This is a genomic window from Streptomyces sp. NPDC057486 (genome assembly GCF_042802415.1).
In the GTDB taxonomy this organism is placed as follows: domain Bacteria; phylum Actinomycetota; class Actinomycetes; order Streptomycetales; family Streptomycetaceae; genus Streptomyces; species Streptomyces yanii.
Genome location: NZ_JBHVEE010000002.1, coordinates 162345 through 218241 on the forward strand (window position 1 = coordinate 162345; position 55897 = coordinate 218241).

Sequence of the window (55897 nt, forward strand, 5' to 3'; positions counted from 1 at the left end):
AGCACGTACGGCACGCTCGACATCCTGGTCAACAACGCGGGCATCCTGCGCGACCGGATGGTCTTCTCGATGACCGAGGACGAGTGGGACTCCGTCATCCGGGTGCATCTCAAGGGCCACTTCAACACCACACGCTTCGCCGCGGCCCACTGGCGCGCCCGTTCCAAGGAGTCCGGCGGCCCGGTCTACGGCCGGATCGTCAACACCTCGTCGGAAGCGTTCCTGGCGGGCTCGGCGGGCCAGCCGAACTATGCGGCGGCCAAGGGCGGCATCGTCGGCCTCACCACCTCGACGGCCCTGGCCCTGGCGAAGTACGGCGTCACCGCCAACGCCATCTGCCCGCGGGCCCGCACCCGGATGACGGAGGACGTCTTCGCGGGATTCGAGGAGCCGACGGACGGCCGGATCGACGCGCTGGCCCCCGAACACGTCTCCCCGCTGGTCGGCTATCTGGCCTCGCCGGCGGCCGCCGAGGTCAACGGCCAGCTGCTGGTGGTGCACGGCGGGATGGTCGCGATCGTCGAACGCCCCCGGGTGGCCGCGAAGTTCGACTCGTCGAAGGAGACGTTCTCCTTCGACGAGCTGGACGAACTGATCTCCCCGTACTACGCGGAGCGTCCGCCGAACGAGACGTTCGCGGCGGCGGAGGTACTGGGGCTGAAGCGGGGCTGATTCCCGGAGGGCAGCGCACAGAGAAGGGCCTCCGCAGCCGAACAGCGCTGCGGAGGCCCTTCCCTCACTCGCCCCCTCGTTGATTTCCGTTGCGGTCAGGCCGCTCTGCTGCCCCCATCGGCGGGGCGCCGATGGCGACCGTGCGGCTGCCCGTCCGTGCTCTCCATCGACACACCCCCTCGGTGCTTTCCGGAGCCGTCGGCGTCGGCCCGTGCGGCGTCCGCCCCCGGCGGGCGCGTCTGGGTCGTGTCGGTTCGGGCTTCAGACATGTGGGAAGTCACCCCGTTGTGATCGCTTGCGTGTGTGTCACCGGGACCATCGCGCCACCACCACCCGACACGGCCACCGTCGGCAACCGCACCCATCGGCTCGTAGGGGTGCCCCCTGGCCCCGGCCCAGAATTTAACCAGGTGCCGTGCGCCCCACGAGAGGCGCCTGGCCCAATGGAACCGGCTTGCACACGGGAAGAGGCGCGGCAGCCGCGGACGGTTGCATACCGCTTTCCGTGACCGCCGTCCACGCGGGCCCGGCGCCGCGTTCCCCGTCCTCCGGCGCCTGCAGCAGGGCCACCCCGCACGGCACGTCCCGGCCGACGTACGGGAGCTTGAGGAAGCCGTCCCGGGTCCACAACCCGGACCCGGACAACCATCCTTCCGGGGCGGCGAGTTGGTGCAGCCTGCGCCCCGCCGGACGCCACACCCCGACCCAGCTGCCGGCCGCGCCGTCGATCCGCAGCGCCACCGCACAGCTCTCCGGCATCAGGGTCTGCCCCGGCTGTACGGCGAACGGCGTCACCGTGAGATCCGCCGGATGCAGACACTCCGGGAAGCGCACCGGCAGACAGCTGCCGAGCACCCCCCAGCCGAGCCGGTCGTGGCCCGGCGCATCGGAACGGATCAGCAGCAGTCCGCTGTCCGCATCGGCGAGCAGCAGACGGTCGTTGCTGTCCGGCGTGATCTGCAGCAGCGGCGTCACCCCGCCGCTCCGGTCCAGATCCACGGCGACGGCCTTCACCGGACCGCCGCCCACAGGCTCCCGGTCCAGGGCCAGCATCCGCCCCGCCCGGTCCAGCCACACCCCGCCGGAGCACCGTCCCGGCACCTCGGCGACCTGCTCCGGCCCGTACGCCCCGCCCGCCACCAACCAGACGGCGGTGGAGCGTTCACCGACCGACAGCGCGTACGCACTCGCACCGTCCGGCGACGGCGGCAACAGGGTCAGAGGGGTGTCGTCGGCGCACTCAAGGGCGCCGAGGGGCAGTTCGCCGGTGCCGGGGCCGGTCGGGTAGAGCAAGGAGAAGGCGTGCCGGTCCGCCACCCGCCGCCGGATCAACACCCGGCCGTCGGCGAGCGGCAGCACGTCGGAGTCCGGCTCCTCGGGCTGGTCGAGGGGGAGCGGCACGGCGTACGGCTCGTGCCCGTCGAGCGTCCAGCGCTCGGGGAACCAGGCGGCGTCCTGCGCCTGCCCGGCGAGCGCGAGCCGCGCCGCGTACGAGCCGTCGGCGGCGATGGTGAACGCGCCGGCCCCGACGACGGCGGCAGCACCGCCGGGCCCGTCGGGGACACTCGGCCCACCGAACTCGCCCTGCCCGACCGGCTCGATGAGCCCGTCCGGCTCGTCCGAGCCCCCGGGTTCTTCCGCTTCTCCGGACGCGGGATCCACCGGCACGGCGGCCCCGGCCGACCCACCCTCGATGGCACAGGCAGTCATGGACTCATCACCTCCGGCATCCGAAGCTAGTTTTCGCACTTCCTGCCGAACAACACGAGAACCGCCACTTCACACATATGGGTGGTGATGCCCGTATTCGCCTGAGAGTGAGGGGGTGGTTGTGCTGCCGTTGAAGGGTGTAGCTAAGGTTAGGCATCCCTAAGCATTCCCTGTGAGTCCCTCAACTGGAGCAAGTGACCACGTGATGTCCATACGACGCCGCAGCACCGCAGCGGTCGGCCTGGCAGTGGCCGCCGCCCTCACCCTCTCCGCCTGCAGCAGCGACGACGGCGGAAAGTCGGGCGACTCGGCCAAGTCCGCCGGCGGCGACAAGAAGGCGGCCGTGGCCACGGGCGGCAAGGACTTCGGCGACGCGGCGAAGAAGACGGCCGGGTACGGGACGGACGCCCCGGCGGGCCAGTTCCCCCGGACCCTCACCCACGCCATGGGCAAGACCGAGCTCAAGTCCGCCCCGAAGCGGGTCGTCGTGCTGGACGTCGGCGAGTTCGACAACGTCGTCTCGCTGGGTGTGAAGCCCGTCGGCTACGCCCCCTCCGAGGGCGACGAGGCCATTCCCTCGTACCTGAAGAAGGACGCGGGCAACCCGAAGAACGTCGGCACGATCAACAACCTCAACCTCGAGGCGATCGCGGGCCTGAAGCCGGACCTGATCCTCGGCAGCCAGCTGCGCGCCGCCGACAAGTACGACCAGCTCTCCAAGATCGCGCCGACCGTGTTCTCCATCCGTCCGGGCTTCACCTGGAAGGAGAACTACCTCCTCAACGCCGCGGCGCTGGACAAGACCGCCAAGGCGAAGAGCCAGCTCGACGCGTACGAGAAGAAGGCCACGAAGCTGGGCGAGGACATCGGCCCCGACAAGCCGACCATCTCCATGGTCCGCTACCTGCCGGACCGCATCCGCCTCTACGCGAAGGCCTCGTTCATCGGCACGATCCTTGAGGACGCAGGTCTGCCGCGGCCCAAGAACCAGCAGATCGACGACCTCGCCGCCGAGATCAGCCCCGAGAAGATCGACGAGGCGGACGCCGACTGGATCTTCACCGGCGTCTACGGCGACCCGAAGGCGACCAAGCGCGACACCGCGCAGTCCAACCCGCTGTGGAAGAACCTGAAGGCGGTCAAGGAGGGCCGGGCGAAGGACGTCCCGGACGAGACCTGGTACCTCGGCCTCGGCGTCACCGCGGCGAACCTGGTCCTCGACGACCTCCGCGCCGATCTGGTCAAGTAACCGACCGACCGGAACTGCGCGTAACGATGCGTGACCGGCTGTTGCCCGGCCCTCACGGGTCGCCTCAGCCATGGGCAACGGGGCACGGACGGAAGGTAGCCTTTCCTCCGTGCCCCGTCTGTCTGAAGTTCTCACCGCGCTCGACGCCCTCTGGCCCCCCGAGCGGGCCGAAGGATGGGACGCGGTCGGAACGGTCTGCGGAGACGTGGACAACCCGGCCGCCGAAGTCGACCGCGTGCTCTTCGCCGTCGACCCGGTCCAGGAGGTCGCCGACGAGGCGGTCAGGCTCGGAGCCCAGCTGATCGTCACCCACCACCCCCTCTATCTGCGGGGTACGACGACGGTCGCGGCCGACACCTTCAAGGGCCGGGTCGTGCACACCCTCATCAAGCACGACATCGCCCTGCACGTCGCGCACACCAATGCCGACACCGCCGACCCGGGCGTCTCCGACGCCCTCGCCGGCGCCCTCGACCTGCGGGTCACCGGCCCCCTCGTGCCCGACGCGTCCGACTCCAAGGGCCATCGCGGGCTCGGCCGGATCTGCGAACTCGGCCACCCCGAGACCCTCCGCGACTTCGCGGCCCGCGCCGCCGCCCGGCTGCCCGCCACCGCGCAGGGCATCCGCATGGCCGGCGACCCGGACGCGCTCGTGCGTACCGTCGCGGTCAGCGGCGGCTCCGGCGACGGCCTCTTCGACGCCGTGCGCGCCGCGGGCGTCGACGCCTTCCTCACCGCCGATCTGCGCCACCACCCGGCCTCCGAGGCCGTTCAGCAGTCTCCGATCGGCCTGATCGATGCCGCGCACTGGGCCACCGAGTGGCCCTGGTGCGAGCAGGCCGCGGCGCAGCTCGACGCGATTTCCGACCGCCACGGATGGGGCCTGCGGGTCCATGTCTCGAAGCAGGTCACCGACCCCTGGACCACCCACCACTCTTCTGGAGCCCCCAACTGAACGCCGCGCCCGCCGACCAGATCCGACTTCTCGACGTCCAGGCCCTCGACGTACGGCTGTCGCAGCTTGCCCACAAGCGCAAGTCGCTGCCCGAGCACACCGAGATCGACTCGCTCACCGCCGACCTCGCACAACTGCGTGACCTGCTCGTCGCCTCGCAGACCGAGGAGAGCGACACCGCCCGCGAGCAGACGAAGGCGGAGCAGGACGTCGACCTGGTGCGCCAGCGCGCCGTCCGCGACCAGCAGCGCCTCGACTCCGGCGCCGTCACCTCGCCGAAGGACCTGGAGAGCCTGCAGCGCGAGATCACCTCGCTCGCCAAGCGCCAGGGCGACCTGGAGGACGTCGTCCTCGAGGTCATGGAGCGCCGCGAGTCCGCACAGGAGCGCGTCACCGAACTGACCGCACGGGTCTCCGCCGTCCAGGCCAAGGTCGACGACGCCACTACCCGCCGGGACACCGCGACGAATGAGCTCGACGAGGAGGCCGCGACCGTCACGAAGGAGCGCGAGCTCGTCGCCGGCTCCGTGCCGGCCGACCTCCTCAAGCTGTACGACAAGCTCCGCGCCCAGTCGGGCGGGGTCGGCGCCGCCCGGCTCTACCAGCGCCGTTGCGAGGGCTGCCGGCTGGAGCTGAACATCACCGAGGTCAACGACGTCAAGGCGGCTTCCCCGGACACGGTGCTGCGGTGCGAGAACTGCCACCGCATCCTGGTCCGTACGGCGGAATCGGGCCTGTAATGACGGAGCCGCGCCAGTTCGTCATCGAGGCCGACGGCGGCTCCCGGGGCAACCCGGGGCCCGCCGGGTACGGCGCGGTCGTGATCGACCCGGTCACGGGGGAGACGCTCGCCGAGGCCGCCGAGTACATCGGCATCGCGACGAACAACGTGGCCGAGTACAGGGGCCTCATCGCGGGCCTGAAGGCCGCGAAGGCGCTGGTGCCGGACGCATCGGCGGGCGATGCGCTGCGGGTGCGCGTCCGGATGGACTCCAAGCTGGTCGTGGAACAGATGTCCGGCCGCTGGAAGATCAAGCACCCCGACATGAAGCCGCTCGCGGCGGAGGCGGCCCGGATCCTTCCGGCGTCCGCCGTCACGTACGAGTGGATCCCGCGCGAGAAGAACAAGCACGCGGACCGGCTCGCCAACGAGGCGATGGACGCGGGCAAGCGAGGCAAGCAGTGGGAGCCGTCGGCCTCGACGGCCGCACTCGACCTGCCTCCGGTCTCCGGTCCGCCCGGGGACGCGGCGGCAGGCGCCGCGAAGGCGCGGGCGGCGATATCCACCCGCCGCGAACCCGCGCCCACCCCGCAGGTCGGCTGGGGCGCGGCACCCGACATGGGTGCGCCCGCGACGTTCGTCCTGCTCCGCCACGGCGAGACAGCCCTCACCCCCGAGAAACGGTTCTCCGGAAGTGGCGGCACCGACCCCGAACTCTCCGCGGCCGGCCGCCACCAGGCGGAGCGCGTGGCCGAGTCCCTCGCGGCCCGCGGCACCATCCAGGAGATCGTCAGTTCGCCCCTGCGTCGCTGCCGCGAAACGGCGGCGACGGTGGCCGCGCGCCTGGGCCTGACCGTCGAGATCGAGGACGGCCTGCGCGAGACGGACTTCGGTGCCTGGGAGGGCCTGACGTTCGCCGAGGTCCGTGAACGGTACGGCCCCGACCTGGACGCCTGGCTCGCCTCCACGAGGACGCCCCCCACGGGCGGCGGCGAGAGCTTCGCCGAGGTGGCCCGCCGGGTCTCGTCCACCCGTGACCGCCTGACCACCCGCTACGCGGGCCGCACGGTGCTCCTGGTCACGCACGTGACCCCGATCAAGACCCTGGTCCGCCTGGCCCTGGGCGCCCCACCGGAGTCCCTGTTCCGCATGGAACTCTCGGCGGCGTCGCTGTCGGCGGTGGCGTACTACGCGGACGGCAACGCGTCACTGCGACTGCTGAACGACACGTCGCACCTGCGGTAGGGAGCGGAGCTCCCCGGGGGGCAAGGCGCTCCCGGGCTTCCGTTCCCGGCGGGGGTATTCCCGAGCCGAAGAGAAGCGGGCGCCCCGCCGGTTCCCGGGCGGCGCGAAGCTGCCGCTGCCGCTTCCTGCCGGGGGCACACGAGTTCCGCGCGAAACGGTGCGGGGCCGGTGTCCCCCGAGGGGTGCGGCACCGTGACGCGGTGCGGAGTTGCCGTCCGCCGAGGGGCACGGGCCGCCGTCCGCGGCGCGAAGCTGCCGCTCTTCCGGAGGAACCGGGGGTACTTCGTACGCCCCGGCCCCGGGCCGGGAAGGGGAATCAGCCGCGCAGCGCCGCCGCCTCGCCCGCCAGGCGCTCCACCCGCGCCCAGTCCTTGGCCGCCACCGCATCCCCTGGCACCATCCAACTGCCGCCCACGCAGCCGACGTTCGGCAGTGCCAGGTACGAGGGGGCCGAGGCGAGCGAGATGCCGCCCGTCGGGCAGAACCGGGCCTGGGGGAGCGGTGCGGACAGGGCCTTGAGGTAGGCCGTGCCACCCGCCGCCTCCGCCGGGAAGAACTTCATCTCGGTGACCCCGCGCTCCAGCAGCGCCACCACCTCGGACGTCGTCGAGACGCCGGGCAGGAAGGGCACCCCCGACCCCTTCATCGCGTCCAGCAGCACATCCGTCCAGCCCGGGCTGACCAGGAACCGGGCCCCGGCCGCCACCGTGTCGGCGACGTTCTGCGCGGAGATCACGGTGCCCGCGCCCACCACCGCATCCGGTACCTCCGCGGCGATCGCCTTGATCGCGTCCAGTGCCGCCGCCGTCCGCAGCGTCACCTCGATGGCGGGGAGCCCGCCCGCGACCAGGGCCCGGGCGAGCGGTACCGCGTCGGCGGCGTCCTCCAGGACGACTACGGGGACTACGGGGGCAAGGTCCAGCACAGAGGAGGAGGTCATGGCCTCATCTTGCCGCGCTCACCGCACAGTACGCAATGAGCGTTGCGCATGTTGCAATGCTGCTTGTCGGGCGTCAGTGGATCTCCGTCACGACGACATCGAGCGTCCACGGCCGCCCCGCCCGCCCCGGAGCCTCCGCCTCCACCACGTACCCCAGCTCCCGCAACGCGTCCACCAGCTCCGCGGGCCCCTTCGGCCGGTCCCCCGACTGCAGCAGGTCGCGGACCATCCGCCCCTTCGTCGCCTTGTTGAAGTGGCTGACCACCGACCGCTTCTCCACCCCGTCCACCATCTGGGAGTGCAGCACCCGCACGCTCGCCGTGCGCTCCGCCACCGCACCCTTCGGCTTCCACGCCGCCGTGTACGCGGACGACCGCAGATCCAGTACGAGCCCGTCCCCGGCCGCCTCCGGCATCACCTCGGCCATCGGCGCCCGCCAGTACGCGCCCAAGGTGCCGAGCCCCGGCAGCTTCACCCCCATCGAGCAGCGGTACGACGGAATCCGGTCGCCCACCCGCACCGCGCCCCACAGCCCGGAGAAGACCAGCAGCGACTTCCCGGCCCGCCGCCGGGCCGCCGTGTCCAGGGACGCCAGGTCCAGCGCGTCGTACAGCACCCCGGTGTAGATCTCCCCGGCGGGCCGCGTTCCCGCCGTCCGCAGCTCGACGTTCTTCGCGATCTCGCCGCGCAGCCCCTCGCTGAGACCGAGCACCTCGCGGGCCTTCTCCTCGTCCGCCACACAGAGCTCGACCAGCTCGTCGAGGACCGCGGCACGAGCCTCGGCAAGGCCCGGCAGCGACAGCGACTCCGGCTTCAGGGGTGCTCCGCGCCCCGAGGCGGCCTTTCCTTCGGAGGGCGGCAACAGCACGAGCACGGCGGTTCTCCTTCGTACGCACAGGGAAGCGGCCCCCACGACTGCCCAAGGCCTGCCTGCCAGCGTAAAGGGACGCCGGGACCGCCCGGCCCGGCACCCGGTCCGCAGGACCACTCGCCCCCGGTCGGCAAGGCCACCGGCCCCCGGACCGCAGGACCAACCGGTCCCCGGACCGCAGGGCCGCCCGCACCCGGGATGCCGGTCGCCCCGCCCCGCCATACGCTCGGTCCATGCCCCGCCGCCATCTCCACATGACCGGCGCAGCCGAAACCCCGCTGCGGGCGGCCCTGCGCGAACTGCGCACCACGCTCGGACTGCCCGTCGATTTCCCTCGCGAGGTCCTTGCGGAGGCGGCGCAGGTGGCGAAGTCCCTCGTCCTGGCAGGACACCAGGACGCGACGGACCTCCCCCTCTTCACCATCGACCCGCCCACCTCCACCGACCTCGACCAGGCGATGCACCTCGAACGCCGCCCGCACGGCTTCCGGGTGCACTACGCCATCGCCGACGTCGCCGCCTTCGTCCGCCCCGGCGGCGCACTCGACACCGAGGCCCATCGCCGGGTGAGGACCCTCTACTTCCCCGACGGCAAGGTGCCGCTGCACCCCACAGCGCTCTCCGAAGGCGCAGCCAGCCTCCTCCCCGGGCAGATTCGCCCCGCCCTGCTCTGGCGGATCGACCTCGACGCGGAGGGCCGCACGGTCGCCACCGACGTGCGCAGGGCCCTGGTCCGCAGCCGCGCCAAGCTGGACTACGCGGGCGTCGAGCGGCAGATCGACGCGGGCACCGCCGAGGAACCCCTCGCCCTGCTGAAGGACATCGGCCGGCTCCGCGAGGAGCAGGAGGTCGCCCGCGGCGGTATTTCGCTCGATGTGCCCGAGCAGGAGATCGTGCAGCGTGACGGCGCATACGGCCTGGAGTACCGCGCGCCGCTGCCCGCCGAGGTATGGAACGCCCAGATCTCCCTCCTCACCGGCATGGCCGCAGCCCGTCTGATGGCCGAGGCAGGCACCGGCATCCTGCGTACGCTCCCGGTCGCGCCGGACGGCGCCGTCGCCCGGTTGCGCCGCTCGGCCGAGGCCCTGCACGTCGACTGGCCGCACCACGTCCCGTACGCCCAGGTCGTCCGGTCGCTCGACCCGAGGAGGGCGAGCAATGCCGCGTTCCTGCAGGAGTGCACCACCCTGCTGCGCGGCGCCGGCTACACGGTCTTCGGTCACGGCGAACTCCCCACCCCCGCCGTCCACGCCGCGGTTGCCGACCTCTACACGCACTGCACCGCGCCCCTGCGCCGCCTCGTCGACCGGTACGCGGCCGAACTGTGCGTCGCGGCGGTCGCGGACCAGGAGCCGCCCGAGTGGGTGACGGCCGCGCTCCCCGGCCTCCCGAAGGAAATGGCCGAAGGAACCCGCCGCGCCAACACGGTGGAACACGAGTGCGTCGACCTGGTCGAGGCGGCACTCCTCAGCGACCAGGTGGGCGAAGTCTTCGACGCGTACGTGGTCGACGTGCAGGACCAGGAACCCACCATCGGCACGGTCCACATCGAGCACCCCGCCATCGTGGCCCGCATCGACGGCGGCACGACGAGGCTCCCCCTGGGCGAACGGCTCCAGGTCCGCCTCACCCAGGCGGACCCGGGGGCGGCGAAGGTGCTGTTCGCGCCCGCATGAGAGCGGCGGCGGCGCATGGCGGCCGGCCTCGTGTCCCGGTGCGGGCGACCTGACCGCCATCTCGTACGATCACGCCTTCGGCCACGGGCTCCGAGGGCACCACGGACTCCGGCGCACCCCGGCGGGCTCCGTACGAAGGAAGGCTTTCCAGCGTGACTGAACGTGTCACCGACCCGGGCCATGCGACCGGCCATGCGGCGGGCCATGTGACGGAACGGGCCCGGCAGATCATCGCCGCCGCCCGCACCCTCCTGGAGACGGAAGGCCCGGAAGCCCTCACCATGCGGCGGCTCGCCGACAGCATCGGGATCACGGCACCGTCCCTCTACAAACACTTTCCGGACAAGGCCTCCGTCCTGACGGCCCTGGCCGGCGAGGTGCTGCGGGAGACGGCCGAGACGCTGGAAGCGGCCGAGTCCGCGGCCCCCGGTTCGTTCCCGGCCCTCGCCACCGCGTACCGCGCCTACGCCCTGGCCCACCCGCACCTCTACCTCCTCACCACCGCGCGCCCCATGGACCCCACGGCGCTCCCTCCCGGCCTGCAGGAACGCGCCGCGGCTCCTCTCTTCCGCGCGGTCGACGGCGACCAGGAGCGGGCTCGGGCGGCCTGGGCGTTCGCCCACGGAATGGTGGTCCTGGAACTCAACGGGCGGTTTCCCCCGGGCGCCGATCTGTCGGCCGCCTGGTCCGCAGGCATCGCGGCGTTCGCCCGGTCAGCTCCGTCCGAGGCGTCCCGCGCGTCCGGGTAGCATGGTCGACACGGCAGACGAGCCGGGCGGACGGCCGCGTGGGGATTTTCGGATCCTCCCGAGGAACGTCCGGGCTCCACAGGGCAGGGTGGTGGCTAACGGCCACCCGGGGTGACCCGCGGGACAGTGCCACAGAAAACAAACCGCCGGGGACTTCGGTCCTCGGTAAGGGTGAAACGGTGGTGTAAGAGACCACCAGCGCCTGAGGTGACTCAGGCGGCTAGGTAAACCCCACCCGGAGCAAGGTCAAGAGGGGCCGTCGCAAGATGACCCTGCGCGAACGTTCGAGGGCTGCCCGCCCGAGTTCGCGGGTAGACCGCACGAGACCGGCAGCAATGCCGGTCCTAGATGGATGGCCGTCTCCCCGGCCGCCGCGAGGCGACCGGGTGACAGAACCCGGCGTACAGCCCGACTCGTCTGCCGCCACCTTCGGTTTTTCCTTCGAAAGGGCCTCCGACCCGCGTCGGAGGCCCTTTCCGGGCTTTCAGCAGTTTGCCGCTTCGGGCCGCAAGGAGTCCCTCCGAAGCCCCTCGGACCTGCCGCGTCGGCTCACGTCGGGGTCCGGGGCCGCGACGTCCCGCCGAGCAGGCTCAGCGACTGAGTGCCCGTCAACTCGACCGTGCGGTGTGGTCCGGTGGCCGCCGGGCCGTGCGCCGGGGGCAGATGCCGACGGCGTGGGAGTGGTCGTGGGAACGGACGGCTGGGGCGACTGATGACCTGCGTGGGTCACAGGGCGGCCGCGTCTCCTGATCTGCTCGCCTGCCGCACGAGTACATCGCGTGCTGCCATCCCCATGCCAGGGCCGAACAGCCCAGGGCCGAACGGCCCTAGCGGCGTCGGACCCCCGATGGGTTGACTGCGGTGGACCGCAGGCTGCGGGCCGGCCCAACGGCGGCTCCGCGGCCGGGCCGCGGCTTGTGGAGCGTTCGGTCGGAGCGGGCGGTGCGGATGTGTACAGGAGGAGAACGCGTTGATCGCGGTCGTCGGACACAGAGATCTCAACAACAGAACTCTGGCACTGGTGGAGGCTGAACTGAGAGCGCGGCTGGACTCCCTGGCAGAGGGCGTGGCCGCTCTCGTACGGGTCGGGGCGGGGCTGCCGCTGGTGTTCGGGCGCGCCGCCCGGGAGGCCGGACGGAAGCTGACGGTACTGCTGCCGGCCCAGGGCGCGGTGCCCGCAGTGCTGCCCGAGGGGGACCGGCGCGCCGCAGGGGAACTGCTGATCCTGGCCGAGAACGTACGGTTGCTGGCCTTTGATCCGGCCGACCGCAACGCGTGTGTCAGCGCCGACGAACGTCTGGTGGAGACGTGCCGGACCGTGCTCGCCGTGTGGGACGGTTCGCCGTCGGACGGCCGGGACGCCACCGCACATCTGGTTGCCTTCGCCCGGGCGCGTGGAATCAGGGTGGAGGTCGTCTGGCCGGACGGCTCCGTGCGGGGCGGGCATGAGCACGTCGGCGCGTGAGTCGGAGCGGGTGGCGGGAGCCCCCGGGGCCGACGACCGGGAGGTCCGCTCCTCGCAGGACAGGGCGGACGACGGTGCTTCGGGGACGAGCGGCGGACAGGAGCGGACCGCGGCGCGCCAGGGATTCGCATGGCTGTTGGTGATCACCGCCGCGCTCGGGCTGCTGGGCTCCTTCGTGATCACCATCGACAAGTTCGAACTGCTCGCCGATCCCGGCTTCGTACCCGCCTGCTCGCTGAGCCCCGTGCTGTCCTGCACGGATGTGATGCGCAGCGAACAGGCGTCGGTGTTCGGCTTCCCCAATCCGCTCATCGGACTGATCGCCTTCGGGGTGGTGATGGGGACCGGCGCGGGCCTGCTCGCCGGTGCGCGCTACCGGCGGTGGTACTGGCTGGGGCTGAACCTGGGCACCTTGTTCGGTGTCGGCTTCTGCATGTGGCTGATGACGCAGGCGCTGTACGACATCGGCGCGCTCTGCCTGTGGTGCGTACTCGTGTGGGTGGCCACCATCTTCATGTTCTGGCACACGACCGTGCACAACCTGCGCCATGGCGTCCTGCCCGCCCCACGCGCTCTCGTCGCGGTGGTGCTGGAGTTCCCGCTTGTGGTCCCGGTTACCTGGTGCCTGGTCATCGTCATGCTGATAGCAACGCGGTTCTGGTCGTACTGGCAGACGTTTCTGTGACCCGTACGATGCCGGCGCTGTCGTGATGGGTGTGCACGGCCGGGAATCCGGCGGCGGCCAGCCGGGCGGCGACGGCCCGCACGGAGCCTGTCGTGGATGCCTCGGGTTCCAGGGCCAGATAGACGTGCTGTCGGGCGGCGGCCCCGGGACGCTGCGCCAGCATTCCCTCCAGGACCCCCGGACCGGGACCTGCGGAGAGACCGGCCCGACCGGCTGTGAGGACGGTCAGCCAGGGGCGTCCGCGCCGGAACGCCTCCAGATACGCCGCGTCGTACATGCCCTCACCCGCCCCCGCATCCAGCAGCAGCCGCACCCGGTGGGCACGGGACCGTTCGGAGTCGATCTGCTGGAGCAGCGCCTTCATCGCGGCCCATCCGGTCCCGGAGGCGATCAACAGAACGTCGGCGGAGGGGGTGTGATCGGGCAGGACAAGCGCGCCGCGCGGCGCGCTGAGGCGGACGGTGCCGCCTTCCCGCGTGCCGTGCACCAGCGCATCGCTCACCCCGTCGGCGCCCCGGGCCCGTACATGGAATTCCAACTCGCCGTCCGGATGCGGCGCGCGGGCAAGGTAGTAAGGACGCCATGCCTGCTCCTGCAGCGGCGACTCCAAGGACGCGTACTGCCCGGCCCTGAAGGAGTAGGGCTGATGGGGGCGCACCCTCAGCACCGCGAGATCCGGAGTACGGAACTCGTGCGAGGTCACTGTCGCCTCCCAGCTCGGCGGTTCGGCGATCGCCTCGTCCGCGCCCCTGACCATCGCCGAAACGGCCAGCCGCAGCATCCGCAGCCAGGCGTCCTCCAGCGCACCGGTCCACCGGGCGCCCGCACGCACGCGCAGCGCCTCGACCAGTGCCGCCTCGAACGCCTCGAAGTGCGCGGGGCGCACACCGAGTTTGCGATGGTCGCGACCCAACTGCGCGAAGGTGCCGATCGTCTCGTCCGTACGGTGCAGATTGCCGATCAGATAGCGGAAGATCCCGACGAGATGGGCCTGCTGGAACGCCATCGACTCGGGGAACAACGACCGCAGATACGGATGCCGCTCGAACATGACCCGGTACAGCTCGGCGATCAGCTCCTCCAGCGGGCTCACCAGCGGCAGGAATTCACTGATCAGCTGCTGGTCGGCCGTTCCGTCGTACGCCTGCGGTGCCTCGGCGCGCCACGGTTCGGCATCAACTCCGGCCGGGGACAGGAGGCGTCGTCGCAACCGCATCGCGTCGTGCCGCGCGAGCAGTGCGTGGTAGTCCTCGCTCGGGGTGTTCATGGACCGCTGACTCCTTGGGACAAGCACGCTGGGAGGGCCGGGACGAGGGCCCCCGTGGCGCCCGGACGATCTCGGCGGCGTCAGTACGGCACCGCGTCCTGTCTGCTGACCGGCCCCTGCCACAGGGTCTTTCGGCCCTGTTCAGAGCCCTTTTCGGCATGCTGCGAAGCCTCGGCGGAAGGACCTGCGGACGGACACACGTACTGGTTGTCACCCGTCCCTCACGACGACCACGGGGTCGTCCGCCGCGACGCACGGGATCTGCTGGAGGCCCGGGACGGCATCGGGTCCGTCGGCGAGGCGTCCGTCCCCACCACAGGGCCGGGACCGGTCCACAGGCGGTCGGCTGACGACAGCTCAACTGCCGAGGGCCCGGCGGTGTGTGGTCTCGAAGGCGGGCGCGGGCGGGGCCGGTCGGCTGCCGAATGCGTGGGGAAGTAGGGCCGGTCGGCCCCGTGGAAGGTGCCCGTCGGTCCCTGGGGAGCGTCGCCGCTTGCGACCAGCATGGTGCGGTCGGGAAGGTCCGGTCCGTCCCCTCGTGATCCGCCGGACCTTCCCGACCGCTCCATGGAGCCGTCCGCGTGCGGCCGGGGCGCGTTCGGAGAACTGCCAGAGCTGGAGGACACGGTCCGGTGGACGCAATGGAATCGCAGGGCAATCAGGCCGCCCCTGCATATGGCCCCAAGCCCCCCGGCCCCGGGGCCGACCCCGCCGGCGCGCGGGCCGTCACCGTCGACGCGGAGGGCACCCCGGCCGGTCTCCGGCCGGCTCGGGCGGGCACGACTCGGCCCGGCACCGATCTGCCGGGCCGTTCCTCGCGCGGCCGGATCGTCGTCTCGTGGCTCACGACGACCGACCACAAGCAGATCGGCACGCTCTATCTCGTCACCGCGTTCGCCTTCTTCCTGATCGGTGGGGCGATGGCGCTGGTGATGCGCGCCGAACTCGCGCGTCCCGGGACGCAGATCATGTCCAACGAGCAGTTCAACCAGGCATTCACGATGCATGGCTCGGTGATGCTGCTGCTGTTCGCCATGCCGCTGTTCACGGGATTCGCCAACTGGCTCATGCCGCTCCAGATAGGCGCACCCGATGTGGCCTTTCCGCGGCTGAACATGCTGGCCTACTGGTTGTTCCTCTTCGGTTCACTGATCGCCGCGGGAGGGTTTCTCACTCCTCAAGGAGCTGCCGACTTCGGCTGGTTCGCCTATGCCCCGCTGTCCGACGCAGTTCACTCGCCGGGCGTCGGCGCCGATATGTGGATCATGGGCGTGGCACTGTCCGGCTTCGGTTCCATTCTCGGAGCGGTGAACTTCATCACCACCATCATCTGCATGCGTGCCCCGGGAATGACCATGTTCCGGATGTCGATCTTCACCTGGAACGTACTGCTGACCGCCGTACTCATCCTCCTGGTCTTCCCGGTCCTCGCCGCAGCACTCCTCGCGCTGGAGATGGACCGGAAGTTCGGCTCGCACATCTTCGACGCCGCCAACGGGGGTGCACTTCTGTGGCAGCACCTGTTCTGGTTCTTCGGGCACCCTGAGGTCTATGTGTTGGCTCTGCCGTTCTTCGGCATCGTCTCCGAGGTCATTCCGGTCTTCTCCCGAAAGCCGATGTTCGGCTATATCGGTCTCATTTCCGCGACGATAGCCATTGCCGGGTTGTCCGTCACCGTCTGGGCCCACCACATGTATGTCACCGGTGGTGTACTGCTGCCCTTCTTCTCCTTCATGACCTTCCTGATCGCCGTACCGACCGGAGTGAAGTTCTTCAACTGGATCGGCACGATGTGGAAGGGGTCGCTGTCTTTCGAGACGCCGATGCTGTGGACCACCGGATTTCTGATCACCTTCGTCTTCGGTGGACTGACCGGGGTCATCCTGGCCTCACCACCACTGGACTTCCACGTCTCCGACTCGTATTTCGTGGTCGCCCACTTCCACTACACACTCTTCGGTACGGTCGTCTACGCGATGTTCGCCGGATTCCACTTCTGGTGGCCGAAGTTCACCGGCAAGATGCTCGACGAGCGTCTGGGGAAGATCACCTTCTGGGTGCTGACGGTCGGATTCCATCTCACGTTCCTGGTGCAGCACTGGCTCGGTGTGGAGGGAATGCCCCGCCGATACGCTGACTATCTCGCCGCCGACGGCTTCACCGCCCTCAACACCCTTTCCACCATCGGCTCATTCCTGCTCGGGCTGTCGTTCCTCCCCTTTTTCTACAACATCTGGAAGACCGCTCAGTACGGCAAGAAGGTAACCGTCGACGACCCCTGGGGTTATGGCCGCTCCCTGGAATGGGCCACGTCGTGTCCTCCTCCCCGGCACAACTTCATCGCCCTGCCCCGAATCCGCAGCGAGTCCCCGGCCTTCGATCTGCACCATCCGGAGATTGCCGCGCTCGACCCCGCCGTACCGCACTGACCTCTGAGCCCGTCCACCACCGCAAGCCCCGCTCCTGAGGAGAGTGCTGTCCGATGTCCCATGGTGTTCTGGCGCTCGGCGTCGCCGTGCTCTGCGTATCGGGCAACGTCTGGTACCTGCCCGCCTGCATCGACCTGCGTGCCGGGCAGGACCGGCCGCGCTCCCGCCGGCTGGTCGCGGCCGCTGTACTGGCCGGGTGGGGATCGGCGGCTCTCACGATGCTCCTGCTGCTCACGCCGGTCACCCTGTCCGCGGTCGCGCTGGTGGCGGTCGCGGGCACCATCGCCACGGTGTCCCTGGCCTTCCGCGCGCGGCTGAGCCGCGGCCAGGAGCAGCGTGAAGAGGAGGCCCGCTGGGCCGCGCTCCTCCGTTGACCAACGCGTTCGCGTCCGGAACAGAACCCGGCGTACAGCCCGACCCGTCTGCCGCTTTCTCACCACCTGGATGCGACGGCCTGTCCACGGAAAGAGGCGGCGGTCTGGCGGTCTGGCTACGGAAAGCCGTACCGTCCCCGCAGACGCACGAAACGGGCTGCCGTCAGCAACCGCACGGTGACCAGCCCCGAGGAGGTGCGCCGGAACGAGATGACTTCCTCGTCCCCTCCCGGCCCGATGGGCTGTACCAGACGGCCGTCGAGCCGCAACTGCTCGATCAGTGGCACGGGGACCTCGGGGAATGCGGCGGACACGAGGATGGCGTCATAAGGAGCGAGGTCCGGCACGCCGCCGCTGCCGTCCCCGATCCGTAGTTCCACGTTCCGGATGTCCTGGCCGACCAGATTGCGCCGGGCCTGAGCGGCGATGCCCGGCCACATCTCGATGCTCACCACGTCGGCCGTCAGCCGGGCGAGCAGCGCGGTCTGGAAGCCGAGTCCCGTACCGACCTCCAGTACATGTTCGTCCCCGGCCAGGCCGAGGCTCTCGATCATCATGGCCGACAGCGAGGGCTGCGTGGTCACCTGCTCGTAGCCGATCGGCACCGGTACGTCGTCGTAAGCGGCCGCCGCACGGTTGCTGGGGACGAACTGCTCCCGCGGCGTCGTACGCACAGCCTGGAGCAGGCGCTCATCAGCGATCCCGGCCGCACGGAGGGCCCGTACGAGATCATCGGGAGTACGGGCGGAATCTCGCGAGCGCATCGGGTGCTCAGGTGTGATCGACCGGCTGTGCGAACCTCTGCCGGTGGGCGCAGTGCGCACAGCGGAAGAACTGCCCCTCGGCCTGCAGACCGTGGCCGGGAGGGTGGCTCCGACGGTTGGTGCACACCGGAGACAACCGCCGGGCAGTGCATTCCGGACTGTCGAAGACGTGCACAGCTCCCTCCGCCGCTACCTCGAACGCCATGTCGTAGTCGTCGTTGCGGAGGCACACTGTCACGAACGTTCACTCCTTGATGGACTGCGGGCCGGTGGCTCGCATGCGGCCGGCACTCGGCCCGGCTCCCGCTCGAAGGGCTGTTTCCGACTCACCGACCCACCGACTCATCTTCCACGGGCCCGATGCATGGATGCGTCCGTGCGCAGGGATCACACGGCTGGGCCCCAACCGGTTGGCCACCGGGTGGCACACCTCCTCTTCCTTCCAGGATGCCGTGCACCCCGTCCTTCCGATGCCGTCGCCGCAGGCTCACGCTGCGCCGACGCGCGGGCGGCCCCGAAGGGTGCCGTACTCGGCTGTCTTTTTCTTCCCGGTGCCTTGTCGGCTCCGGGCCCGGCCTGCCCCCACGGCCGGTAGCGTGGGCAGCGGAGACGGAGCCCTGAGAAAGGCAAGAGCGGGAAATCATGCGGATGATCTTCAATCCCGCGGAGGAGAACGAGTACGCGGCGGCCTGTGATCTTCTTGTCCACCGGTTCGACCGGTGGGCCCGGGAGAACGGGATCGACGCCGATCCGTTCGTCGTCGAAGCCGCACTGGAGTACCGCCATATCGGTACGCCGGACGGCAGGCTGGGACTATGGGACCAGCGGCACATCGAGGAGTTCCTGCTCGACTGGGTTCCGCGGTCGGTGACCGTACTTCCCGACGAGGAGCCCGCCGATGTGCCGGGCACTCTGCGGGCCCTGCTGCGGTATCTGGATGCCGTCCACCTCGCGGATCCCCGAGGGGCGTCCCTGCCCGAGGGGCTGGAGGCCGTCGACGCGGCAGCGCCGCGCCACGCGGAGGCGATGGCCGATCGCAGCCGCTGGGGCACGGCGAAGTTCTGGATCACCATCGCCGCGGAGCAGGGCGTCGACGTCCGCGACGAGCATGCGTTGCAGGACTTCGTGGGGCGGGCACAGCGCGAAGAGGTGCCCTACGACCCCGAGGTGCTTCAGGCCATCGTCGAGCGGCAGTTGCGCAGTTCCGGGCCCGTTCGGTCCGAGCCGCAGCTCCCGATCGCGCTTCCGGGCGACGACGTCCTGCGGGAGCAGGCCGACCGGTCACCGGTCCTGCGGCAGTTGCGCGGCCTTGCCGAATGGGCGGGGCGCGAGGGCCGGGTGCTCACCGGCTCCGGCAGGCTGCGGCTGTCCGATGCGCGGGAGCTCGTGGAGCGACTGGACACCGGAGACAGCACCGACTCGGTCCGCTCGTCCGCGGATCTGCCGCGCCTCGACCTCCTTGTGGAGTGGGCGAAGACGGCGAGGCTGATACGAGTCGCCAAGGGGAAGCTGTACGCGGTGGCCAAGGCGGAGCCCGTGCTGAACGACCCGCTCGGACTGTGGCGGCGCGCCTTCGACGCGTTCCGCGAGCTGCGCGGCCCGGTGCGGGGCGCGCGCGGCGGCAGGTACAGAAAATCCGTGCTGTCCGACGTGTACGACGCCTACGACATGTACGACGTCATCCTGCCCGACGTACTGGCAACCCTCTACAGCCTGCCGTACCCCATGCCCTGGCCCGCGTTGCGGGACACCGTCCACCTCGCCCACCGCTCGCGTTCGCTGTTCGGCGTCTTCGCCGCGGACTCCATCGGGTTCGAACAAGCCGACGACGATCTGCGCACGGTGCTGGGTGTGTTGGAGAGCCTGGGGGCGATCGAGTGCCATCAGGGGATGGCCGATCCTGTCTTCGCGGATCTCGCGATGAGCGAGAACGGCATCGAGGGGTGGGCCGGAATACCGGCCGAGGACGATGACGACCTCGAGACGTCGCCCGGCGCGCTGCCGGGGATGCCGGCCGGACGTGCCGGACCGCTGGGCGAGGCCCTGCCGGACGACGCCCTGTTGGACGGCGCCCTGTTGGACGAGGAGGCCACTTGGCGGGCCCGGAGACTGAAGTCCGAACTGAGCGCCGGTCCTGTTGAGTTGATCCGTCTCACCGACCTCGGAACGGACTCCGTGCGTCGTCGGCTGCTGGCCGAAGGCCGGGACGCGCCGCTGATCGGTGAGCTTGCCCAGGCCCCGGCGGCCGGCCTGCTGGGCGTCCTCGCCGATGACTACGATCCCGAGTCCGCCCGGGCGGAGCTCGCCGGGTGGATCGCCGTTCACGGCGCCCGGCCCGCAGCGCTGGAGCAGCTCGTCCACTCGGTGCGGACCATGCCGTTCCGCACCCGGGCCGAGGCCATGCTGGACGTCCTCGTCTCCTCGCTCGACGACGGGGAGCGGCTGCTGCGAAGTCTCCGTTCGGACCCATCGCTGGCTCCCACCGCGCTGAGCCTCCTGGCCCGTCGGGAGATTCTCTCCCCCGAGGACCTGACGGAGCCGGAAAGTCTGCTCATGGTCGCTGAAAGCCTGTTGCAACTCTGTGAGGCGACCGGCGCCGACGGGATGAGACACGTACTGCGCCAGCAGGGCCGTGAGGCCGAGGAGGCCATCCGGGCGGCTCTGGCCTCCGGTCACCCGGACCGGGAGGGCCTCATGAACCTTCAGGCACTCGCCGAGCGTGTGTCCCGGGAGCGCAAGGCCCACGTCGCCCTTGTTCGGCAGCGCGGCCACCGAAGGAACGGCAGACGGGGCGGCAAGCGGCGCCGCTGAGGACATGGCGCCGGGCGACCGCATGACAGCGGTGAGTCAGCCGCCCGCACCTCGTGTCCGTCACCGCGCGGCGCCGAACGGTAACGGAGAAGATCTCCCGGCGAGCGTGCCGGTTGCCCCCGGCATACAGCCCGGCTCGTCTGCCGCTCGTACGGTCGTCCCGCTACGGCGCCCGGCAGGTAGGGAGCAGAGGGCCGGACCCGCGGCTGTCGCGGGTCCGGCCCCGTCGTGCTCCTCAGGACCGTGGGGCGCCGAGGTGCCAGTCCGAGGCGTCAGCCCGCCATCGGCAGGCGCTTGCGCGACGGCACCGCGCCCAGTTCGTCCACGGCCACCGCCTCCCCGCTGTCCGCGTCGACGTAGCTGACACGGACGACCGGGTCGTCGCCGGTGTCGCGGCCGGCCGTGGCGTCGAGTGCGAACACCACCGCGACCGGACGCGCGTTCTCCCCGTCCCCGTACACACCCGAGTACTGGAGAATGCGCCACCCGTCGTCCTCCCAGTGGTCCAGCAGGGCGGACCTGACCACTGGCGCGGCGGCCTGCCAGGCAAGGGAGTTCTCCAGGAGCTCGACGCTCGCCGCGACCGGCACCTGGTGGTTTCCGGCGGCGGTGCCGAGGAGCGGGTGCCCGAAGACACGCAGCCTCGTCCGGCGCAGTGGCAGCAGCCACCACCGGTCGAGGTCGGCCGAGAGGGCGACCAGCACCGCCGCCGCCCCGGCCAGGAGGACAAGAGCACCGGCAGGCCGCTCGGAGACCACCGGCCACCAGGTGTCCTGCGCCACCGCCACCGCGGCCCCGCCGATGAGCACGACCGCCGCCCGTGCGAACGCCCGCCAGGTGATGGGGGTGTCCTCACGTGCCGAACAGCCGCAGGAGGACTCCGGTGCCATGGTCCGGCCGTAGCCGAGATAGGCGAGGAACCCCGCCCCGAGGACCGCGGCGGCGGCCCCCGGCACCGGGTTCGCCGGAATCACCAGCAGACCTGCGGCGATCAGGAGTTCACCCGCGCCGGTCGCGCGCAGCACCGTCGTGGCCCGCTCACTGCTGCGCAGCATCCGGGCCAGCGCCGTCTTCGGTGCCTGCTGCGCGGTGCCCCGGCTGAACGCCTTGACCGCTCCGGTCCACCCGAGCAGGCCCGCGAGGACCAGTGGGGCGAGGCCCGTTGTCAGTGACAGCATCTCTTCCTCTCTCTGTGTCCTCGGTCCCGCATCAGTGCCCGACGGAGATGCGGACGACGTCCACGGAGTTGTCGGACGGCCGCCAGGCACCGAGCACCTGGGCGCTCTGCCCGATACGCAGCCGGGACAGGTCGGACGTCAGTGCGCGGCCCGCGTAGGAGGCGCTGGCGTCCGGGGCGACGTGACCGACCAGTTCGTGCTGCCCGTGGGCGAGGTGCAAACGGTTCTTCGCGATGCCGCGGATCTGCGTGTCCAGGTTCACGATGTTCACCCACACCGCGTCGGCGGCCACGGTGCCGTCGGGCATCTTGACGCCGCGCGCGTAGAGCCCGTCGCCGACCTCGATCACCTCGGCCGTGGTGGCGCGCACCTTCCACACGCTGGTGACGTTGGTCATCTGCACCCGGGAGTGGCCGCCCTGGGAGCCCGCCACCTCCAGGACGCTGCCGGTGATGCCTGTGATGCGGCCCTCCACGAAGGTGGACCTGGCTATCGCGGGGTCGAGCGAGGGCTCCGCGGCGAAGGCGGCCTCGGCATCGAGGCCGCCGAGCGCCGTCGCGCCGACGATGGTCGCGCCGCCGAGGGCGGCAGTGGTGAGGAAGCGCCGACGGCGCATCCCGTCGGCCCGGTCGTGTCGTACGGTCATGTCCGTCCCCCTCACTCGTAGATGTAGACCGGCAGCTTGCCGGAGCTGAGGTTGCCGATCGCCGAGAAGGCGGCCGGGGTCAGGTCGAGGACGCGGTTGGTACGACAGGCGCCGTTGCAGCACGTCGCCTCTCCGCACCAGTCCTTGGTGCGTGGACCGCAGTCGGTGATCGTGATGCACACCGTCGCGCCCGAGCACTGGTGTTTCACTTTCATCACCGCACCGCAGCCGCGTCTGGGGATGTTCTCGCCGCAGAGGTCGGGCCGGGTGATGTTCCAGCACGCCTGTGAGGCGTTGGGCCACGCGCCGTGGTGTGCGCTGGACTGGCAGTTGCCGCAGGCGCCGCCGCCGGCGCTGGAGCATGGGCCCCAGGCGTTGCCGCAGCAGAACCAGCTGGTTTCACCGGCCCACAGGCTGGTGGATCCGCAAGCCATCGTGTTGCCTCCCCTAGGAATGACAAGTGCATGACAAGATGCGAGTCGACCGGGGACGGGCACAGGTCAAGCGGGGATGCCCACGCCGCGGCCGAGGATGGTTGTGCGAGCGAAGCAACCCAATGATGCGCGTAGACAACCGGGTTGCATAGATGGCCTCATTCCGCACCGCCGCATGCCTCGATCGAGGGGGACCCAGGAGGCGTGCACAGCCGTGCCGGAGCGCGGCGGCGGCCGCGCGCCGCGCCGACGCTCAACCTCCCGGTTCTGCGCGAGGCCCCAGGTGGCCGGTGAACCACTCCGTGGCCAGGTCCGCCACCTTGGTGAGAGCGCCAGGCTCCTCGAACAGGTGAGTGGCACCGGGGACCACGGCGAGCCGGCTCTCGCAGCGCAGCTGTGCCCGGGCCTGGCGGTTCAGGTCGAGCACCACCTCGTCATCGCCTCCGACGATGAGCAGCGTGGGTGCGGTCACCGCCGGCAGGCGCGGCCCGGCCAGATCGGGCCTGCCGCCGCGGGAGACGACCGCCACGACCTGGGAGCCCGGCTCCGCCGCCGCCCACAACGCGGCGGCCGCGCCGGTGCTGGCGCCGAAGTAGCCCACCGCGAGGTCCCGGGCCTCGGGCTGTTCGAGCAGCCAACGAGTCGTGTCGGTCAGACGGCGGGCCAGCAGGGAGGTGTCGAAGACGTTGGCCCGGTCCAGTTCCTCCTGCGCCGTGAGGAGGTCGAACAGCAGCGTGGCCAGGCCGACCTTGTTCAGCGAGGTCGCGACGGAGCGGTTGCGCGGGCTGTGCCGGCTGCTGCCGCTGCCGTGGGCGAACACCACGAGGCCCGTGGCCCCTTCCGGGACGGCCAGCTGCCCGGCGAGCCGGACCGGTCCGGCGTGCACGACGACTTCCGGATCCGCAACGGGCGGAGTGGCGGATCGTGCCGCATCCTGCGGGGCCGAGCCCAGCTGATCGCTCTCCGGCAGCCGGTCTGCCGCCCGTTCGAGGCAGGCGACGACCTCGGAGTCGGTGGTCTGCGCGAAGTCCTCGTAGAACTGCCCGATCCCGAGGAAACCGACCGGGGTGGACAGACACACCAGCTCATCGGCGGCGCCCTGCATCCTGGCGGTCCAGCCTTCCGGTGCCACGGGGACGGCGAGCACCACCCGGGCCGCTCCGTGGCCGCGCGCGATCAGGCAGGCGGCCCGGGCGGTCGACCCGGTGGCGACGCCGTCGTCGACGACGACCGCCGTCCGGCCCCTGACCCCGGTACGCCGCCGGCTGCCCCGGTAGCGCCGGGCACGCCTGTCCAGCTCCGCACGCTCCCGCTCCTCCACAGCGGCCAGTTCCTCCTCGGCCGTTCCCGTCGCACGCATCACCTCCTCGTTGACGACACGCACGCCGTCCTCACCGATGGCTCCCATGCCCAGCTCCGGCTGGAAGGGCACGCCGAGCTTGCGCACCACGATGATGTCCAACGGCGCTCCGAGGGCCTCGGCGACCTCCGCCGCCACCAGCACGCCACCACGGGGAAGGCCGAGGACGACGATGTCCTCGCCCGCGAGGTGTGTCAGCTGCCCGGCCAGTCGCCGCCCCGCGTCAGGGCGGTCGGTGAACTGCATGGTCCAGCCTCCTCGATGCGGCAGAACCCGGCCGCGACACCCGGCCCGGACGCCTGCACCCGGGATTCCCGGGGCGGGAAACGTGCCGACCACGGTCGGTCCTCGTGGGCGATGCGGCACGCTCGCGGCTCCTGCGGGCCGTCGGAGTCACGTTCGTCGGTGCGGGATGCGGCCCGCCCGGGACACGCTGTCCGTCGAGCCGGTCCCTTCGGTTCACCACCGACCACGAGCGGTACGGAAACGGTCCGATGCCGGCCGACCACATCGACTGCTCCGGCCGAGCCGGACGGCCGCCCTCGCGGCTCTGTCCGCAGCGCCCACGCCCGTCGATGTCGGCCGGACTTCTTGCCGGCCCTGCCTCACGCCCCACGCTACTCGCGTTCAGCAGAGGCGCGAGCGCCGAACGCTTCACCGCCGCAGCCCACCATGACCGCCGCCCCGGCGCGCCAGGGACCCATTCCTCCGCACCTCATGAATGCGGGTGAACGGATGACGTGGCCGATACCTCGGTGGGGTGCCGGTCGACGGACGGGGCAGGTGTCCACATCCCGTTCACGGCCGTCCCGGATCCGGCCGGGACGGTTCGTAGGCCCTGGACCGTCCACGCGTCGGGGGCCGGTGCCGCCCGCCGGACGGCGTCGCCGCTCTCCACCCGACCCCCTCACCGCGCCTTCGGGCACCCACGTCGACACCGGACCACCGCGGTGCGCGGCACCATCGGCCCGCACATCGCACAGCCGCACCGCATCCCGCCACTGACATACGCTGCCCGGTCCCGCTCGTTGAGAGGCGCGGCGGCCACCCCGGAGGTCTACTGGGTCTGAAGGCTGCCGCCGAACGAGGGGACAACCCACCCGTGCGATCCGCCACCGCCACTGCTGCCCGGCCGAAGGAGCTCTTCGACCGTGAGGCCGAATGGGACGCGCTCGTCGCCTTCGCCCGCGATCCCCGGCCCGGGCCTGCGGTCGCCATCGTCACCGGGCCCCGCCGGCAGGGCAAGAGCTTCCTGCTCCAGCAACTGACCTCGGCGACCGGTGGCTTCTACTTCGGAGCCCAGGACGTGGCGGAGGCGGAGTCCCTCCGGCGGCTCGGCGACCAGCTCGCCCGTCACACCGGTGCCAACCGGCCGACCCGCTGGAACTGCTGGGCGGACGCGCTCGACGCCTTCGCGACTCTCGCGAGCGAACGTCCGCTGCCCGTCGTCATCGACGGCTTCCCCGAGCTCGTCCGGCAGAGCCCCGCCCTGCCCTCCGCCGTCAACAGCGTCTGCCGCCGACTGCGCGAGGCGGGCCGGTCCAACCGGGTGAGGCTGCTGCTGTGCGGCAGCGCCATGCCGATGATGCGCCGACTGCTCGGCACTGCCTCGACCTCGGCAGACCTTCAGCTGAAGATCCTTCCCCTGGACTTCCGGCAGGGCGCGCGGCTCTGGAACATCGACGATCCGCGCCTCGCCCTCCAGGTCCACGCCGTCGTCGGCGCAAGCACCGCCTTCCGGTACGACCCGGCCGGCGAGGACATCCCGGCCGGCCCCGACGATTTCGACGCCTGGGTGTGCCGGACCGTCCTCAACCCCCGCCTTCCGCTGTTGTGGAAAGCCGGACACATCATCGAGCAGGAGCCCGACGGCTGGGACCGCGGCCTGTGCCACTCCACCCTGGCCGCGATCGCCGACGGCTGCTCGACGCCCGGCGCGATCGCCGACTGGCTGGACCGCCCGGCCACCGAGGTGCCCCACCTCCTCGCCGTGCTGCATGACTGCGGCCTCGTCCAGGGCGTACCCGATGCCTTCCGGCCGGGCGTGACCCGCTACCGCATCACCGAGCCGCTGCTCGCCTTCGACCACGCCGTCATACGCCCCAACCGCATCGCCCTGGGGCAGCAGGGTCCCGCAGAGGTCTGGAAGTCTGCACGGTCCGTCTTCGAATCCGCCGTGGTCCGGCCACATTTCGCCCAGGTGTGCCGGGACTGGGTGACCGGGTTCGCGTCCCGGGACACCTTCGGCCCCCGACCCGTCACCGCCTCCGCCGGGTCGCTTCCAAGGGGTCAGGGGCACCGGCCGGTCGACGTCGATGTGGTGGTCCGCGGCGAGGTCCACGGCCGTGCCGGGGTCCTGCTCTCGGTCGGCAGGGCGTGTTGGGACGAGGTGATGGACGTGCACCACCTGCACGAGCAGCTCCAGGTCCTGGCCGAACTCGCCGACCGCGGCGAGGACGTGAGCCGGGCTCGGCCGGCCTGCTACAGCGCGGCCGGGTTCAGCCCGCGTCTGCGCGAGGCCGAGGCGCGAGGCGAGGTGGTCCTGGTGGATCCCGACCGGCTCTACCACGGAGAGTGAGAGTCAGCATCCGGCTTTCCGCCGTGCTCCGACGGGATGCCGCCACCGGTGGTCGGTCGGCACGAGCGAAGGCGCCGTTCACGGGCTCGCCGCCCCGCGGCAGTCGATGACCGCGCCTCTTCCGCGGACCGAGCAGACGGCGGTCTGCCGCATGGGGACGTCGCCCCGGCGCGCCGTGCGGTGACGGGCAGGCCGGACCCCGTGGCACGGCTCCCAGTGGCGCGGCCGGGTTCCCGGTGCGGCGCCGGAGCCGGTTGCAGGGGCCGAGTCGTCGAAGCCACGGTGTCGGACGGGCCGGGGATCGACGAGTGCCGCAGGCCGTTGAACGGCACGGTCCGGTGGCTGCTTCGATGACGTGCTCGTCGCCGTGGGGGAGAGGCTCCGACCGGGGGAGAGGCCCTTGATCGTCGTCGCCGACACCGACGGCTGCGTGGCGCGGAGCCCGCCTGCTCGTCGGCGAACCGGGCGTGCGGGATCGCGGGGTCTGCGCCGAGCAGCCGTTTGTCGCGGACCCGCACGGAATGGGGCCTGCGGGGAAGCCGAGCCCATCTCTCCCGGTCCGCGCCGACTCATCCCTTGACGACGCCCAGTGGCACCAGGCGGACGATCAGCCGGGCCAGTCCGGCGCCCTCGGTGACGGCGGCGACCGTGTCGACGTCCTTGTACGCCTCCGGCGTCTCCTCGGCGAGACCACGCCACGAGGAGGGGCGCACGGCGATGCCCCGGGCCTCCAGCTCGCCGCGAAGCCGCTCCCCGCGGACCATGCGCAGCGCGTGGTGGCGGCTCCAGACCCGGCCGGCTCCGTGGCAGGCGGAGTGGAAGGCGTCGTTGCCGGGCAGGCCGACCATCACGTACGAGGCGGTGCCCATCGTCCCCGGGACCAGTACCGGCTGGCCCGCCCGGACGAGGTCCTCGGGCAGGCCCGGGTCGCCCGGTGGCAGCGCCCGCGTGGCGCCCTTGCGGTGGACGCACAGTGAACGTGCCACACCGTCCACTTCGTGGGTCTCGAGCTTCGCGGTGTTGTGCGAGATGTCATAGACCAGCTCAAGACCGACGTCCGCAGCGGTCGCGAAGGCATGGCGGGTGGCTTCGGACAGCAGCTGGCGGTTGGCCCGGCCGTAGTTGGCGGCCGCCGCCATCGCCCCCAGATAGGCGCGGCCCCGCGGCGAGTCGACCGGCGTGCAGGCCAGCTGCCGATCCGGGACCTGGATGCGGTACCGGTGCAGTTCCTGGTCCATCACGCGAACGTGGTCGGTGCACACCTGGTGGCCCAGGCCGCGTGAACCGCAGTGGATCATGACGCACACCTGGCCCACCCGTAGCCCGAAGGCCGCTGCGGTGGCCGGGTCGTAGACCTGGTCGACCGCCTGGACCTCCAGGAAGTGGTTGCCCGAGCCGAGGCTTCCCACCTGGTGGAGGCCCCGCTCGACGGCGCGCCTGCTCACCTGCCCCGGGGCCGCGCCCTCCAGGACGCCGTAGTCCTCGCAGCGCGCGAGGTCGCGTGGCACACCGTGGCCGCGCTCGACCGCGTAGCGAGCGCCGCCGACCAGCAGGTCGTCCATCTCCCCGGCCCCCGACAGCTTCCACAGACCGCCGCGCCCCATGCCGCGCGGGATGGTGCTGTCGAGGATGTCCATCAGCCGCCGCATCCGGTCGTGGCCGAGCGCCTCGCGGTCGATGCCGGCGGCCAGCAGTCGTACGCCGCAGGAGATGTCGAACCCGACGCCGCCGGGCGAGATGACGCCGCCGTGGGAGATATCGGTGGCGGCCACCCCACCGATCGGGAAGCCGTAGCCCCAGTGCACGTCGGGCATGGCGAAGGAGGCGCGGACGATGCCGGGCAGCGTCGCCACGTTCGCCACCTGCTCCAGCGCCTTGTCCCCCGCCGCCTGCGGCAGCAGCGCCCGCGAGGCGAACACCACCCCGGGCACGCGCATCGGCTCCCGCTGCTCGATCCGGAAGCGGTACCGGTTCTTCTCCACCAGTGCGATCTCCACGTCCCTCACCTCCAGGCGACCGTCAGCCGTCCGGTCCGATCGGCGACGGCGATGCCGAACTCGGCGCAGGCGGTGGTCAGCCGCTCGCGGATCCACTCCCGGTCCTCGCCGACCGCCAGGCGGGTATGGCAGTAGTCCAGGGCCAGCGGCACCGCCTCCACCTGCGCGGGAACCAGGTGTGCGGCATCCGGGCCGTCCAGGGTCACCAGGAAGAGGAGCCCCAGGTCGTTGCGCAGGACCGGGTCGACGGCGTAGTCGTCGACGAAGTCACCCAGGTCGTAGAGGATCCGGTCGGCGATCCCGTGGAAGACATGGGCGGAGTGCCCGGCGACCAGCGTCGCTCCCGCTGCCAGCAGCTCCGGCGCCGCGGCCGAGACGCGGCGCGGCGGCCGGGAGGTCATGTTGGGACCCCAGTGCGGAGTCACCAGTACGACATCCGCTGCCGCAGCGGCCCGGCCCACCGACTCCGTCAGCCAGCCGGGCACCCCCGCATCGAGATCGGCCCAGGCGACACCGGGACTGTTCTCCCCGGCCGCGTAGTCCTCCGGATGGTCCGTGACGCCCACCACCGCCAGCCGCACTCCGCCCGCCTCCAGCACCGCGAACTCCCGGGCCGCGCCTGCGTTCGCCCCGGCGCCGACCGCGTGGACGCCCGCCCCGGCCAGCAGGGTGCGGGTGTCCGCCATGGCGTCGAACCCGTAGTCCAGAGCATGGTTGTTGGCGAGCGTCACACAGTTCACCCCCAGTTCGGCCAGCACCTTCGCGGCAGCCGGGGGAGCACGGAAGAAGAAGGCCTTCCACGGGTCGGGCCAGCGGTGCCCGCGGTCGGAGACACAGCACTCCAGGTTGAGCACGAACAGGTCCGCCTCCGCGATCGCCTCCCTGACCCCTGCGGAGACGAGCGTCTCCGGCTCCGGCGAGCGGCGCAGCTCCTCGGCGACGCTGCGCCCGAGCATGGTGTCGCCGGCCAGTGCCACCGTGAGCGCCATGATTCCGTCCCTTTCCCGCCCCGGCTCAGACGTCGAGGGTCACCCGGCAGGTCCAGCCGCCGGGGCCACCGCGCAGCTGGAGGTCGTGCAGCGAAACGGCCTTGGGTACGGCACCGACCGGCACGGCGGTGCCGACGTCTGCCATGCGGAAGCGGACCGACAGCTCCCGGCCGCCCCCCGCGGACCGGATCGGCCCCACGTCCACATCGATCGGGATCTCACCGTCGGTGTCCATGCGGTAGACGACCTCCTCCAGGACGGACACCAGCAGATCCTCGTCGGACTCCGCCATGACCGCGTATTCGCGTTCCCCGGCGACTGCAGCCCCGGACGTGTCGGCGAACCCCTCCACGACCGCGCGCACCGCCTCACCGATGCAGCCCTCGGCCGTCGGCGACCACGCCTCCACCCGCATGTCCGCGGTGTGTGGCACAGCCCGGTGGCCATGCGCGTCGGGCTGCTTCCCCACAGGTTCCCGACCGTCCACGGTCGGCACCTCTCCGTCGTCTCCGGATGCACAGCCTGATGCCGAGTTCTCCGAGCCGCAGGCGATGCCTCCTCCAGAGTCGTCCCGTACACCGCTTCGGGGCAACCTGCACGAGGCGACGCGCGCGGTCACCGGCCACGGGGCGGTCGGCAGGGCCGGCCGTCAAGGGCCGGAAGCCGCCCGTCGGCGCCGCGCACATTCACCAGCCCCCGCCCACCCTGTTGACCGCAGGCAATCGACATATGACATACGGTAGTTGTCCCGCTGTCCTCGTGAAGGAGTGCACGCATGCCGGTCTCGCTCGGTCTCGGTCTTCCGCAGATGAAGCAGTACGACATCGGTCGCGACGTGGCCACGGTGGCACGTGCGGCGGAGGACGCCGGGTACGAGAGCCTGTGGGTCTTCGAGCGCGTGCTCTTTCCGGAGCCGGCCACCCAGGGGCTGTACGGCGTACCGGGGCTGCCGTGGCCCGATCAGTACCGCAGCGTCGCCGACCCGCTGGTCACCCTCACACTGGCCGCCGCGGCCACCGACCGGGCCCGGCTCGGCACCAGCGTCCTGGTCGCCCCGCTCCACGTACCGTTCCAGCTGGCCCGGTCGCTCGCCTCGCTCGACGTCGCGAGCGGCGGCCGGGTGGTCGCGGGCCTCGGAACCGGCTGGTCGCTCGACGAGTACGCGGCCGCCTCGGTCGCCCCCTTCGAGAAGCGCGGCGCGGTCCTGGACGAACTGCTGGACGTCTGCGCGGCCGTCTGGGGTCCGGACCCGGTTTCGTACCAGGGCGAGCTGACCACCATCGCACCGGCCGAGGTCGGCCCCAAGCCCGTTCGCCCCATCCCGGTCTATCTGCCGGCGAACAGCCCACGCGCCGGCCGCAGGCTGGTGGACCGGGCGGACGGCTGGATGCCTGTGGCCATGGGCCCCTCGACACTGGCCGAACAGTGGCGGCGGGTACAGGACCTGGCGGCCGAGCGTGGCAGGCAGAGGCCGATCGAGGTGTGTGCCCGTGCCAATGCGACGTACAGCGCCAAGCCGTTCGACGGCGCGGACCGGCAGCCCTTCCAGGGCAGCGTGGCCCAGATCGTGGAGGACCTGGTGGCCCATGCTGCAGTGGGCGTGACGGAGATCCTGCTGGACCTCCAGGCGACGACGCGGGACGCCGCCGAACTGGCCGATGTGGCGGCCGAGGTGTATCGGGCGGCCCGAGCGGCGGGCATCTGACGGTCGCGCCGAGGAAGCACCGGTCCGCCGTCCGGGGGGACCGGGCCCCGCCGGACGGCAGCACACCCCCGCATCCGCCCCTCGGATTGCGGCGGGTGCCTGCCAGGGGTTCTCCCCGAAGCATGAGCCGGTGTTCACGATCGGGTGCTGGTCACCTACGCCCGGTCCGCCCCGCGGACAGGGGGCACCGGCGGACCTGTGATCCCGATGTTGTCGCTGCCGCGGACTGCTCCACCGGCTCACTCACCTCATGCGGGCGCGATGCGCCCGGGGTGCCGAACAGCTCCTCGCCGTCCGGCCCTTCCAGCCGCTCGATGTCACCGTCACCGGCGAGAGCCCGCAGCGCCGTCCCGGCCCTGGCGCGCTGGACCAGCGACGGGAGCGGCCGCGCCATGCGCGCGGGGCGTCCTTCAGTTCGTGTGCGGGCGACCGTCGGCCGCGTCATGGGTCTGCTTCAGGGCCATGGGGTAGGCCGATGGGGCGGTGGGGCTGCACAGTGTGTCGGGGGCGCGGTGGGGGCGAAGGTCTCTGAGGACCGACTCGACCTCGCAGAGAAAGGATTGATAGGAGGTCAGGCGCTGCCATTCGGAGTCGGGGGCGCCGGGCACCGTAGCGGCGCATGCCGACCAACTTGCCACCAGTTCGGCGTACAGCGGTGTGTCACTTGCTGTCTCTGTGTACGTCTGACCCGGCATGAACGCGCCGGTGATCTGCTCGCGCGGTGCGCGCGCTCCGTGTGCCGCATCCAGCTGGGGCCTCGGACGCGGCCGGGCATGAGAGGGGCGTGGGGCCTGCGAGGGGTGCGGAATGGATGCCGCCGAGCCCCTGCCGATGGCGGTAGCGGATGAGGGTGCGTTCATGACGGTGGTAACGATCAACCGCCATTTGGGTAACTACCGTCCGACACGGCAAGATTAGATGGTGTTTCACCTTTCTTGGTGCCTTTGAGCCGAAAATCGCTTCAAATCCTGTGGAGGGACGTTGGTCCCGACATGGAACCGAGGGAGCTGTGGGAGCGTCATGCCGTGCTGGCGCGGGCCTATTTCAGGAATGACGAGGACGTGCGTGATGCGCAGAGCACCCTCGACGAGCAACAGGCGAACCGTATGCGGACGTTGGCTGCGTTCGCGGTGACGCTGGGGAGCGACGGGACCGTCGCGGATCTCCTCGGGCTCCATGAACGCGAAGTGCGCATGGCTCGCCGTACCGTCGGAAAGGACGATGCCCGGGCAATCGCCAAGGCGCTCCTGGACCACCACGCTGCCGATGCGCGCGAGCTGTCTCCCGAGGACGCGGACAGATACCCGCTGTACCCGGAACCGGAGGAGAAGCCGGTGTCCCATGACGCTCCGGCTCCACCTCCGTGGCCCCCTCACGCCCCGGGCACCCCGGAGGTTGCGGAGGAGGCGGCCCAGGGAATCGTGTCGTCGTCGGCGGTGGACGCGGTCCTGGTCGGTGCGTGGAGCACCGGGGCCGACCTCTCCGTACTGGCGGGCGAGCTCGGTCTCGATCTCCCTCGCCTCGTCGCCCGCACCCGATACCTGGAGGCGCAGGGCCGCCTCACCCAGGCTCCGCAGCCCCTGGACCGTTCCGGCCGTCACCGCCGGGTCGAAGGCGCCGAGGCGCCCACCGCGTCCCAGCCCCAGCAGTGGTACTACCCCACCCAGCATCGCCCGCCGCACCAGACGACGACGTGGGACCAGGCGACGACGTGGGGACAGCAGGCTTCTCACACCACCATGAACTCCGCGCCGATGCATGACTGGGACGGCATCCTCGATCAGTGGCAGGTCACCACCAGCCCCACATCCTCCTGGTAGGGAACCGCACCGGAACTCCCGGCGGCGGCGAGTCCTGCACCGGCGTGGCGGATTCCGTCATTCCGCTGCCGTCCGGGCCCACTTCTCCTGAAGGGGCCGATAGTCGGTGGTGTGAACTCCCGGTGGCAGGCCGCGCCGGGAGTTCCGGGCCGGTGCGACACCGATGTCCGAGGTGCTGAAAGTCGGTTGACGGCCCACCGGGCGCACGGTTTCCTGCTGCGATGAGTGATCTTCGCTTCGAACGCGTGGACGCCGAGGCCACGCTTCAGGACTGGCGGCACGTTCACAACACGATCGTTCCCACTGCCGTGTTGTCTCTCGACGAGGTGCGTGAGCGTGTCCGGCGTCACCGGTTGGAGGTGGCCTATCTCGACGATGCCCTCGTGGGCTGTTCGACGGTGCGGCCGCCCACGAGTGAGGCATCGGTGGCCACCGTCATTGCCCGGGTGCTCCCCGCTCACCGGCGACGGGGGATCGGTGCGCAACTCTACGCACGAGGGCTGGAACAGGCGCGAAAGCTCGGCGCGGACGTCATCGAGACGGTTGTCCTGGCGACCAACCCGGACGGGCTGCGGTTCGCGCACGCGCACGGATTCGTCGAGGTCGACCGCTATGTGCTGCCGGGTGACAGCGTGCCCTTCATCGATCTGCGACTGGCCTGAGCGAGTTTGTCGGCGGGCGCCCGTGCGAACCGGGCGCCCGTCGGCACGCCCGGGTCAGATGACCGGTGGCCGCCCCAGCATCGTCATCCGCCACACCGTGCGCCACCGCATCGGCTGCCGACGCCCGCACGGGGTGCGGACCCCCTCGGCGAAGCCACCGGCCCAGGCGCGCAGCCCCGTGGCCGAGCGGGTGCGGGCCACGGTGAGGAGGGTCCAGGTGCCCAGATAGGCGGGGACCAGAGGGAGCGGCAGATTGCGGCGGGCCAGCCAGACGCGATTGCGGGCCGTCATCCGGTAGTAGACCGAGTGCCGGGCCGGGGACGTCTTGGGGTGCTGGAGCAGCAGATCGGGCTCGTAAAGGATCTTCCAGCCTGCGTCGAGCGCCCGCCAGGAGAGGTCCGTCTCCTCGTGCGTGAAGAAGAACTCCGCCGGCCAGGGGCCGGTTTCCGCAAGCATCTTCATGGAGAGGGCGTGGCCACCGCCGAGGAACGCCGTGACGGGGCCGCGTCGCATCGGGTCGGTGGCGCGCAGCCGGGGGACGTGGCGGCGCTGCGTCTCGCCGTGTTCGTCGGCGATACGGAACCCGACGATGCCGAGCTGCGGGTCGGCGGCGTACAACTCCCGGACCTTGCGCAGCACACCGGTGTCGACGAGCAGACCGTCGTCGTCCAGCTCGACGACGACATCGACGTCCCCGAGTTCCGCCAGTGCCGCGATGGCGACGTTACGGCCGCCGGGGCAACCGAGGTTCTCGTCCAGCTCGATCGTGGTCACGCCGCCGGTGAGGCCCGACAGACCCGGGAAGTCGGTGAAGTCCGGGAGCGGCGAGCCGTTGCCCACGACGACGAGACGGGTCGGCAGCACGTCCTGCATGGCCACCGAGGCCAACAGCGCCTCGACCTGCTGCGGGCGGTCGCCCATGGTCACGATGGATACGCCGATGCGTGGTTCGGACAAGGTCAGCACTCCTGAGCTCGCTGCGGTGCCCGTGATCGTAGTCGCTCGATGTTCAACTGTCGGTCGCCGCCCTGCCACGGGGCGGATGTCGCTTCCCGATAGCGGATCGACCGTCAGGAACCGGGGGCGCCGTCGGCCTCACCGGTCCGTTCCGGCGAGGGGACCCGTCCCGCGCCTGCCATGTCCGGACACCGGTGCTTGTCCTCGTGTGCGCTCCAACTCCTAGCCTGCGTGGCATGGAGACAGAGATGAGGCACAGGACCCTGGGGCGCGACGGGACCGAGGTGGGTGCGCTCGGCTTCGGCTGCTGGGCCATCGGCGGCGAATGGGCGGACCGGGACGGCAATCCGCTCGGCTGGGGCGCGGTCGACGACGAGGAGTCCGTGGCTGCGATCAGGCGGGCGCTCGACCTCGGTGTGACGTTCTTCGACACGGCCGATGTGTACGGGGCCGGGCACAGCGAACGCGTTCTCGCCCGGGCCCTCGCGGGGAACCGCGACGACGTCGTCATCGCCACCAAGTGGGGCAACCGCTTCGACGAGCGGACCCGCACACTGATCGCCGGCGACAGCTCGCCCGCGTACGCCCGCGAGGCGCTCATCGGCTCGCTCCGCAGGCTCGGTACCGACCGCATCGACCTCTATCAGCTGCACCTGTCCGATGCTCCGCTCGACGAAGCCGCCGAACTCCGCGAGGCTTGCGAGGAGTTCGTGGCCGAGGGGCTGATCCTGGCGTACGCGTGGAGCACCGACGACCCGGTGCGCGCCGCGCTGTTCGCCGAGGGAGCACACTGCGTCGCCGTCCAGCACGCCTGCAATGTGCTTCAGGACGCGCCGGAGATGCTTGCGCTCTGTGCGGATCAGGGGCTCGCGAGCATCAACCGCAGCCCGCTCGCGATGGGCCTTCTCACCGGCGCGTACGGGCCCGGTCGGCGCGGTGGTGCGGGGGACATCCGGGCCACCCCGCCCGCCTGGCTGCGGTGGTTCGGGGCGGGCGGGGCCGCGGCGCCGGAGTGGGCCGCGCGGGTCGACGCCGTACGCGAGATCCTGACCGCGGACGGCCGCACCCTTGCGCAGGGCGCCCTCGGCTGGCTCTGGGCGCGCAGCCCGCACACCGTGCCGATCCCCGGTTTCCGGACGGTCGCCCAGGCCGAGGAGAATGCCGGGGCGACGGCCCACGGGCCGCTGCGGGACGAGCAGGTGGCGGAGATCGGCACGCTGCTGGCGTAGCGGGGATCCGTCCGGACCGATCCGGGCCGTCCATGGCCTCAGGCGCCCGCCGCATACCGCCAGAAGTCCCGCATCAGGGCGGGCGGGGTCGGTCCGGTCATCTCCAGCTGGCTGAGCATGATGGAGACCGTGCCGGTGGACGGAGTGAGGTGGGCCGTCGTTCCCGTGCCGCCGACCCAGCCGTAGCGGCCCGGCACGTTCCACGGATCGACGGCCTCGACATCGACCGAACCGCCGAAGCCCCAGCCCTGGCCCTCGATGAACAGGGCACTGGCTGCGCGCTGAGCCGGTGTCAGCCGGTCGGTGGTCATCTGCCGCACCGATGCGGGCGACAGCAGCCCGTCGCCGTCGGCGAGCAGCATGCGGGCGAACGCGAGCCAGTCGTCGACGGTGGACACCAGTCCTCCCGCACCGGACGGAAACGGGGGCACACTGCTCCACTGCCCGTCGGGGGCGTCCACCAGCTGAGTGCCGCCGTCCGGATCGATGCGGTAGTAACTGGTGAACCGGTCGAGCTTCGCCGGTGGTACCGCGAAGCCGGTGTCCGCCATGCCCAGCGGTTCGAAGATCCGCTCGGCGAGGAACTCGGGCAGCGGACGGCCGGTGACCCGGGCGACCAGCACACCCAGGATGTCGGAGCAGGTGTTGTACAGCCAGGCCTCGCCCGGCTGGTGCAGCAACGGGATCCGGGCCAGCGTCGCCATCCACTCGTCCGGCGCCGGGACGTCCTTCGGTTCCGGTCCCTGCTTCAGCTCACTGAACAGCGGGGCGACCCCCGGCAGCGAGAAGTCGGACGGAAATCCGTACCCGGCGCGGAAGGTCTGCAGGTCGAGCAGGGTGATCGGCCCGGTCGCCGGGACCACGTCGTCCAGCGGAGCGGAAGGCGTACGGAGGACCTTCGGCGAGGCCAGCTCCGGCAGCCATCGGTCCACCGGGTCGTCCAGCGCGATCCGGCCGTCCTCGATCAGCAGCATGACCGCCGCGGCGGTGATCGGTTTGGTCAGCGAGGCGATACGGAAGATCGAGTCCCGGGCCATCGGGGTGGTGCCCTCGGCGTCCACCGATCCGGCCGTCCGCACCTCGATCCGGTCACCACGGGCCACCAGGCCCACCGCGCCCGGAACCCGCCCCTTACCCACGTGCGCTTCCAGAATGTCCTGCAGCTCGGCCGTCATCGGTCCACCCTCTCCATGTCGTGCGATCAGAGGTAAGACTTCCGTCGCCGCCCGGAATCACCGGGCCGGTGGCACGGATTGCGCCCGATTGGCGGTCCGGGGGTGGAGAACCGGGGGAGCCTCGCGGACCGCCCGGGTGCGATTCCGGGCCGGACGGTGCGGCTCCGGACACTCGGACGAGCTCACACGGTGGCGTCGGCCTGGCTCGGCACGGATTCGAGCCGCGAGAGCAGCCGCCCGCCGCGATCCTCGGCCATGTCGAGGGTGGCCAGCACGGCGGGCGTCGAGATGCTCGGCAGGACGTAATGCAGCAGTACGGAGATCCGGCGCCCCAAGTCCTCACGCCCGCACAGGACCTGGGACATCACCTGGATTCCGGAGAAGGCGCCCGCCAGCAGTTCGGCGGTCTCACGCGGATGCACGTGCGGCAGCAGCTCGCCCTGGCTCCTTGCGGCGCTCAGCAGATGCTCGAGCCGGTCGATCCAGGCCCGGAACGGGGTACCCCGGTCGAGACCCTCGACCGCCTGGTCCATCGCCAGTCCGACACTTGCCCTCACCAGGGGTTCGTGGCGGAGCCGGTGGGCGAGAATCATTCCCTGGTCCACGAGCTCCTGAAGCTTCGTCGGCTGCGGCGGCAGCGGAAAACTGTCCAGCTGGACGTCCATCACGCCGAGCGCCAGTTCTTCCTTCGAGTTGAAGTGGAAGTACAGCGCGCCCTTGGTCACCCCCGCCCGGGCGAGGATCTCGCTGATGGTGGCGCTGCTGTAGCCGCGCTCGTCGAACACGGCGGCGGCCGCCACCAGGATCGACCGTCGAGTCTGGATCGCGCGCGCCTGCTGGGCCATCAGCTACGAGTCTCTCTAGTCGTGGCGTGGTCGGCGCCACAGGGGCTGACTGAAAGGGGAAACCGGACTGTCCGCATCTTACTGCTGGGGTGGTCGGCCTCCTAAGGGCTGTCCCGGGGTGGATCCGCCGGGACGACGTCCTGATCCGCCTTCCCTCACGCGACGCCCGCCCCCTCGCGCGTCGACCGAGGGCCGGGCACGGGCTTCGGCATCGCCCACGCCCGGCACGCCCCTCGGTGACGTCAGCGGTCCGGCCTCGGCCGGCTGCTCACTGCGCCGCGGGGATACGCGTTCCCGTGCCGCTCACCCGCACGCGCGCGTCGCCCGCGCGCAGCTCGACCGCGAGCGTACCGGGGCGGCCCATGTCCTGACCCTGGTGGAGGGTGAGGACCGCGGCGTCCGGGACGAGCGCCAGCTCGCGCAGGTACGCGCCGAAGGCGGCCGCCGCCGCACCCGTCGCCGGGTCCTCGACCACGCCGCCGACCGGGAACGGGTCGCGGACGTGGAAGACGGTCGCCGACTCGCGCCACACCAGCTGGACCGTGGTCAGGTCGAGCCGGTGCATCAGCGCTTCGAGGCGGGCGAAGTCGTAATCGAGGTCGGCGAGGCGCTCCCGGCTTCCGGCGGCCAGCACCAGGTGACGGGCGCCCGCATAGGCGACGCGTGGCGGCAGGGCCGGGTCCAGGTCGCCGGCCGGCCAGTCCAGGGCGGCCAGCGCCTCGGCCAGGTCGTCCGGGGCGACATCCGTGACATGCGGTTCGACGCTGGTGAGGGTGGCGCGGAGTTCGGTGCCCTCCCGGACGACGGTGACCGGGACCGGACCCGCCTGAGTGGTGAACACGAGGTCACCCGGGCCGTTGCGCTCGGCGAGTGCGATGGCTGTCGCGACGGTGGCATGGCCGCAGAACGGGACTTCGGCCTTCGGGCTGAAGTAGCGGATCGTGTAGCCGCGACCGCCCGATTCGCCTGAAGTGCCCGGTCCGGTCAGGAATGCCGACTCGCTGTAGCCGAGCTCCGCCGCGATCGCGAGCATCGCCGCGTCGTCGAGACGGGACGCGTCGAGGACGACCCCTGCCGGATTGCCGCCCTGCGGGTCGGCGGAGAAGGCGGTGTAGCGCAGGATCTCGGTTCCTGAAATCTCACTCATGACGCTGCTCAACTCTCCCCCGGCCCGGAGCATTCCCGCCCGGGGCGGGCCGGCGCCCCGGACCGTGGCCCACGGGCGCGATGGCGGTTCTTGACGCCGGTGCCCGCTTCGCCCGGGAGCAGGAGTCCGGGAGCGTGCCGCCCGGCTCGACGGGCGGCGCGCAGGGAATCGTCAGCCCCGGCCCACGTACGGCATCGTCGTCGCCAGGACCGTCGCGAACTGCACGTTCGCCTCCAGCGGCAGCTCCGCCATGTGCACCACCGTCCGGGCCACGTCCGCCGCTGCCATCACCGGCTCCACCGCCAGTTCGCCGTTGGCCTGGAGGATGCCGGTCTGCATCCGCTCCGTCATCTCCGTGGCTGCGTTCCCGATGTCGATCTGCCCGCAGGCGATCCGGTACGGGCGGCCGTCCAGCGACAGCGACTTCGTCAGCCCGGTCATCGCGTGCTTGGTCGCCGTGTACGCCACCGAGTGGGGGCGCGGCGCATGTGCGGAGATCGAGCCGTTGTTGATGATCCGGCCGCCCTGCGGGTGCTGCTCCTTCATCTGCCGGTACGCGGCCTGCGCGCACAGGAAGGCCCCTGTCAGGTTCACATCGACGACCGTGCGCCAGTCCTCGTAGGAGAGTTCCTCGACCGGGACGGAGCGCGGGCCGAACGTGCCCGCGTTGTTGAACAGCAGGTCGACCCGGCCGGTCCATTCCTGTACGGAGGAGAAGAGTGCGTCCACGTCCTCGGGGCGGGAGACGTCGGCGGGGACGGTGATCGCCCGGGCGTCCGGCCCGGCCAGTTCCACGGTCTCGGCGAGGGGTTCGGGGCGCCGGCCCGCGAGCGCCACCGACCAACCGGCGCCCGTCAGGGCGAGAGCCACAGCGCGGCCGATCCCGGAGCCCGCGCCCGTGACGACGGCCGTCCTCACGTCGGGGTTCAACACTTTGTTGCTCATGACGACGCAGCGTACGCCTCTCGCCCCAAGAGTCGCCGCCGGGCGGCCGGTTCGGCTCCGCGGAGTGATTCCTCGATCGTTCCCCGTCGGTTCCGGCAGCTCCGGGCCGGCCGGTGGCAATCACGACATTCACGCATATGCGCACTTCATCCCGCGGGATCGTTCGTCACGGAGGTGGGAACCAGGGCCTCACGCCTGCGTGAAGCCCTGCCTCCGTCCGGGTCAGCCGATGTTGTCCGCCGGGTAGCGGACGCCGATGCGGTGACGTACCGCATCGAGCGTCCGCATCACCGCCAGCGATCCGTCCAGCGGCACCAGCGGCGACTCCGTCTCACCGGCCCGCAGCGCCCGCAGGACCTCCGCCTGCTCGAACTGCATCCCGCTGAGCCCGTCGCCCGCGGGCCCTGAGGTGAACTCCTCCGGGTCGTGACCCTCCCGGTGCAGCACGAACCGCTCCGGGTAGAAGAAGCCGCGCGGGAAGTCGATCCGCCCCCTGGTGCCCGTGACCGACGCGGTCTGCGGGGTGTCGGCGGTGACCGAGCAACTGAGCAGCGCCGTGGCGCCCGACTCCCAGCCCAGCAGCATGCCGGTGTTCAGGTCGACGCCCTCGGGGGAGAGCAGCGCATCGGCCTGGACACGGTCCGGCTCACCCAGCAGCAGATGAGCGAACGACACCGGGTACACCCCGAGGTCCAGCAGCGCGCCGCCGCCGAGCGCCGGGTCCCGCAGCCGGTGGTCCGGGCCGAACGGACCCGCGATCCCGAAATCGGCCTGCACGGTACGGATGTCGCCGATGGCGCCGTCGGCGATCAGTGCGGTCAGCCGCCGGACGACCGGGTTGCAGTACGTCCACATCGCCTCCATGAGGAAGAGACCACGGTCCCGGGCGAGCGCCACGAGCTCCTCCGCCTCCCGGGAATTGAGTGTGAACGCCTTCTCGCACAGCACGTGCTTTCCGGCCTCCAGGCAGAGCGCGGTGGCCTCCCGGTGCGCGGAGTGCGGCGTGGCCACGTACACCACGTCGACCTCCTCGTCGGCGGCGAGCTCGGCCCAGCTGCCGTACGCCTTCGGTATGCCGAACCGTTCGGCGAACGCCTTCGCCGACGTGTCCGTACGGGAAGCCACGGCGACCACTTCCGTGTCGGGCATCGACTGCAGGTCAGCGGTGAAGGTCGCGGCGATGCCGCCCGTAGCCAGCACGCCCCAACGCACGGTCCTGCTCATGCCTGCTCCCAAGAAAGGTCTCGACCACTCCGGCTGAGCTGAGAGCATAGAGGCGGATTCAACTATTTGGAGATGAGAATGCCGGAGACCGGCGTGAGCCGAGCCCAGCACGCAGACATATCGAACGCCACAGCCGGGCCCGACACCGGTGCCGGGCCCGCCCCCACCGCCGCGGCCCGACGCACCGCACTCCTCGTCACCCTCGTCCTCGGCGGTCTCACCGCTCTTCCGCCGCTCTCCATGGACATGTACCTGCCGGCGCTGCCGGCAGTCACCGACGCCCTGCACGCCCCCGCGGCCACCGTCCAGCTCACCCTCACCGCCTGCCTCGCCGGAATGGCGCTCGGCCAGGTCGTCGTCGGACCGATGAGCGACCGCTGGGGCAGGCGCCGGCCGCTGCTCCTCGGCATGGCGGTCTACGTGCTCGCCACGGCGATCTGCGTCTTCGCGCCCACCGCGGAACTCCTCATCGGCTTCCGCCTCCTGCAGGGCCTGGCGGGCGCAGCCGGCATCGTCATCGCCCGGGCCGTCGTCCGTGACATGTACGACGGCGTGGAGATGGCGAAGTTCTTCTCCACCCTGATGCTGATCTCCGGCGTCGCACCGATCGTCGCGCCACTGATCGGCGGACAGGTGCTGCGGTTCACCGACTGGCGGGGCATCTTCGCCGTTCTCACCGTCGTCGGCGTCGTGCTCACCCTCGTCGTCTGGAAGTGGCTGCACGAGACGTTGCCGCCGGAGGAACGGCACACCGGCGGGATCGGCGAGGCACTGCGCACCATGCGCGGGCTCCTCGGCGACCGGGTCTTCACCGGTTACATGATCGCGGGCAGCCTCGCCTTCGCCGCGCTCTTCGCCTATGTGAGCGCCTCACCGTTCGTGGTCCAGGAGATCTACGGTGCCTCGCCGCAGACCTTCAGCCTGCTCTTCGGCATCAACTCCATCGGCCTGATCACCGTCGGCCAGATCAACGGCAGGCTGCTGGTGGGCCGGATCAGCCTGGACAAGGCGCTCGGCTTCGGGCTCGGCGTCATCGTCCTCGCCGCGCTCGCGCTGCTGCTGATGACGTCCGGGGTCTTCGGCGAGGTCGGTCTGGTGCCGGTCGCCGCCGGGCTCTTCGTCCTGATGTCCGCGATGGGGCTCGCGATGCCGAACACCAATGCCCAGGCGCTCATGCGTACCAAGCACGCAGCGGGTTCCGCCTCGGCGCTGCTCGGTACGTCGTCGTTCCTGATCGGAGCTGTCGCCTCACCGCTCGTCGGGATCGCGGGGGAGGAGACGGCCGTCCCGATGGCGGTCGTCCAGGTCGTGTGCGCGGTCGGCGCGATGGTCTGCTTCCTGGGCCTGTGCCGACCCTGGCAACGGCAGTCGTAGAAGCTCGGGAACGACCCGGGAGTGTCCGGCGGACCACGGCAGGGACCGCGACGCCGGGCACTCCCCACGTTCTCGTCCCCACCGGGACAGCCCTTGGCGGAGCTCAGCGGGGGGCGCGCGGGTAGCCGAGCAGATGCAGCCGGTCCAGCTCGTCCGTCCACCGGAACACGCCGACGCCTGCCTCCGCCTCCGCGCCCGGCAGGCGCACATTGGACGGCAGTCCCTCCGGGGTCCCGGTGACGACCTCGACGGCGACCGGGCGGCCGCCACCGTTCAGGGCGTCCGTCGCGTTGCGCACGCTCGTCGCGCCGTACGCGATGCCCTCGTCCGTGACGGAGGCCAGCGTCAGTCGCTTCGAACCGTCCGGTGCCTCCAGGCAGAAACCCTTCTTGGCCGTCAGGTCGAAGGCGAGGTTGCCGGCCACCAGATAGCCCCCTGAGGGCGACATGACGGCCTGCGGGTACTGGCCCGGCTTGATGGCCACCTTGTTGCACTCCACCGTGGCCACCGGTTTCCCCGTCTCCGCGTCGTGCACCGCCCACAGGTCATGGGTCTTCGCCGGCTCCTGCCCCTTGGCGAGCTGCCACTTGGCCAGCACCCAGCCGGGGGCCACGGTCGTCGGGATCCCGCTGGTGCGGTCGGTGTTCTTCGGGGCGACGTTCCGGCTGAACCAGCCGCCCTGCACCCAGAACTCCCGGGCCCCGCTCACCAGCAGGCCCTTCTTCGTCAGTCCGAACACCTCGGTGAGCTGCTTGCAGGACGGGCAGTCCTTCGGGTACTTCAGCGCCGAGGGAGCGATCTTCGAGATCCGGCCGGTCGCCGGGTCGACCACGACACTGGTCGTCCGACCGTCGCTGATCAGGATGTCGGGGCCGGAGGCGATGACGCTCGGGGCGGAGGACCACGGCACCTCGATGCGCCGCCGGGCGCCGTCCTTCACGTCGTACACATCGAGGGAGACGATCGTGTCGGCCGGGGTCAGCGCGTTCACGCCGACCTTTCCGTACGTCCAGGTGACGAAGTACTCCATGTCGTTCTTGGTGACCAGGAGCAGCTTCGGGGAGTGCTTCGAAGCCGGCGGCCGCCAGTTCTCGCCCTTCCAGCCCGCCTTCCCGGTCTCCGAGTCGATGGTCTCCAGCCGGTACTGGTTGTCGCCGACCCGCAGCAGATAGCCCAGGCGTCCCGTCGTCCGGGAGATCGCGTAGTCGGGAGAGGTGTTGACGAGCTCCCAGCCGCTTTGTGTGGTGTACGCGGGAGGAACCGTGAGCTGCGTCGCCGGGCCCGGACCCGTGGGCGTCGGCACCGGTTTCGTCGGCTTGTCGGCGTCCTTCGTGTCCTGGCTGCCCCCGGCACCGCACGTGGCCAGCAGGAGCAGCAGGGCGAGTACGAGCACACCGGCAACCAGAGTCAGGCGCACGATCTTCTGTCTCATGGTCCCCTCCGATGAGCAATCCTGGCGTCGCGCCGGTCAGCGTAGCAACTGGCCGGGGTTTACCAGGAGTTCGGATCCGGCGCTGTTCCGCGAAGGTCCCGTCCCGGACGACGGGGCGCGGGACGGGGCAGGCGCCGACCGGGGAACAACCGGTCGTATCCGCCTACAATTCGTCGGTGAACGTCACCCTCTCCACCGCGGAAACCCTGCGCACGGCGCTGGCCGGACTCCTCGACGGGCTGCCGCCCAAGCAGGCCGCGCAGGCTGTCGACCGGCTCATCGCCAACTACCGGGGGGCCACCCCCACCGATGCCCCGGTGCTCCGCGACCGCTCGGACGTCGCCGCGTACGCCGCGTACCGCATGCCCGCGACCTTCGAAGCGGTACGGTCCGCCGTCGCCGCCCTCCGTGAGGCCGCTCCGGAGTGGACGCCCGCCACGCACACCGACATCGGCGGCGGCACGGGTGCGGCGAGCTGGGCCGTCGCCGGGGCCTGGGAAGGCCAGCGGACCACCGTCCTGGACTGGGCCGAGCCGGCGCTCACCCTCGGCCGTGAGCTCGCCGAGGCCTCCGGCATCGAGGCCCTGCGCGCCGCCGAGTGGCGGCGGGCCCGGATCGGCGCGGGACTGGAGCTCGACCCCACGGACCTGGTGACCATCAGCTACGTACTCAAGGAACTGACGGCGCAGGCGCGCACCGGTCTGGTCGACACCGCGGCGGCCGCCGCACAGGCCGTCGTGATCGTCGAGCCCGGAACCCCCGACGGCTATGCCCGCGTCATCGAGGCCCGCGACCGGCTGATCGCCGCCGGACTGACGGTTGCCGCCCCGTGCCCGCACAGCGACGCGTGCCCCATCGAGCCGGGCACCGACTGGTGCCACTTCTCGGCCCGGGTCAGCCGCTCCTCGCTGCACCGGCAGGTGAAGGGGGGCTCCCTGCCGTACGAGGACGAGAAGTTCAGCTATGTCGTGGCGACCCGCTTCGCCACCGAACCGGTGCGCGCCCGGGTCACCCGCAAGCCGCAGATCCGCAAGGGGCAGGTGCTGCTGGACCTGTGCACGCGCGACGAGGCACTCCAGCGCTCCACGGTCACCAAGCGGCACGGCGAGCTGTACCGGGCCGCCCGGGACATCGCGTGGGGCGACGCCTGGCCGCCGCCCCACGACGAGGACAGCCCTTAACAGCCCTTAGAGGAGCTCACACAATGGGCGCCCGGCCCGCGACGCCTGGCACGCACGCTCCGGACGCCGCCGGGCCCGCCCTTCGGGCGGACGGCGGGACTGCCGACACGCGCCCTAGGGTGTGCCCCCCTGGCTCCGCAGCTCCTGGGTGCAGCACTTCACACTGCCGCCGCCCTTGAGCAGCTCGCTCAGGTCCATCGGGACCGGTTCGAAGCCGCGCGCCCGTAGCGGGTCGAAGAGGCCCGCGGCGCCCTGCGGCACCAGTACGTGGAGGCCGTCGCTGACCGAGTTCAGACCGAACGCGGCGGCGTCCGCCTCCTCGGCGATCAGTGCGTCGGGGAAGAGCCGACGCAGTACCGACCGGCTGCCCGGCGAGAACGCGCCCGGGTAGTACATGATCTCGTCGCCCTCCTCGTCGAGCACGCAGAGGGCCGTGTCCAGGTGGTAGTAGCGCGGGTCCACCAGATCGAGGCCGATCACCGGCCGGCCGAAGAACTCCTGCGCCTCGTCGTGCGAGAGCGGGCTGGACCGGAAGCCGCGCCCGGCCAGGAGGTACGAGGAGGTGACCGCGAAGTCGCCCTCGCCCTCGTTGACGTGGTCCGGCTCATGGATCTCGGTGAAGCCGTGGTCCCGGAACCAGTCCCGGTGCGCCTCCGCCTCCGCGTACCGCTCCTGGTACGCGAACCGGGCGCCCAGCACCCGCCCGTCGACGACGGTGGCACCATTCGCGGCGAAGACCATGTCGGGCAGCTCGGGGCGTGGGGTGAGCAGCTCGACGGTGTGGCCGAGCGCGCGGTAGCGGTCGCGCAGGTCCTCCCACTGGGCCTGCGCCAGCGGCAGATCGACCGGCTTGGTCGGGTCCATCCACGGGTTGATGGAGTAGGTGACCTTGAAGTGGGCGGGGGCGCACATCAGGTAGCGGCGTGGGGTGGCTTCACGACGGGACGCCGGAGCAGTGGCTTCGCGGGGCGAGGGGGCGGCGGCTTCACGAAGCGATGAGGGTGTGGCTTCACGAGGCAATGAGGGCTCCTCACGGACGGCAGGGGTTGCCTGCGGGGTGCCGGGGCTCGCACGGGTCTGTGCGTGAGCTCATGGTGCGCCGTTCGGGGCTACCGCGCAGTGAACCGATCGGGTGGTTCTGCGGGATGCTCCGTGACGTCTACGGAGAGATGCGGAGACGATACGTCTCGCCTCGCTCCGCTGCTACCGTGACGGGCATGGCAGAGAACAGGCCGCCCGACCCCGGCCGCCGCAGCGAGCGCTCCCGCCGGGCGATCTACGACGCGGCACTCGGCCTCGTCGGCGAGGCCGGCTACCCGAGGACGACGATCGAGGCCATCGCCGCCCGCGCCGGTGTCGGCAAGCAGACGATCTACCGCTGGTGGCCCTCCAAGGCCGCCGTCCTGATGGAGGCCTTCATCGACCTCGGCAACCGGGCCGCCGAGCAGGCCGGGGAGGCGGCGTACGCCATCCCGGACACCGGCGACCTGGCGGCCGACCTGAGGACCGTTCTGCGGGCCACCGTCGACGAGCTGAACGACCCGGTGACCGAGGCGCCCACCCGGGCGCTGGCCGCCGAGGGGATCGTCGACGCCGCACTCGGCGCCGAATTCGTCGAGAAGCTGCTCGAACCGCAGCTGCAGCTCTACGTCACCAGGCTGCGCGCCGCCCAGGAGGCGGGCGACGTGCGCGCCGACATCGATCCGAGGATTGCCCTCGAGCTCCTCGTCGCCCCGCTCACCCATCGCTGGCTGCTGCGTACCCGGCCGCTCACCCACGCGTACGCGGACGCGCTCGTCGACTACGCGCTGCACGGCCTGGCCGCTCGCTGAGTCACACCGTGCCGCACGGTCGCACCCAGTGCCCCTCCCGGAAAGGTTCACTGGCCGGCCTTTCCGGTGGCAGCACCAGTCAGTTACAGCCACGCCTGTCATTTCCGGACAAAAGATTGCAAAGAGCGCTGATCAATGCATCGGTCGGCGCCCCCGCTTCAGGACTCTGGCCACCCGGGGCGCAGGATGGTGGGACCATAGGGCAGGGGCAACGCTGAGGTAAGGGGATTGATGGGCGCCGATTTCGGCCGTTCTCGCGGCACAGAGAGCAAGTTTTCCCAATGGCTGCGCCGGCGACCCAAACCGCAGCAGCGCGCGGTCGACGACACCGCCCGGGAGGCGCTGCTCCTGGCCGTCGCCGAGGCCGGAATGCCGGTCGCGCCCGCCGCCCATCCGATCGGCTACCGATGTTCGTGCGAACGCATCGGCTGTCCCACTCCCGCCAGGCACCCCGTCTCCTTCGCCTGGCAGACGCAGTCCACCACCGACCGCGCCCAGATCGAGCGCTGGGCCCGCAGCCAGCCACAGGCCAACTTCATCACCGCGACCGGCATGATCCATGACGTCCTCGACGTGCCGTTGACCGCGGGCAGCCAGGCACTGGAGCGGCTCCTCGCCGCGGATGTCCACGTCGGCCCGGTGGCCGTGTCCGGCGAGGACCGGATGCTCTTCTTCACCGCCACCCGCGGCACCCCCGAGGACGAGGACGAGTGGTGGCCCTGCGAGCTGGACTGCCACCCCGAGACCATGGACGAACATCCAGGACTGCGTTGGCACTGCCGCGGCAGCTACGTGCTCCTGCCGCCCGCCCTGCTCCCCGGTGAGCTGGATGTGCACTGGGTCCGCGGGCCGGAGAACCCGCTGCCGGACCCGCTGACGCTGCTGGAGACGCTCACCGACGCCTGCGCGCAGTACGCCGACATGGCGGACCAGAGCGATCTCGACCACGGATCGGTGGCCTGGCCGCTCAACCGCTGACGCCGGAGCGCGGGGCCTCACGCGAGCCCTGCGGCCCCTGTCTTCCCCATCACGGCCAGCGGATCGCACGTCACCGTTCCCGGGGCCACGGCGTCACGAACCCTTTGCCGCCGTGAGCCCCGGCAGTCGGTTCAGCATGAGCACCTTGGCGCCGTTCGCAGCGCCCTTCTTCGGGACGTACACCAGCTGGCTGGAGACGCGCTCCTTGGTGAGGGTGGTCTTCACCTCACCGGTCAGCAGCGCCTGCACATCCGCGTTGACGGGCGGACGCAGTCCCTTCGCCGCGGTCTGTTGTTCGAAGTGCTTGCTGCTGAAGAAGACCAGCGCCCCGCCGTCCTCGGTCTCCAGGCCGAGCGGACCGAACGTACCGCTGTCCAGCGGCTGGTCGATGTACTGGTAGGAGAAGCCCGCCTGGCGGGTGGTCCTGCGCGCGTCCCGCCAGCCCGAGGTGGCGACCCCGGGCGCGAACACGTCCGGCGCGCCCTTCTGCAGGTACTCCGTGTACTGGGTGCCCAAGTCCTCGGGTGCCACGGAGAGTTCACTGCTGTCCGTGGCCACCGGCCGGGCCCGCCCGTCGCTGTCCTTCGCGAAGGCGGGCACCGCGGAGGGCGCCACGACGGACAGATAGGCGGCCCGCCACCCGGCGTCGGGCCCGGACCGCAGGAAGACGATCAGCCAGCGGGTGTCCTGCTTCCCGCTGTCCTGGTCGCGGTTGGAGTCGGTGTCCGCGACGAACCAGCGCGGCCAGCCTGCCTTCTTCGGGATGACATAGGTGGCGTCGGTCAGCTCCAACGGCCTGTGGTTGGCATTGCCGCCGGGGCTGTTCTTCTGCCGTGCCTTCAGACCGGCCTGGTTGATCGCGCCGAGCGAACCGGTCACCCGGTCCGCGTCGAGCGCGGGATCGTAGGCCTTGTCCGCCGCGTTGTACGCGGCGGTGAAGTCCGCGAGGGCCTTCGCGGCCTCAGACTTCGTCGCCGCCGGTACGACTTCCAGCTCGCCGTGCACCGTCACGCACCCGCTCGCCGTCATGCTCAGCACTGTCGCTGCCGCGAGCCCCGTCGCCAGCCGAATCGGCCTCAGGCTTCTCATCCGTTGCTTTCTGCGCCTTCTGATCCGTCGCCCCCACTGACCGTCCGAACCCTACCGGGGCAAGGAACAGTGCGAGCGTGGGGATCAGATACAGCGCCCACACCGTGATCTGAAGAACGGTCGGGTCGGGCTGGAAGTTGAAGGTGCCCTTCAGCAGCGTGCCGTACCAGCTGTCCGGCGGAATCGTGGCGCTGATGTCGAACGCCCGGTTGTGGATACCGCCCAGGAACTCGGCCTCCTGCAGGTCGTGGACGCCGTATGCGAGGACACCCGCCGCGACGACCACCAGCATGCCGCCGGTCCAGGTGAAGAACTTCGCCAGGTTGATCTTCAGCGCACCTCGGTAGAACAGCCAGCCCAGCATCACGGCGGAGGCGATCCCGAGGAACGCGCCGATCATCGGATGCCAGCCGTCGTCCGCGGCGTGCACCGCGCGCCAGACGAACAGCGAGGTCTCGAGCCCCTCCCGGCCGACCGCGAGCAGCGCCGTCGCGACAAGCGCCCCGGTGCCCATCGCGAGCGCCGCGTCCAGCTTGCCGTGCAGCTCCTTCTTCAGATGCCGCGCGGTGCGCCGCATCCAGAACACCATCCAGGTGACCAGGCCCACGGAGATGATCGACAGCGAACCGCCGAGCGCCTCCTGCGCCTTGAACGTCATCTCCTGCGAACCGAATTCGAGACCGGCGCCGAACGCCAGGCTGACGACGACTGCGATGCCGACACCGATCCAGATCGGCAGCAGTTTGCTCTTGTTGCCGGTCTTCACCAGATAGGCGATGAGGATGCAGACGACCAGGCTCGCCTCAAGGCCTTCGCGCAGGCCGATCAGGAAGTTGCTGAACACGTTTCGGTTCTCCTTTTCCGCTTCGAGTCCCGTTACGAGAACAGCGCCCGGCCCCACCAGTCGTCCTTGTCGCGGACGCCCGGCGGGACGGCGAAGTGCGCCGAACCCACGTGCTGGATGTACTCGTTGAGTGCGTCGTGTGCCGCGAGGCGGCGTTGTAGCGGGATGAACGCCTTACGGACATCGCGCTGGTAGGCGAGGAAGAACAGTCCGGCGTCGAGCCGGCCCAGACCGTCCGTACCGTCCGTGAAGGAGTAGCCGCGGCGCAGGATCGTCGCACCGTCGTTGCTGTCCGGGTGGGCGAGTCGCACATGGGCGGTCGGCAGCATCGCCTTGAGGAACGGCTCGTCGCGCTCCTTCGCCTTGCCCACCGGGGCGCCCTCGCCCTTGTCCCGGCCGAAGACGTCCTCCTGCTCCTGGAGTCCGGTCCGGTCCCAGGTCTCGATGTGCATGCGGATGCGCCGGGCCACCAGGTACGAACCCCCGGTCATCCAGCCCGCCTCGTCCTTCTCGCCGACCCACACATGCTTGTCCAGGGCCGCGGTGTCGGTGCCGGAGATGTTCCGGGTGCCGTCCTTGAAGCCCATCATGTTGCGCGGGGTCTGGGCGTCGGGCGTCGTCGACGACGTCTTGCCGAAGCCCAGCTGGGACCAGCGGATCGCGGTGCGGCCCATGCCGATCCTGGCGAGGTTACGGATGGCGTGCACCGCGACCTGCGGGTCGTCCGCGCACGCCTGGATGCACAGGTCGCCGCCGCTGCGGGCCGCATCGAGATTGTCACCGGGGAACTTCGGCAGATCGACGAGCGCCTCCGGGCGCCGGTCCTCAAGACCGAACCGCCCCTTGGCGAACAGCGAGGGACCGAAGCCGATGGTGAGGGTGAGCCGGGACGGCTTGAGGCCCAGCGCCTCGCCCGTGTCGTCCGGCGGTGCTTCGGCGAGACCGCCGTACGCCCCGTCGCCGACCGCATGACCGGCCGTCATCCGCTCGGCCGCCCGCGTCCACTCCTTGAGCAGGGCGATCAGCTCGGCCCGGTCCTTCGTCGTCACGTCGAACGCGGCGAAGTGCAGCCGGTCCTGGACGGCGGTGGCTATACCGGCCTGGTGCACACCGTGGAACGGCACCGCGGCGCCGCTGTCCGCGGCCGGCACGGCATCGCTCTCCGTGCGCACCGCGGCGACCGCGCCACCGGCCGCGACCGCGCCGAGCGCCAGCCCGGCACCGCCCCAGCCGAGCAGCGCGCGGCGCGACGGGGCGCGGTCGCGGGTGCCGGAGACAGCCCCCTCGGTGGTGTCCGCGCCGACGGCTTCCGTCCCGGCGGTGTTCTGGGTCTTCTCGGACATGCCTGGTGCCTCCCCGTCCGCTACTTCGTCACCGCGGCGGCGAGCTGCGACAGCGGCTCGGCCAGTGCGTTGACGGCATCCGACAGCTCCTTGCGGTCCGCCTTGCCGACCTTCTCGTACGAGGTGAACTCGTAGGAGCTCTTGTCCTTGCGGTACTTGTCCAGCAGCGTGTTCAGCGCCGCGAACTGCTTGTCCAGGGTGGCGGTCAGCGCCGGGTCGTTCTTCGAGGCGATCGGCTTCAGCAGCTCGAACGACTTCTGCGCGCCCTCGACATTGCCCTTGAAGTCGACCAGGTCGGTGTGGCTGTAGCGCTCCTCCTCACCGGTGACCTTGCCGGTGGCGACCTCGTCGAGGAGCTCCTTGGCGCCGTTGGCCATCGAGGTCGGGGTGATCTCCGCCGTGCCGACCCGCTTCTGCCAGTCGACCAGGTCCTTGTAGAGGACGGGGGCGAGGGCCTTCTCCTCGGCGCCGAGCTTCTTGTCCTGCCACAGCGCCTTCTCCAGGCGGTGCCAGCCGGTCCACTTCTGGCCGTCCTCCAGGCCGTCCTCGCGGACGTCGACCTTCGGGTCGATGTCACCGAAGGACTCGGCGACCGGCTCGGTGCGCTCCCAGCCGATGCGGGAGTCGGCGTACGCCTTCTTCGCGGCCTCGATGTCACCCGCGGCAACGGCGTCCGTGAAGACCTTGACCTTCGGCAGCGTCTCGTCGGCCTGCGCCTGCACATAGGTGCGGTAGCCGGCAACGGCCTTGTCCATCTCGGGGCTCCGCTTGACCGTGGTGCCGCCGGTGACCTCGATCTTCTGCCGGAAGCCGGCGCCCTTCATGCCCGGCTTGCAGACGACGTCGTACGAACCGGCCTTGACCTCGGCGGTGATGGTGGCCTTGGTGCCGGGGCCGATGTTCTCGCGCTCGGCGACGATGCGGTCGTCCGGGAAGAGGACGTAGACCTCGGTGACCTTGGATCCCTTGTTCTCCACGGCCAGTGCGACGTGACCGGCCGGGAGGGTCTTCTTCGACACCGCGCAGGAGTCGTCCTTCGCGGTGACCTTCACCGCGCCGTCGCCCTTGCCGTCGCTCTTCTCGGCGCAGCCCGTGACAGCGGTCAGTGCCGCCGCGGTGGCGACAGCGGTGACGACGGAGAAACGAACGGCTCGCATACGGGCTCCACACAGGCTGAAGAGAGGAAGAACTGGGGCTGGACAAAGGCGGGTGAGGCGAACCTAACTTAACCGAGGCTTACCTGACCGATACCCACCCGTGCAGTGATTCAGCTCTCACCTGGAGGGCAGGGGAGCGGGGTGATCACGGGTAGCCCATGGAAAACCCAAGAAAAGGTCAATCAATGGTCAAATGACCGGGTTCCTGTCCGTGCGGCGAACGGCGCCGCGGGATCGCCCTCGTCCGCACGCTCCGTTCCCGCCCGCAGCGGCCGCCCCGCTCGCCCTCGACAGGGGCGCCGAGCTCCCGGGCCGCGCAGACGTTTCACGCTCCTGGGCGACTCGGGTGGCTCCGCCACGACCGGCGCAGGCGCGACCGACCGGCGACCCGCCGCTCCGGCCCTGCGGCGCGACCGACGCCCGCGCGATGCTTGAATGCGCACGTGAATGACTTCGACGTACCCGCGGGCATCGACGTCGTGCGGGTGTTCTGCGGCCCCGACGGCCGACAGGGCAACGCCCTCGGGGTCGTACGCGACGGGCGTGCGTACCCCGACGAGGCGTCCCGGCATGCGCTTGCCCGGCAACTCGGTTTCAGCGAGACCGTGTTCGTCGACGATCCCGAGCGCGGTCACGTCGACATCTACACGCCGGGGCTTCGGCTGCCCTTCGCCGGGCATCCGCTCGTGGGCGTCGCCTGGCTGCTCGATCTGGAGATTCTGGAACTGCCGGTCGGGGATGTCTTCGCCCGCCAGGACGGCGAGTTCACCTGGATCACCGCGCGCCCCGAGTGGGCGCCGCCGCGCACGCTGGAGCGGTATGCATCCGTTGCCGAGGTCGAGGCGCTGAACGGGCCACCGCCCGGGGAGGGCTGGCTCTACGTCTGGGCGTGGGAGGACGAGGCGGCGGGTCGGGTGAGGGCGCGGGCCTTCCCGCGGCGCGTTGATGAGCGCGATGTCAGCCGCTCCGGTGGAGCCGGGGCTCGCACCGGGGCAATCGTCGAGGACGAGGCGACGGGGGCGGCGGCGCTGCTGCTCAGCGCGCAACTGGGCCGTGCGCTCAACATCACACAGGGACGGGGCTCCCAGATCCTCACCGCACCCGCACCGGACGGCACCGTGGAAATCGGAGGCCGCGTCCTGATGGCGGACGCGGTCCTGTCACCGGCACGGTGACGCCCGTCGGGCCGGTCCGGGCGTGTCGCCGACACTGCGACGCCCGACGGATGAACTCGAGCGTGCCGCCGGCGCCGTGACGTCCACGGCGGACCGGGTCCACCCCCGAAGGCCGGTCACCCCTGGCCCCCGCACCGCCGGGGTCCTACGCGCCCAGTGGGAAGACCTCTCCCAGCTCCTGGAGCACTGCCGTGTTCAGTGAGAACGCCCGCTTGCACTCGTCGACGATCCTCTGCTTCTCCCGGTCGTCGGCGTTCACCGCATCCAGCAGTTCGCGGTAACCCCGCTTGAACGAGGCGGGGTTGGCGATCTCCTCGAAGACATAGAACCGCACCCCGTCGCCCTTGCGCGCGAACCCCCAGGTCTTCTCCGCCCTGTCGCGGACGATCTGACCCCCGGAGAGGTCTCCGAGGTAACGGGTGTAGTGGTGCGCGATGTAACCGGCGGGCCAGGTGCGCGCGCACTCGGCGACCCGGTCGGCGTACAGGGCCGTCGTGGGCAGCGGTTCCAGGCCCTCGCGCCAGTCCGCGCCCCGCAGATGGGTCAGGTCGCGCTCCAGTTCGGCGGTGCGCATCAGCTCCGACCGTATGAACGGACCCGCGACCGGGTCGGAGCGCAGCGCCTCCGCGTCGTCCTCCAGTGCCCGGTAGACGAACCACAGCTGCTCGGTGTAGCGCGCGTACGCATCCACTCCGAGCCGCCCGCCCAGCAGGGCGCTCATGAAGGTCGAGGTCTCCGCCCGGGTGTGCTGTTCGTGCGACGCCGTGCGGATGAGTGTCGAGAAGGGCGTGGCGGTGGCGGTGGCGTCCAAGGCGGGCCTCCGGAGACCGAGGGGGCGGAAGGTCCGGAAGGAGAGGATGTCGACAGCAACTGTGCGCAGCACTGCCTGTCGACAGCCCCGATCCTGAAACTCGGGCATGCCTGGGTCGACAACTTCCCGACGGCCTGTCGGTAAAAACGATACGCCGGATCCCGCTCCTGTGCCCGGTGGGAAAGATCGCGTACGAGGGCTACGGAAGGGTGAGGATCTCCGCGCCCGTCTCCGTCACCACCAGCGTGTGCTCGAACTGGGCGGTGCGCTTGCGGTCCTTCGTCACCACGGTCCAGCCGTCGTCCCACATGTCGTACTGGTGCGTTCCGAGCGTCAGCATCGGCTCGATGGTGAAGGTCATGCCGGGCTGCATCACGGTGGTCGCGTGCGGGCTGTCGTAGTGCGGAATGATCAGGCCGGAGTGGAACGAGGAATTGATTCCGTGCCCGGTGAAGTCCCGGACCACGCCGTAGCCGAAGCGCTTGGCGTACGACTCGATGACCCGTCCGATCACATTGATCTGGCGCCCGGGGCGGACCGCCTTGATGGCGCGGTTCAGGGACTCCTCGGTGCGCTCCACGAGCAGCCGGGACTCCTCGTCCACGTCGCCGCAGAGATAGGTGGCGTTGTTGTCGCCGTGCACACCGTTGATGTACGCGGTGACGTCGAGGTTCACGATGTCGCCGTCGCGCAGCACCGTGGAGTCCGGGATGCCGTGGCAGATGACCTCGTTGAGCGACGAGCAGAGCGACTTGGGGAAGCCGCGGTAGCCGAGCGTCGACGGGTAGGCGCCGTGATCGCACATGAACTCGTGGGCGACCCGGTCGAGTTCGTCCGTCGTCACACCCGGGGCGATGTGCTTCGCGGCCTCCGCCATCGCCTGCGCGGCGATCCGCCCCGCGATGCGCATGCGCTCGACGGTGTCGGCGTCCTGGATCTCCGGGCCGGTGTACGGCGTGGGAGCGGGCTTGCCCACATACTCGGGGCGCCGGATGTTTCCGGGTACGGAACGGATGGGAGTGATCTCCCCTGGTACGAGGAGCGACTGGCCAGACATGTCAGCGAGTCTAACCAGCGTGCTTGGGGCAGCATGGCCCCGAGGAAAGGAGCCGATGATGGCCCTGTTCAAGAAGCGCACGGTCGGAAAGCCGGGCGAATGGTACTACTGCCTGGAGCACAAGAAGGTCGAGGAAGGCCCGGAGTGCCC

The 55897-nt window shown here is 70.8% G+C and carries 51 protein-coding genes and 1 other RNA gene (2 of these 52 only partly in view); 24 read left to right on the top strand and 28 right to left on the bottom strand.

Annotated elements, in window-relative coordinates; translation table 11 throughout:
- On the top strand, positions 1 to 672 hold the 3' portion of the coding sequence (locus ACFU6I_RS02325) for a 3-oxoacyl-ACP reductase (RefSeq protein WP_384360468.1). Its footprint begins 276 nt before the window's first position; 672 of the gene's 948 nt are visible here — the last part of the coding sequence; its start codon lies off the left edge, out of view; the stop codon is at positions 670 to 672.
- 402 nt (positions 673 to 1074) lie between these two features.
- On the opposite strand, the gene ACFU6I_RS02330 is transcribed toward ACFU6I_RS02325, so the two are convergent.
- Complete coding sequence (locus tag ACFU6I_RS02330; protein ID WP_384360470.1) at positions 1075 to 2382, bottom strand: hypothetical protein; 1308 nt, start codon at positions 2380 to 2382, stop codon at positions 1075 to 1077.
- A gap of 205 nt (positions 2383 to 2587) precedes the next feature.
- On the opposite strand from ACFU6I_RS02330, the gene ACFU6I_RS02335 reads away from it, so the two are divergent.
- From ACFU6I_RS02335 to ACFU6I_RS02350, 4 genes are all read left to right on the top strand, one after another.
- Positions 2588 to 3631, top strand: coding sequence for an ABC transporter substrate-binding protein (locus ACFU6I_RS02335; protein WP_384360472.1), 1044 nt, complete (start codon positions 2588 to 2590; stop codon positions 3629 to 3631).
- Between the two features lie 109 nt (positions 3632 to 3740).
- The gene (locus ACFU6I_RS02340) at positions 3741 to 4586 is read left to right on the top strand and encodes a Nif3-like dinuclear metal center hexameric protein (RefSeq protein WP_384360474.1); all 846 of its coding nucleotides are present in this window, start codon (positions 3741 to 3743) and stop codon (positions 4584 to 4586) included.
- Positions 4583 to 5326, top strand: coding sequence for a zinc ribbon domain-containing protein (locus tag ACFU6I_RS02345; RefSeq protein WP_384360596.1), 744 nt, complete (start codon positions 4583 to 4585; stop codon positions 5324 to 5326). Before ACFU6I_RS02340 ends, ACFU6I_RS02345 begins: the two co-directional genes overlap by 4 nt.
- A complete protein-coding gene (locus ACFU6I_RS02350) occupies positions 5326 to 6552 on the top strand; it encodes a bifunctional RNase H/acid phosphatase (RefSeq protein ID WP_384360476.1) in 1227 nt (408 codons plus the stop codon). Before ACFU6I_RS02345 ends, ACFU6I_RS02350 begins: the two co-directional genes overlap by 1 nt.
- 316 nt (positions 6553 to 6868) lie before the next feature.
- On the opposite strand, the gene eda is transcribed toward ACFU6I_RS02350, so the two are convergent.
- Both eda and yaaA read right to left on the bottom strand, forming a co-directional pair.
- Complete coding sequence (eda, locus tag ACFU6I_RS02355; protein WP_384360478.1) at positions 6869 to 7492, bottom strand: bifunctional 4-hydroxy-2-oxoglutarate aldolase/2-dehydro-3-deoxy-phosphogluconate aldolase; 624 nt, start codon at positions 7490 to 7492, stop codon at positions 6869 to 6871.
- 73 nt (positions 7493 to 7565) lie between these two features.
- Positions 7566 to 8366: a peroxide stress protein YaaA gene (gene yaaA, locus ACFU6I_RS02360; RefSeq protein ID WP_384360480.1), complete on the bottom strand. Its 801-nt coding sequence runs from the start codon at positions 8364 to 8366 to the stop codon at positions 7566 to 7568.
- 251 nt (positions 8367 to 8617) lie between these two features.
- Between yaaA and ACFU6I_RS02365 the strand changes: the two genes are divergently transcribed.
- From ACFU6I_RS02365 to ACFU6I_RS02385, 5 genes are all read left to right on the top strand, one after another.
- Positions 8618 to 10039 carry an RNB domain-containing ribonuclease gene (locus ACFU6I_RS02365; RefSeq protein ID WP_384360598.1) on the top strand — a complete coding sequence of 474 codons (1422 nt, stop codon included), beginning with the start codon at positions 8618 to 8620 and terminating at the stop codon, positions 10037 to 10039.
- A gap of 206 nt (positions 10040 to 10245) precedes the next feature.
- Positions 10246 to 10788, top strand: a complete 543-nt coding sequence (locus tag ACFU6I_RS02370) for a TetR/AcrR family transcriptional regulator (RefSeq protein ID WP_384034259.1) — start codon at positions 10246 to 10248, stop codon at positions 10786 to 10788.
- 18 nt (positions 10789 to 10806) lie between these two features.
- An RNA gene (gene rnpB, locus ACFU6I_RS02375) (RNase P RNA component class A) lies at positions 10807 to 11208 on the top strand.
- 550 nt (positions 11209 to 11758) lie between these two features.
- On the top strand, positions 11759 to 12253 hold the full coding sequence (locus ACFU6I_RS02380; protein ID WP_384360482.1) for a hypothetical protein: 495 nt from the start codon (positions 11759 to 11761) through the stop codon (positions 12251 to 12253).
- Entirely contained in the window at positions 12234 to 12938 is a 705-nt protein-coding gene (locus ACFU6I_RS02385; protein ID WP_384360484.1) for a vitamin K epoxide reductase family protein, read from the top strand. Before ACFU6I_RS02380 ends, ACFU6I_RS02385 begins: the two co-directional genes overlap by 20 nt.
- Here the strand turns inward: ACFU6I_RS02385 and ACFU6I_RS02390 are convergent.
- On the bottom strand, positions 12889 to 14205 hold the full coding sequence (locus ACFU6I_RS02390; RefSeq protein WP_384360486.1) for a globin domain-containing protein: 1317 nt from the start codon (positions 14203 to 14205) through the stop codon (positions 12889 to 12891). The genes ACFU6I_RS02385 and ACFU6I_RS02390 overlap by 50 nt on opposite strands.
- Positions 14206 to 14837: 632 nt before the next feature.
- On the opposite strand from ACFU6I_RS02390, the gene ctaD reads away from it, so the two are divergent.
- Positions 14838 to 16634, top strand: a complete 1797-nt coding sequence (gene ctaD / locus ACFU6I_RS02395) for a cytochrome c oxidase subunit I (RefSeq protein WP_384360488.1) — start codon at positions 14838 to 14840, stop codon at positions 16632 to 16634.
- 53 nt (positions 16635 to 16687) lie between these two features.
- Positions 16688 to 17008 carry a hypothetical protein gene (locus ACFU6I_RS02400; RefSeq protein ID WP_384360490.1) on the top strand — a complete coding sequence of 107 codons (321 nt, stop codon included), beginning with the start codon at positions 16688 to 16690 and terminating at the stop codon, positions 17006 to 17008.
- A gap of 116 nt (positions 17009 to 17124) precedes the next feature.
- Here ACFU6I_RS02400 and ACFU6I_RS02405 read toward each other — a convergent pair whose 3' ends face one another.
- Together ACFU6I_RS02405 and ACFU6I_RS02410 are read right to left on the bottom strand one after the other, a co-directional pair.
- Entirely contained in the window at positions 17125 to 17772 is a 648-nt protein-coding gene (locus tag ACFU6I_RS02405) for a protein-L-isoaspartate(D-aspartate) O-methyltransferase (RefSeq protein ID WP_384360492.1), read from the bottom strand.
- A 7-nt stretch (positions 17773 to 17779) separates the two neighbouring features.
- Positions 17780 to 18010: a hypothetical protein gene (locus ACFU6I_RS02410; RefSeq protein WP_384360494.1), complete on the bottom strand. Its 231-nt coding sequence runs from the start codon at positions 18008 to 18010 to the stop codon at positions 17780 to 17782.
- 410 nt (positions 18011 to 18420) lie between these two features.
- Between ACFU6I_RS02410 and ACFU6I_RS02415 the strand changes: the two genes are divergently transcribed.
- A complete protein-coding gene (locus ACFU6I_RS02415; protein ID WP_384360496.1) occupies positions 18421 to 20583 on the top strand; it encodes a hypothetical protein in 2163 nt (720 codons plus the stop codon).
- Between the two features lie 272 nt (positions 20584 to 20855).
- Here the strand turns inward: ACFU6I_RS02415 and ACFU6I_RS02420 are convergent, their stop codons facing one another.
- From ACFU6I_RS02420 to ACFU6I_RS02435, 4 genes are all read right to left on the bottom strand, one after another.
- Complete coding sequence (locus ACFU6I_RS02420; protein WP_384360498.1) at positions 20856 to 21761, bottom strand: MauE/DoxX family redox-associated membrane protein; 906 nt, start codon at positions 21759 to 21761, stop codon at positions 20856 to 20858.
- A gap of 31 nt (positions 21762 to 21792) precedes the next feature.
- Positions 21793 to 22407, bottom strand: a complete 615-nt coding sequence (locus ACFU6I_RS02425; protein WP_345512906.1) for a cell wall protein — start codon at positions 22405 to 22407, stop codon at positions 21793 to 21795.
- An 11-nt stretch (positions 22408 to 22418) separates the two neighbouring features.
- Complete coding sequence (locus tag ACFU6I_RS02430) at positions 22419 to 22841, bottom strand: hypothetical protein (RefSeq protein WP_384360500.1); 423 nt, start codon at positions 22839 to 22841, stop codon at positions 22419 to 22421.
- A 253-nt stretch (positions 22842 to 23094) separates the two neighbouring features.
- Entirely contained in the window at positions 23095 to 24447 is a 1353-nt protein-coding gene (locus ACFU6I_RS02435; RefSeq protein WP_384360502.1) for a phosphoribosyltransferase family protein, read from the bottom strand.
- A gap of 856 nt (positions 24448 to 25303) precedes the next feature.
- Here ACFU6I_RS02435 and ACFU6I_RS02440 point away from each other — a divergent pair.
- On the top strand, positions 25304 to 26779 hold the full coding sequence (locus ACFU6I_RS02440; protein ID WP_384360504.1) for an ATP-binding protein: 1476 nt from the start codon (positions 25304 to 25306) through the stop codon (positions 26777 to 26779).
- 569 nt (positions 26780 to 27348) lie between these two features.
- On the opposite strand, the gene ACFU6I_RS02445 is transcribed toward ACFU6I_RS02440, so the two are convergent.
- The 3 genes from ACFU6I_RS02445 to ACFU6I_RS02455 are packed head-to-tail and all read right to left on the bottom strand — an operon-like array spanning position 27349 to position 30252.
- Complete coding sequence (locus ACFU6I_RS02445) at positions 27349 to 28776, bottom strand: RtcB family protein (RefSeq protein WP_384360506.1); 1428 nt, start codon at positions 28774 to 28776, stop codon at positions 27349 to 27351.
- A 5-nt stretch (positions 28777 to 28781) separates the two neighbouring features.
- Complete coding sequence (locus ACFU6I_RS02450) at positions 28782 to 29765, bottom strand: CapA family protein (RefSeq protein WP_384360508.1); 984 nt, start codon at positions 29763 to 29765, stop codon at positions 28782 to 28784.
- Between the two features lie 25 nt (positions 29766 to 29790).
- Positions 29791 to 30252: an archease gene (locus ACFU6I_RS02455; protein ID WP_384360510.1), complete on the bottom strand. Its 462-nt coding sequence runs from the start codon at positions 30250 to 30252 to the stop codon at positions 29791 to 29793.
- A 288-nt stretch (positions 30253 to 30540) separates the two neighbouring features.
- Between ACFU6I_RS02455 and ACFU6I_RS02460 the strand changes: the two genes are divergently transcribed.
- On the top strand, positions 30541 to 31470 hold the full coding sequence (locus ACFU6I_RS02460) for an LLM class F420-dependent oxidoreductase (RefSeq protein WP_384360512.1): 930 nt from the start codon (positions 30541 to 30543) through the stop codon (positions 31468 to 31470).
- A 151-nt stretch (positions 31471 to 31621) separates the two neighbouring features.
- Here the strand turns inward: ACFU6I_RS02460 and ACFU6I_RS02465 are convergent, their stop codons facing one another.
- The gene (locus ACFU6I_RS02465; RefSeq protein WP_384360514.1) at positions 31622 to 31864 is read right to left on the bottom strand and encodes a hypothetical protein; all 243 of its coding nucleotides are present in this window, start codon (positions 31862 to 31864) and stop codon (positions 31622 to 31624) included.
- A gap of 598 nt (positions 31865 to 32462) precedes the next feature.
- Here ACFU6I_RS02465 and ACFU6I_RS02470 point away from each other — a divergent pair.
- Both ACFU6I_RS02470 and ACFU6I_RS02475 read left to right on the top strand, forming a co-directional pair.
- Positions 32463 to 33290, top strand: coding sequence for a hypothetical protein (locus ACFU6I_RS02470; protein ID WP_384360516.1), 828 nt, complete (start codon positions 32463 to 32465; stop codon positions 33288 to 33290).
- 221 nt (positions 33291 to 33511) lie between these two features.
- The gene (locus ACFU6I_RS02475; RefSeq protein ID WP_384360518.1) at positions 33512 to 33952 is read left to right on the top strand and encodes a GNAT family N-acetyltransferase; all 441 of its coding nucleotides are present in this window, start codon (positions 33512 to 33514) and stop codon (positions 33950 to 33952) included.
- 54 nt (positions 33953 to 34006) lie between these two features.
- Here the strand turns inward: ACFU6I_RS02475 and ACFU6I_RS02480 are convergent, their stop codons facing one another.
- The gene (locus ACFU6I_RS02480; RefSeq protein WP_384360520.1) at positions 34007 to 34909 is read right to left on the bottom strand and encodes a glycosyltransferase family 2 protein; all 903 of its coding nucleotides are present in this window, start codon (positions 34907 to 34909) and stop codon (positions 34007 to 34009) included.
- A gap of 248 nt (positions 34910 to 35157) precedes the next feature.
- Here ACFU6I_RS02480 and ACFU6I_RS02485 point away from each other — a divergent pair, with 248 nt between their 5' ends.
- Positions 35158 to 36138, top strand: coding sequence for an aldo/keto reductase (locus ACFU6I_RS02485; RefSeq protein WP_384360522.1), 981 nt, complete (start codon positions 35158 to 35160; stop codon positions 36136 to 36138).
- A 38-nt stretch (positions 36139 to 36176) separates the two neighbouring features.
- Here the strand turns inward: ACFU6I_RS02485 and ACFU6I_RS02490 are convergent, their stop codons facing one another.
- The 5 genes from ACFU6I_RS02490 to ACFU6I_RS02510 all read right to left on the bottom strand — a co-directional run bounded on the left by ACFU6I_RS02490 (position 36177) and on the right by ACFU6I_RS02510 (position 41474).
- A complete protein-coding gene (locus ACFU6I_RS02490; protein WP_384360524.1) occupies positions 36177 to 37313 on the bottom strand; it encodes a serine hydrolase domain-containing protein in 1137 nt (378 codons plus the stop codon).
- Positions 37314 to 37495: 182 nt separating this feature from the next.
- Complete coding sequence (locus ACFU6I_RS02495) at positions 37496 to 38158, bottom strand: ScbR family autoregulator-binding transcription factor (RefSeq protein WP_384360526.1); 663 nt, start codon at positions 38156 to 38158, stop codon at positions 37496 to 37498.
- 268 nt (positions 38159 to 38426) lie between these two features.
- Positions 38427 to 39305 carry a PhzF family phenazine biosynthesis protein gene (locus ACFU6I_RS02500; protein WP_384360528.1) on the bottom strand — a complete coding sequence of 293 codons (879 nt, stop codon included), beginning with the start codon at positions 39303 to 39305 and terminating at the stop codon, positions 38427 to 38429.
- 171 nt (positions 39306 to 39476) lie between these two features.
- Positions 39477 to 40250 (bottom strand): SDR family oxidoreductase, encoded by a 774-nt coding sequence (locus tag ACFU6I_RS02505; RefSeq protein ID WP_384360530.1) that lies wholly within the window; start codon positions 40248 to 40250, stop codon positions 39477 to 39479.
- Between the two features lie 222 nt (positions 40251 to 40472).
- Complete coding sequence (locus ACFU6I_RS02510) at positions 40473 to 41474, bottom strand: Gfo/Idh/MocA family protein (protein WP_384360532.1); 1002 nt, start codon at positions 41472 to 41474, stop codon at positions 40473 to 40475.
- Positions 41475 to 41552: 78 nt separating this feature from the next.
- Here ACFU6I_RS02510 and ACFU6I_RS02515 point away from each other — a divergent pair, with 78 nt between their 5' ends.
- Complete coding sequence (locus tag ACFU6I_RS02515; RefSeq protein WP_384360600.1) at positions 41553 to 42848, top strand: multidrug effflux MFS transporter; 1296 nt, start codon at positions 41553 to 41555, stop codon at positions 42846 to 42848.
- Positions 42849 to 42951: 103 nt separating this feature from the next.
- Here ACFU6I_RS02515 and ACFU6I_RS02520 read toward each other — a convergent pair whose 3' ends face one another.
- Positions 42952 to 44280: a hypothetical protein gene (locus tag ACFU6I_RS02520; RefSeq protein WP_384360534.1), complete on the bottom strand. Its 1329-nt coding sequence runs from the start codon at positions 44278 to 44280 to the stop codon at positions 42952 to 42954.
- Positions 44281 to 44456: 176 nt separating this feature from the next.
- Between ACFU6I_RS02520 and ACFU6I_RS02525 the strand changes: the two genes are divergently transcribed.
- Complete coding sequence (locus ACFU6I_RS02525; RefSeq protein WP_384360536.1) at positions 44457 to 45461, top strand: small ribosomal subunit Rsm22 family protein; 1005 nt, start codon at positions 44457 to 44459, stop codon at positions 45459 to 45461.
- Positions 45462 to 45575: 114 nt separating this feature from the next.
- On the opposite strand, the gene ddaH is transcribed toward ACFU6I_RS02525, so the two are convergent.
- Positions 45576 to 46481, bottom strand: coding sequence for a dimethylargininase (gene ddaH, locus ACFU6I_RS02530; RefSeq protein WP_384360538.1), 906 nt, complete (start codon positions 46479 to 46481; stop codon positions 45576 to 45578).
- Between the two features lie 197 nt (positions 46482 to 46678).
- Between ddaH and ACFU6I_RS02535 the strand changes: the two genes are divergently transcribed.
- Positions 46679 to 47293, top strand: a complete 615-nt coding sequence (locus ACFU6I_RS02535) for a TetR/AcrR family transcriptional regulator (protein WP_327246702.1) — start codon at positions 46679 to 46681, stop codon at positions 47291 to 47293.
- Between the two features lie 231 nt (positions 47294 to 47524).
- Positions 47525 to 48271 carry a bifunctional DNA primase/polymerase gene (locus ACFU6I_RS02540; RefSeq protein ID WP_384360540.1) on the top strand — a complete coding sequence of 249 codons (747 nt, stop codon included), beginning with the start codon at positions 47525 to 47527 and terminating at the stop codon, positions 48269 to 48271.
- Positions 48272 to 48364: 93 nt separating this feature from the next.
- On the opposite strand, the gene ACFU6I_RS02545 is transcribed toward ACFU6I_RS02540, so the two are convergent.
- The 4 genes from ACFU6I_RS02545 to efeO are packed head-to-tail and all read right to left on the bottom strand — an operon-like array spanning position 48365 to position 52704.
- Positions 48365 to 49300, bottom strand: a complete 936-nt coding sequence (locus ACFU6I_RS02545) for a hypothetical protein (protein ID WP_384360542.1) — start codon at positions 49298 to 49300, stop codon at positions 48365 to 48367.
- Entirely contained in the window at positions 49233 to 50204 is a 972-nt protein-coding gene (gene efeU / locus ACFU6I_RS02550) for an iron uptake transporter permease EfeU (RefSeq protein ID WP_384360602.1), read from the bottom strand. Before efeU ends, ACFU6I_RS02545 begins: the two co-directional genes overlap by 68 nt.
- 32 nt (positions 50205 to 50236) lie before the next feature.
- On the bottom strand, positions 50237 to 51547 hold the full coding sequence (gene efeB, locus ACFU6I_RS02555) for an iron uptake transporter deferrochelatase/peroxidase subunit (protein ID WP_384360544.1): 1311 nt from the start codon (positions 51545 to 51547) through the stop codon (positions 50237 to 50239).
- A 20-nt stretch (positions 51548 to 51567) separates the two neighbouring features.
- Positions 51568 to 52704: an iron uptake system protein EfeO gene (gene efeO / locus ACFU6I_RS02560; protein ID WP_384360546.1), complete on the bottom strand. Its 1137-nt coding sequence runs from the start codon at positions 52702 to 52704 to the stop codon at positions 51568 to 51570.
- A gap of 443 nt (positions 52705 to 53147) precedes the next feature.
- Between efeO and ACFU6I_RS02565 the strand changes: the two genes are divergently transcribed.
- Entirely contained in the window at positions 53148 to 53879 is a 732-nt protein-coding gene (locus tag ACFU6I_RS02565; protein ID WP_384360548.1) for a PhzF family phenazine biosynthesis protein, read from the top strand.
- 145 nt (positions 53880 to 54024) lie between these two features.
- On the opposite strand, the gene ACFU6I_RS02570 is transcribed toward ACFU6I_RS02565, so the two are convergent.
- Both ACFU6I_RS02570 and map read right to left on the bottom strand, forming a co-directional pair.
- Positions 54025 to 54690, bottom strand: coding sequence for a heme oxygenase (biliverdin-producing) (locus ACFU6I_RS02570; RefSeq protein ID WP_384360550.1), 666 nt, complete (start codon positions 54688 to 54690; stop codon positions 54025 to 54027).
- 199 nt (positions 54691 to 54889) lie between these two features.
- On the bottom strand, positions 54890 to 55747 hold the full coding sequence (map, locus tag ACFU6I_RS02575) for a type I methionyl aminopeptidase (protein ID WP_266986302.1): 858 nt from the start codon (positions 55745 to 55747) through the stop codon (positions 54890 to 54892).
- 58 nt (positions 55748 to 55805) lie between these two features.
- Here map and ACFU6I_RS02580 point away from each other — a divergent pair, with 58 nt between their 5' ends.
- Positions 55806 to 55897 carry the start of a hypothetical protein gene (locus ACFU6I_RS02580; protein ID WP_266990774.1) on the top strand. The gene runs 139 nt beyond the window's last position, so 92 of the gene's 231 nt are visible here — the first part of the coding sequence; the start codon lies at positions 55806 to 55808; its stop codon lies beyond the right edge, outside the window.

Bases quoted from the DNA above. Each gene is read 5' to 3' on its own strand.
- ACFU6I_RS02330 (WP_384360470.1), bottom strand. From the start codon at position 2,382: ATGACTGCCTGTGCCATCGAGGGTGGGTCGGCCGGGGCCGCCGTGCCG.
- ACFU6I_RS02335 (WP_384360472.1), top strand. From the start codon at position 2,588: ATGTCCATACGACGCCGCAGCACCGCAGCGGTCGGCCTGGCAGTGGCC.
- ACFU6I_RS02350 (WP_384360476.1), top strand. From the start codon at position 5,326: ATGACGGAGCCGCGCCAGTTCGTCATCGAGGCCGACGGCGGCTCCCGG.
- eda (WP_384360478.1), bottom strand. From the start codon at position 7,492: ATGACCTCCTCCTCTGTGCTGGACCTTGCCCCCGTAGTCCCCGTAGTC.
- ACFU6I_RS02365 (WP_384360598.1), top strand. From the start codon at position 8,618: ATGACCGGCGCAGCCGAAACCCCGCTGCGGGCGGCCCTGCGCGAACTG.
- ACFU6I_RS02385 (WP_384360484.1), top strand. From the start codon at position 12,234: ATGAGCACGTCGGCGCGTGAGTCGGAGCGGGTGGCGGGAGCCCCCGGG.
- ACFU6I_RS02390 (WP_384360486.1), bottom strand. From the start codon at position 14,205: ATGAACACCCCGAGCGAGGACTACCACGCACTGCTCGCGCGGCACGAC.
- ACFU6I_RS02400 (WP_384360490.1), top strand. From the start codon at position 16,688: ATGTCCCATGGTGTTCTGGCGCTCGGCGTCGCCGTGCTCTGCGTATCG.
- ACFU6I_RS02405 (WP_384360492.1), bottom strand. From the start codon at position 17,772: ATGCGCTCGCGAGATTCCGCCCGTACTCCCGATGATCTCGTACGGGCC.
- ACFU6I_RS02415 (WP_384360496.1), top strand. From the start codon at position 18,421: ATGATCTTCAATCCCGCGGAGGAGAACGAGTACGCGGCGGCCTGTGAT.
- ACFU6I_RS02420 (WP_384360498.1), bottom strand. From the start codon at position 21,761: ATGCTGTCACTGACAACGGGCCTCGCCCCACTGGTCCTCGCGGGCCTG.
- ACFU6I_RS02425 (WP_345512906.1), bottom strand. From the start codon at position 22,407: ATGACCGTACGACACGACCGGGCCGACGGGATGCGCCGTCGGCGCTTC.
- ACFU6I_RS02430 (WP_384360500.1), bottom strand. From the start codon at position 22,841: ATGGCTTGCGGATCCACCAGCCTGTGGGCCGGTGAAACCAGCTGGTTC.
- ACFU6I_RS02435 (WP_384360502.1), bottom strand. From the start codon at position 24,447: ATGCAGTTCACCGACCGCCCTGACGCGGGGCGGCGACTGGCCGGGCAG.
- ACFU6I_RS02450 (WP_384360508.1), bottom strand. From the start codon at position 29,765: ATGGCGCTCACGGTGGCACTGGCCGGCGACACCATGCTCGGGCGCAGC.
- ACFU6I_RS02460 (WP_384360512.1), top strand. From the start codon at position 30,541: ATGCCGGTCTCGCTCGGTCTCGGTCTTCCGCAGATGAAGCAGTACGAC.
- ACFU6I_RS02465 (WP_384360514.1), bottom strand. From the start codon at position 31,864: ATGGCGCGGCCGCTCCCGTCGCTGGTCCAGCGCGCCAGGGCCGGGACG.
- ACFU6I_RS02470 (WP_384360516.1), top strand. From the start codon at position 32,463: ATGGAACCGAGGGAGCTGTGGGAGCGTCATGCCGTGCTGGCGCGGGCC.
- ACFU6I_RS02475 (WP_384360518.1), top strand. From the start codon at position 33,512: ATGAGTGATCTTCGCTTCGAACGCGTGGACGCCGAGGCCACGCTTCAG.
- ACFU6I_RS02485 (WP_384360522.1), top strand. From the start codon at position 35,158: ATGAGGCACAGGACCCTGGGGCGCGACGGGACCGAGGTGGGTGCGCTC.
- ACFU6I_RS02490 (WP_384360524.1), bottom strand. From the start codon at position 37,313: ATGACGGCCGAGCTGCAGGACATTCTGGAAGCGCACGTGGGTAAGGGG.
- ACFU6I_RS02495 (WP_384360526.1), bottom strand. From the start codon at position 38,158: ATGGCCCAGCAGGCGCGCGCGATCCAGACTCGACGGTCGATCCTGGTG.
- ACFU6I_RS02500 (WP_384360528.1), bottom strand. From the start codon at position 39,305: ATGAGTGAGATTTCAGGAACCGAGATCCTGCGCTACACCGCCTTCTCC.
- ACFU6I_RS02505 (WP_384360530.1), bottom strand. From the start codon at position 40,250: ATGAGCAACAAAGTGTTGAACCCCGACGTGAGGACGGCCGTCGTCACG.
- ACFU6I_RS02510 (WP_384360532.1), bottom strand. From the start codon at position 41,474: ATGAGCAGGACCGTGCGTTGGGGCGTGCTGGCTACGGGCGGCATCGCC.
- ACFU6I_RS02515 (WP_384360600.1), top strand. From the start codon at position 41,553: ATGCCGGAGACCGGCGTGAGCCGAGCCCAGCACGCAGACATATCGAAC.
- ACFU6I_RS02520 (WP_384360534.1), bottom strand. From the start codon at position 44,280: ATGAGACAGAAGATCGTGCGCCTGACTCTGGTTGCCGGTGTGCTCGTA.
- ACFU6I_RS02535 (WP_327246702.1), top strand. From the start codon at position 46,679: ATGGCAGAGAACAGGCCGCCCGACCCCGGCCGCCGCAGCGAGCGCTCC.
- ACFU6I_RS02540 (WP_384360540.1), top strand. From the start codon at position 47,525: ATGGGCGCCGATTTCGGCCGTTCTCGCGGCACAGAGAGCAAGTTTTCC.
- ACFU6I_RS02545 (WP_384360542.1), bottom strand. From the start codon at position 49,300: ATGACGGCGAGCGGGTGCGTGACGGTGCACGGCGAGCTGGAAGTCGTA.
- efeB (WP_384360544.1), bottom strand. From the start codon at position 51,547: ATGTCCGAGAAGACCCAGAACACCGCCGGGACGGAAGCCGTCGGCGCG.
- efeO (WP_384360546.1), bottom strand. From the start codon at position 52,704: ATGCGAGCCGTTCGTTTCTCCGTCGTCACCGCTGTCGCCACCGCGGCG.
- map (WP_266986302.1), bottom strand. From the start codon at position 55,747: ATGTCTGGCCAGTCGCTCCTCGTACCAGGGGAGATCACTCCCATCCGT.